Origin of the sequence: Luteibacter yeojuensis (assembly GCF_000964085.1) — a bacterium.
Classification (GTDB): domain Bacteria; phylum Pseudomonadota; class Gammaproteobacteria; order Xanthomonadales; family Rhodanobacteraceae; genus Luteibacter; species Luteibacter yeojuensis_A.
In genome coordinates this window covers 1-54,950 of the sequence record NZ_JZRB01000045.1, presented here as the reverse complement: position 1 = coordinate 54,950, position 54,950 = coordinate 1, and the positions used below count along the sequence as shown (strand labels likewise).

Annotated in this window: 58 protein-coding genes and 1 pseudogene (1 of these 59 running past the window's edge); 38 read left to right on the top strand and 21 right to left on the bottom strand. The window is 68.0% G+C overall.

What is annotated here, in order from left to right; genetic code table 11:
• Window positions 1–165: the beginning of a 3-hydroxyacyl-CoA dehydrogenase/enoyl-CoA hydratase family protein gene (locus VI08_RS17225; protein WP_045830855.1), read on the bottom strand. Its footprint begins 2,205 nt before the window's first position; the window shows 165 of its 2,370 coding nt (coding positions 1–165); it begins with the start codon at window positions 163–165; the stop codon falls past the left edge of the window.
• A gap of 33 nt (window positions 166–198) precedes the next feature.
• Window positions 199–864: a TetR/AcrR family transcriptional regulator gene (locus VI08_RS17220; protein WP_045830854.1), complete on the bottom strand. Its 666-nt coding sequence runs from the start codon at window positions 862–864 to the stop codon at window positions 199–201.
• A gap of 240 nt (window positions 865–1,104) precedes the next feature.
• Here VI08_RS17220 and ndk point away from each other — a divergent pair, with 240 nt between their 5' ends.
• The 8 genes from ndk (at window position 1,105) to moeB (ending at window position 9,068) form a co-directional block, all read left to right on the top strand.
• Window positions 1,105–1,530 carry a nucleoside-diphosphate kinase gene (gene ndk / locus VI08_RS17215; RefSeq protein ID WP_045830853.1) on the top strand — a complete coding sequence of 142 codons (426 nt, stop codon included), beginning with the start codon at window positions 1,105–1,107 and terminating at the stop codon, window positions 1,528–1,530.
• Window positions 1,527–2,663 carry a 23S rRNA (adenine(2503)-C(2))-methyltransferase RlmN gene (gene rlmN / locus VI08_RS17210; RefSeq protein ID WP_045830852.1) on the top strand — a complete coding sequence of 379 codons (1,137 nt, stop codon included), beginning with the start codon at window positions 1,527–1,529 and terminating at the stop codon, window positions 2,661–2,663. Before ndk ends, rlmN begins: the two co-directional genes overlap by 4 nt.
• Window positions 2,653–3,435, top strand: coding sequence for a type IV pilus biogenesis/stability protein PilW (gene pilW / locus VI08_RS17205; RefSeq protein WP_045830851.1), 783 nt, complete (start codon window positions 2,653–2,655; stop codon window positions 3,433–3,435). The genes rlmN and pilW overlap by 11 nt, the downstream gene beginning before the upstream one ends.
• 89 nt (window positions 3,436–3,524) lie before the next feature.
• Window positions 3,525–4,493: a helix-turn-helix domain-containing protein gene (locus tag VI08_RS17200; protein WP_084621593.1), complete on the top strand. Its 969-nt coding sequence runs from the start codon at window positions 3,525–3,527 to the stop codon at window positions 4,491–4,493.
• A gap of 98 nt (window positions 4,494–4,591) precedes the next feature.
• Complete coding sequence (locus VI08_RS17195; protein ID WP_045830850.1) at window positions 4,592–5,242, top strand: YfgM family protein; 651 nt, start codon at window positions 4,592–4,594, stop codon at window positions 5,240–5,242.
• The gene (gene bamB / locus VI08_RS17190) at window positions 5,239–6,435 is read left to right on the top strand and encodes an outer membrane protein assembly factor BamB (RefSeq protein WP_045830849.1); all 1,197 of its coding nucleotides are present in this window, start codon (window positions 5,239–5,241) and stop codon (window positions 6,433–6,435) included. Before VI08_RS17195 ends, bamB begins: the two co-directional genes overlap by 4 nt.
• A gap of 26 nt (window positions 6,436–6,461) precedes the next feature.
• Window positions 6,462–7,871, top strand: coding sequence for a ribosome biogenesis GTPase Der (gene der, locus VI08_RS17185; RefSeq protein ID WP_045830848.1), 1,410 nt, complete (start codon window positions 6,462–6,464; stop codon window positions 7,869–7,871).
• Window positions 7,872–7,898: 27 nt separating this feature from the next.
• Window positions 7,899–9,068: a molybdopterin-synthase adenylyltransferase MoeB gene (gene moeB, locus VI08_RS17180; RefSeq protein WP_045830847.1), complete on the top strand. Its 1,170-nt coding sequence runs from the start codon at window positions 7,899–7,901 to the stop codon at window positions 9,066–9,068.
• A gap of 102 nt (window positions 9,069–9,170) precedes the next feature.
• Here the strand turns inward: moeB and VI08_RS17175 are convergent, their stop codons facing one another.
• Window positions 9,171–9,743: a GNAT family N-acetyltransferase gene (locus VI08_RS17175; protein ID WP_045830846.1), complete on the bottom strand. Its 573-nt coding sequence runs from the start codon at window positions 9,741–9,743 to the stop codon at window positions 9,171–9,173.
• Between the two features lie 49 nt (window positions 9,744–9,792).
• Here VI08_RS17175 and folD point away from each other — a divergent pair, with 49 nt between their 5' ends.
• The 4 genes from folD (at window position 9,793) to VI08_RS17155 (ending at window position 14,372) form a co-directional block, all read left to right on the top strand.
• Window positions 9,793–10,653, top strand: coding sequence for a bifunctional methylenetetrahydrofolate dehydrogenase/methenyltetrahydrofolate cyclohydrolase FolD (gene folD / locus VI08_RS17170; RefSeq protein WP_045830845.1), 861 nt, complete (start codon window positions 9,793–9,795; stop codon window positions 10,651–10,653).
• 215 nt (window positions 10,654–10,868) lie between these two features.
• Complete coding sequence (gene guaB / locus VI08_RS17165) at window positions 10,869–12,323, top strand: IMP dehydrogenase (protein ID WP_045830844.1); 1,455 nt, start codon at window positions 10,869–10,871, stop codon at window positions 12,321–12,323.
• Window positions 12,324–12,417: 94 nt separating this feature from the next.
• Window positions 12,418–13,974, top strand: coding sequence for a glutamine-hydrolyzing GMP synthase (gene guaA / locus VI08_RS17160; protein WP_045830843.1), 1,557 nt, complete (start codon window positions 12,418–12,420; stop codon window positions 13,972–13,974).
• Complete coding sequence (locus VI08_RS17155) at window positions 13,974–14,372, top strand: thiol-disulfide oxidoreductase DCC family protein (protein ID WP_045830842.1); 399 nt, start codon at window positions 13,974–13,976, stop codon at window positions 14,370–14,372. The genes guaA and VI08_RS17155 overlap by 1 nt, the downstream gene beginning before the upstream one ends.
• Here VI08_RS17155 and VI08_RS17150 read toward each other — a convergent pair.
• Window positions 14,369–15,295, bottom strand: a complete 927-nt coding sequence (locus VI08_RS17150; RefSeq protein WP_045830841.1) for an AraC family transcriptional regulator — start codon at window positions 15,293–15,295, stop codon at window positions 14,369–14,371. The two genes, VI08_RS17155 and VI08_RS17150, sit on opposite strands and share 4 nt — an antisense overlap.
• Before the next feature lie 97 nt (window positions 15,296–15,392).
• Here VI08_RS17150 and VI08_RS17145 point away from each other — a divergent pair, with 97 nt between their 5' ends.
• The 4 genes from VI08_RS17145 to VI08_RS17130 all read left to right on the top strand — a co-directional run bounded on the left by VI08_RS17145 (window position 15,393) and on the right by VI08_RS17130 (window position 19,946).
• Complete coding sequence (locus tag VI08_RS17145; protein WP_045830840.1) at window positions 15,393–16,388, top strand: aldo/keto reductase; 996 nt, start codon at window positions 15,393–15,395, stop codon at window positions 16,386–16,388.
• 6 nt (window positions 16,389–16,394) lie between these two features.
• Entirely contained in the window at window positions 16,395–17,432 is a 1,038-nt protein-coding gene (locus VI08_RS17140) for an SDR family oxidoreductase (RefSeq protein ID WP_045830839.1), read from the top strand.
• 73 nt (window positions 17,433–17,505) lie between these two features.
• Window positions 17,506–19,167, top strand: coding sequence for an SDR family oxidoreductase (locus VI08_RS17135; protein ID WP_045830838.1), 1,662 nt, complete (start codon window positions 17,506–17,508; stop codon window positions 19,165–19,167).
• Between the two features lie 71 nt (window positions 19,168–19,238).
• Entirely contained in the window at window positions 19,239–19,946 is a 708-nt protein-coding gene (locus VI08_RS17130; RefSeq protein WP_045830837.1) for an SDR family oxidoreductase, read from the top strand.
• 7 nt (window positions 19,947–19,953) lie between these two features.
• Here VI08_RS17130 and VI08_RS17125 read toward each other — a convergent pair whose 3' ends face one another.
• Window positions 19,954–20,403 carry a PaaI family thioesterase gene (locus VI08_RS17125; RefSeq protein WP_045830836.1) on the bottom strand — a complete coding sequence of 150 codons (450 nt, stop codon included), beginning with the start codon at window positions 20,401–20,403 and terminating at the stop codon, window positions 19,954–19,956.
• Window positions 20,404–20,535: 132 nt separating this feature from the next.
• Between VI08_RS17125 and VI08_RS17120 the strand changes: the two genes are divergently transcribed.
• On the top strand, window positions 20,536–21,003 hold the full coding sequence (locus VI08_RS17120; RefSeq protein ID WP_045830835.1) for a helix-turn-helix domain-containing protein: 468 nt from the start codon (window positions 20,536–20,538) through the stop codon (window positions 21,001–21,003).
• Window positions 21,000–21,575 carry a PIN domain-containing protein gene (locus VI08_RS17115; RefSeq protein ID WP_045830834.1) on the top strand — a complete coding sequence of 192 codons (576 nt, stop codon included), beginning with the start codon at window positions 21,000–21,002 and terminating at the stop codon, window positions 21,573–21,575. The genes VI08_RS17120 and VI08_RS17115 overlap by 4 nt, the downstream gene beginning before the upstream one ends.
• 3 nt (window positions 21,576–21,578) lie before the next feature.
• On the opposite strand, the gene VI08_RS17110 is transcribed toward VI08_RS17115, so the two are convergent.
• Complete coding sequence (locus tag VI08_RS17110; RefSeq protein WP_045830833.1) at window positions 21,579–22,244, bottom strand: O-methyltransferase; 666 nt, start codon at window positions 22,242–22,244, stop codon at window positions 21,579–21,581.
• Window positions 22,245–22,327: 83 nt separating this feature from the next.
• On the opposite strand from VI08_RS17110, the gene VI08_RS17105 reads away from it, so the two are divergent.
• Window positions 22,328–22,969 (top strand): TetR family transcriptional regulator, encoded by a 642-nt coding sequence (locus VI08_RS17105; protein WP_045830832.1) that lies wholly within the window; start codon window positions 22,328–22,330, stop codon window positions 22,967–22,969.
• On the opposite strand, the gene VI08_RS17100 is transcribed toward VI08_RS17105, so the two are convergent.
• Window positions 22,966–23,847 (bottom strand): AraC family transcriptional regulator, encoded by an 882-nt coding sequence (locus tag VI08_RS17100; RefSeq protein WP_045830831.1) that lies wholly within the window; start codon window positions 23,845–23,847, stop codon window positions 22,966–22,968. The two genes, VI08_RS17105 and VI08_RS17100, sit on opposite strands and share 4 nt — an antisense overlap.
• Window positions 23,848–23,993: 146 nt before the next feature.
• Between VI08_RS17100 and VI08_RS17095 the strand changes: the two genes are divergently transcribed.
• Window positions 23,994–24,833, top strand: coding sequence for an oxidoreductase (locus tag VI08_RS17095; RefSeq protein WP_045830830.1), 840 nt, complete (start codon window positions 23,994–23,996; stop codon window positions 24,831–24,833).
• Here VI08_RS17095 and mgrA read toward each other — a convergent pair.
• Complete coding sequence (gene mgrA, locus VI08_RS17090; protein ID WP_045830829.1) at window positions 24,830–25,888, bottom strand: L-glyceraldehyde 3-phosphate reductase; 1,059 nt, start codon at window positions 25,886–25,888, stop codon at window positions 24,830–24,832. The two genes, VI08_RS17095 and mgrA, sit on opposite strands and share 4 nt — an antisense overlap.
• 486 nt (window positions 25,889–26,374) lie before the next feature.
• Between mgrA and VI08_RS17085 the strand changes: the two genes are divergently transcribed.
• The 4 genes and pseudogenes from VI08_RS17085 to VI08_RS17070 all read left to right on the top strand — a co-directional run bounded on the left by VI08_RS17085 (window position 26,375) and on the right by VI08_RS17070 (window position 29,218).
• Window positions 26,375–26,887, top strand: coding sequence for a helix-turn-helix transcriptional regulator (locus VI08_RS17085; RefSeq protein WP_045830828.1), 513 nt, complete (start codon window positions 26,375–26,377; stop codon window positions 26,885–26,887).
• Window positions 26,888–26,956: 69 nt separating this feature from the next.
• Window positions 26,957–28,051 (top strand): annotated as a pseudogene (locus tag VI08_RS17080) (NADH:flavin oxidoreductase/NADH oxidase); the annotation flags it as partial.
• 135 nt (window positions 28,052–28,186) lie between these two features.
• Entirely contained in the window at window positions 28,187–28,648 is a 462-nt protein-coding gene (locus VI08_RS17075) for a DUF1348 family protein (protein WP_045830826.1), read from the top strand.
• Window positions 28,649–28,657: 9 nt separating this feature from the next.
• Window positions 28,658–29,218, top strand: a complete 561-nt coding sequence (locus VI08_RS17070; protein ID WP_084621597.1) for a DNA-3-methyladenine glycosylase I — start codon at window positions 28,658–28,660, stop codon at window positions 29,216–29,218.
• On the opposite strand, the gene VI08_RS17065 is transcribed toward VI08_RS17070, so the two are convergent.
• A complete protein-coding gene (locus VI08_RS17065; RefSeq protein ID WP_084621591.1) occupies window positions 29,215–30,198 on the bottom strand; it encodes a cupin-like domain-containing protein in 984 nt (327 codons plus the stop codon). The two genes, VI08_RS17070 and VI08_RS17065, sit on opposite strands and share 4 nt — an antisense overlap.
• A 126-nt stretch (window positions 30,199–30,324) precedes the next feature.
• Window positions 30,325–30,792, bottom strand: coding sequence for a carboxymuconolactone decarboxylase family protein (locus tag VI08_RS17060; RefSeq protein ID WP_045830824.1), 468 nt, complete (start codon window positions 30,790–30,792; stop codon window positions 30,325–30,327).
• 108 nt (window positions 30,793–30,900) lie between these two features.
• Here VI08_RS17060 and VI08_RS17055 point away from each other — a divergent pair, with 108 nt between their 5' ends.
• Both VI08_RS17055 and tadA read left to right on the top strand, forming a co-directional pair.
• A complete protein-coding gene (locus VI08_RS17055) occupies window positions 30,901–32,304 on the top strand; it encodes a PLP-dependent aminotransferase family protein (RefSeq protein ID WP_045830878.1) in 1,404 nt (467 codons plus the stop codon).
• A gap of 15 nt (window positions 32,305–32,319) precedes the next feature.
• The gene (tadA, locus tag VI08_RS17050; RefSeq protein WP_045830823.1) at window positions 32,320–32,805 is read left to right on the top strand and encodes a tRNA adenosine(34) deaminase TadA; all 486 of its coding nucleotides are present in this window, start codon (window positions 32,320–32,322) and stop codon (window positions 32,803–32,805) included.
• Here the strand turns inward: tadA and VI08_RS17045 are convergent.
• Window positions 32,802–33,614, bottom strand: a complete 813-nt coding sequence (locus VI08_RS17045; protein ID WP_269745855.1) for an NAD-dependent protein deacetylase — start codon at window positions 33,612–33,614, stop codon at window positions 32,802–32,804. The genes tadA and VI08_RS17045 overlap by 4 nt on opposite strands.
• Window positions 33,615–33,622: 8 nt before the next feature.
• Entirely contained in the window at window positions 33,623–34,456 is an 834-nt protein-coding gene (locus VI08_RS17040; protein WP_045830822.1) for an Hpt domain-containing protein, read from the bottom strand.
• Between the two features lie 87 nt (window positions 34,457–34,543).
• Between VI08_RS17040 and VI08_RS17035 the strand changes: the two genes are divergently transcribed.
• The 9 genes from VI08_RS17035 to VI08_RS16995 all read left to right on the top strand — a co-directional run bounded on the left by VI08_RS17035 (window position 34,544) and on the right by VI08_RS16995 (window position 43,601).
• Window positions 34,544–35,182 carry a response regulator transcription factor gene (locus VI08_RS17035; RefSeq protein WP_045830821.1) on the top strand — a complete coding sequence of 213 codons (639 nt, stop codon included), beginning with the start codon at window positions 34,544–34,546 and terminating at the stop codon, window positions 35,180–35,182.
• A gap of 115 nt (window positions 35,183–35,297) precedes the next feature.
• Window positions 35,298–36,938: a phosphoglucomutase (alpha-D-glucose-1,6-bisphosphate-dependent) gene (gene pgm / locus VI08_RS17030; protein ID WP_045830820.1), complete on the top strand. Its 1,641-nt coding sequence runs from the start codon at window positions 35,298–35,300 to the stop codon at window positions 36,936–36,938.
• A gap of 2 nt (window positions 36,939–36,940) precedes the next feature.
• The gene (yjjX, locus tag VI08_RS17025) at window positions 36,941–37,498 is read left to right on the top strand and encodes an inosine/xanthosine triphosphatase (RefSeq protein WP_045830819.1); all 558 of its coding nucleotides are present in this window, start codon (window positions 36,941–36,943) and stop codon (window positions 37,496–37,498) included.
• Between the two features lie 90 nt (window positions 37,499–37,588).
• Window positions 37,589–39,073: a glucose-6-phosphate dehydrogenase gene (zwf, locus tag VI08_RS17020; RefSeq protein WP_045830818.1), complete on the top strand. Its 1,485-nt coding sequence runs from the start codon at window positions 37,589–37,591 to the stop codon at window positions 39,071–39,073.
• 58 nt (window positions 39,074–39,131) lie between these two features.
• Window positions 39,132–39,593 carry a peptide-methionine (R)-S-oxide reductase MsrB gene (gene msrB / locus VI08_RS17015; RefSeq protein ID WP_045830817.1) on the top strand — a complete coding sequence of 154 codons (462 nt, stop codon included), beginning with the start codon at window positions 39,132–39,134 and terminating at the stop codon, window positions 39,591–39,593.
• Window positions 39,590–40,090 (top strand): peptide-methionine (S)-S-oxide reductase MsrA, encoded by a 501-nt coding sequence (msrA, locus tag VI08_RS17010; RefSeq protein ID WP_045830816.1) that lies wholly within the window; start codon window positions 39,590–39,592, stop codon window positions 40,088–40,090. Before msrB ends, msrA begins: the two co-directional genes overlap by 4 nt.
• 143 nt (window positions 40,091–40,233) lie before the next feature.
• Entirely contained in the window at window positions 40,234–41,268 is a 1,035-nt protein-coding gene (locus VI08_RS21065) for a sensor histidine kinase (protein ID WP_052698036.1), read from the top strand.
• Window positions 41,265–42,008 carry a LytR/AlgR family response regulator transcription factor gene (locus VI08_RS17000; RefSeq protein WP_045830815.1) on the top strand — a complete coding sequence of 248 codons (744 nt, stop codon included), beginning with the start codon at window positions 41,265–41,267 and terminating at the stop codon, window positions 42,006–42,008. Before VI08_RS21065 ends, VI08_RS17000 begins: the two co-directional genes overlap by 4 nt.
• A 222-nt stretch (window positions 42,009–42,230) precedes the next feature.
• Complete coding sequence (locus tag VI08_RS16995) at window positions 42,231–43,601, top strand: serine hydrolase domain-containing protein (protein WP_052698035.1); 1,371 nt, start codon at window positions 42,231–42,233, stop codon at window positions 43,599–43,601.
• Here VI08_RS16995 and VI08_RS16990 read toward each other — a convergent pair.
• A complete protein-coding gene (locus tag VI08_RS16990) occupies window positions 43,592–44,248 on the bottom strand; it encodes an HAD-IA family hydrolase (RefSeq protein ID WP_045830814.1) in 657 nt (218 codons plus the stop codon). The genes VI08_RS16995 and VI08_RS16990 overlap by 10 nt on opposite strands.
• Before the next feature lie 29 nt (window positions 44,249–44,277).
• On the bottom strand, window positions 44,278–44,934 hold the full coding sequence (locus VI08_RS16985) for a TetR/AcrR family transcriptional regulator (RefSeq protein WP_198148987.1): 657 nt from the start codon (window positions 44,932–44,934) through the stop codon (window positions 44,278–44,280).
• Between the two features lie 102 nt (window positions 44,935–45,036).
• Between VI08_RS16985 and VI08_RS16980 the strand changes: the two genes are divergently transcribed.
• A complete protein-coding gene (locus tag VI08_RS16980; RefSeq protein WP_198148986.1) occupies window positions 45,037–46,587 on the top strand; it encodes an MDR family MFS transporter in 1,551 nt (516 codons plus the stop codon).
• A 3-nt stretch (window positions 46,588–46,590) separates the two neighbouring features.
• Here VI08_RS16980 and VI08_RS16975 read toward each other — a convergent pair whose 3' ends face one another.
• Window positions 46,591–47,331 (bottom strand): alpha/beta fold hydrolase, encoded by a 741-nt coding sequence (locus VI08_RS16975; protein ID WP_052698034.1) that lies wholly within the window; start codon window positions 47,329–47,331, stop codon window positions 46,591–46,593.
• 27 nt (window positions 47,332–47,358) lie between these two features.
• Complete coding sequence (locus VI08_RS16970; RefSeq protein WP_045830812.1) at window positions 47,359–50,442, bottom strand: discoidin domain-containing protein; 3,084 nt, start codon at window positions 50,440–50,442, stop codon at window positions 47,359–47,361.
• Between the two features lie 176 nt (window positions 50,443–50,618).
• Between VI08_RS16970 and VI08_RS21855 the strand changes: the two genes are divergently transcribed.
• Window positions 50,619–50,798 (top strand): hypothetical protein, encoded by a 180-nt coding sequence (locus tag VI08_RS21855; RefSeq protein WP_232309582.1) that lies wholly within the window; start codon window positions 50,619–50,621, stop codon window positions 50,796–50,798.
• A gap of 64 nt (window positions 50,799–50,862) precedes the next feature.
• Entirely contained in the window at window positions 50,863–52,215 is a 1,353-nt protein-coding gene (locus tag VI08_RS16965; RefSeq protein WP_052698033.1) for a family 43 glycosylhydrolase, read from the top strand.
• On the opposite strand, the gene VI08_RS16960 is transcribed toward VI08_RS16965, so the two are convergent.
• The 5 genes from VI08_RS16960 to VI08_RS22095 form a co-directional block, all read right to left on the bottom strand.
• Window positions 52,197–53,039 (bottom strand): class I SAM-dependent methyltransferase, encoded by an 843-nt coding sequence (locus tag VI08_RS16960; protein WP_045830811.1) that lies wholly within the window; start codon window positions 53,037–53,039, stop codon window positions 52,197–52,199. The two genes, VI08_RS16965 and VI08_RS16960, sit on opposite strands and share 19 nt — an antisense overlap.
• On the bottom strand, window positions 53,039–53,437 hold the full coding sequence (locus tag VI08_RS16955; RefSeq protein WP_045830810.1) for a VOC family protein: 399 nt from the start codon (window positions 53,435–53,437) through the stop codon (window positions 53,039–53,041). The genes VI08_RS16960 and VI08_RS16955 overlap by 1 nt, the downstream gene beginning before the upstream one ends.
• A 45-nt stretch (window positions 53,438–53,482) precedes the next feature.
• Window positions 53,483–54,085, bottom strand: a complete 603-nt coding sequence (locus VI08_RS21060) for a GspH/FimT family pseudopilin (RefSeq protein WP_052698032.1) — start codon at window positions 54,083–54,085, stop codon at window positions 53,483–53,485.
• Window positions 54,076–54,513, bottom strand: coding sequence for a type IV pilin protein (locus VI08_RS16945; protein ID WP_045830809.1), 438 nt, complete (start codon window positions 54,511–54,513; stop codon window positions 54,076–54,078). Before VI08_RS16945 ends, VI08_RS21060 begins: the two co-directional genes overlap by 10 nt.
• Before the next feature lies 1 nt (window position 54,514).
• On the bottom strand, window positions 54,515–54,950 hold a 436-nt coding region (locus VI08_RS22095), incomplete at its 5' end, for a hypothetical protein (protein ID WP_045830808.1).

The window sequence follows — 54,950 nt, the reverse complement described above, 5'->3', positions numbered from 1 at the left end:
GGCGATGGCCTTGAGGGCGATGCCGCTCTTCGGGCCTTCCTTGGCGGGAAGGTCGAACAGGACGGTTTCCACGTTGGCGTTCGTCAGGTGCGCGGCAATCTGCGCGCCCATGACACCGGCGCCGAGTACCGCGGCCTTGCGAATGCGTAGCGGTGTTGCGGTCATGGTGATCTCCGAGGGGGCAAGGGGGCGCGCCGGTCAGCGGGGGCTGGCCGGGGCGTTGGAAACGGATGGGTTGCGCATGCCGGCCGCGGCGAAGCGGATGAGGTGCTCGGCGGCGGTCTCGCGGTGGTCGCGCTCGGCGACGTCGCTCTTGCGCTGGATGATGCCGAAATCGGCCATGGCGTACGTGAGCGCGCCGGTGACGATATCGAGGCGCCAGTAGATCTCTTCCTTGGCCAGGCCCGGCAGCAGGCGGCCGAACTCGGCGGCGAACTGGCGCAGGATGTGGCCATAGTTCTCGGACAGGAAGCGGCGCAGGGTTTCGTTGTGCTCGGCGTAGGCCCGGGCCAGGACGCGGACGAAGGCGGCGCCGCCGCCATCGGTGCGGCTGAGGTCGAGGGCAGGGCGGATGTAGGCGTCGAGCACGTCTTCGAGCGAGGTGCCGTCCTTGCCCGCGACCTTGTGCAGGGCGGCCAGGCGGCGGCTGTTGAGTTCGTCGAGGCGGCGGCGGAACACCTCTTCGATCAGCTTGTCCTTCGAGCCGAAGTGGTAGTTCACGGCCGCCAGGTTCACCCGGGCGGCGGCGGTGACCTGGCGCAGCGATGCCCCGGCGAACCCGTGCGTGGCGAACAGGGCCTCGGCGGCGCCCAGGATGCGTTCCTTGGTGCTGCGCTCACGTGACGCGTAGGGGGCACTGGTCATGGCGGGCCACTCCGGCGGGGTTAGTTTGAATCAAACGATCGTTTGAGAATACGCCTGCCCCGATTTGGTGGTCAATGTGCGCCGCACAACCCTGCAATCGGCTGGCGAATGAGCTAGAATCCGTCAAGAATTCGTGAGCTAAGTCAGTCATTCCTGACGGCTTTGCCCTCAAACTTTCACCGGGCGCCCGCGTGGGGTCCGGCAAGCTTCGTTTCTTCCAACCTTTCCCGGAGCACCCGTATGGCGCTGGAGCGCACCCTTTCGATCATCAAGCCCGATGCCGTCAAGAAGAACGTCATCGGTGAAATCCTGGCCCGCTTTGAAAAGGCCGGCCTCAAGGTCGTCGCCGCGAAGATGAAGCAGCTGACCCGCGAAGAGGCCGAAGGCTTCTACGCCGTCCACAAGGAGCGCCCGTTCTTCGGCGCGCTGGTCAACTTCATGATTTCCGGCCCGGTCATGATCCAGGCGCTGGAAGGCGAGGGCGCGGTCCTCAAGAACCGCGACCTCATGGGCGCCACCAACCCGAAGGAAGCCGCGCCGGGCACCATCCGCGCCGATTTCGCCGATTCGATCGACGCCAACGCCGTGCACGGTTCGGATTCGCTCGAAAACGCCGCCATCGAAATCAAGTACTTCTTCAACGACGCGGACGTCGTTTCCCACTGAGAACTGCCGTGAATACGCCTGCCGACAAGGTCAACCTGCTCGACTTCGACCGCCAGGGCCTGCGCGATTTCTTCGCCAGCCTGGGCGAGAAGCCGTATCGCGCGGACCAGGTCATGAAGTGGATCTACCACCGCCTCGAAAACAATTTCGAGGCCATGACCGACGTCGGCAAGGCGCTTCGCGAAAAGCTCATTGCCAGCTGCTACATCGGGCCGCCGTCCACCGTGTTCGAGAAGGGCGCGGTCGACGGCACCCACAAGTGGCTGCTGGGCATGGATGGCGGCAACGCCATCGAGACGGTCTACATCCCGGAACCCACCCGCGGCACGCTGTGCGTGTCCTCGCAGGTGGGTTGCGCCCTGAACTGCCAGTTCTGCTCCACGGCCACCCAGGGCTTCTCCCGCAACCTCTCCACGTCCGAGATCATCGGCCAGATGTGGGTCGCGGCCAAATTCCTCGGCAACGTCACGCACCAGCAGCGCCGCATCACCAACGTGGTGATGATGGGCATGGGCGAGCCGCTGCTGAACTTCGATAACGTGGTGAAGGCCATGAGCCTGATGCGCGACGACCTGGGCTTCGGCCTGGCGAGCAAGCGCGTCACGCTGTCCACGGCCGGGCTGGTGCCCATGATCGACCGCCTCTCGGCGGAGAGCGATGTCGCGCTGGCCGTGTCGCTGCACGCCGCCAACGACGAGCTCCGCACCGAGCTGGTGCCGCTCAACAAGCGCTACAACCTGGCCGAGCTCACGGCCGCCTGCGAGCGCTACATCCGCCGGGCGCCGCGCACGCACATCACGTTCGAATACACCCTCATGAAGGGCATCAACGACCGCCCCGAGCACGCGCGCCAGCTCATCAAGTTCATGCGCCGCCTGCCGGGTGCCAACAAGGTCAACCTCATCCCCTTCAACCCGTTCCCGGGCACCCGGTTCGAGCGCTCGGAGCCGGAAGAAATCCGCAATTTCCAGACCCAACTGCTGAACGCGGGCGTGCTGACCATGCTCCGCCGCACCCGCGGCGACGACATCGACGCCGCCTGTGGCCAGCTGAAGGGCCAGGTGGTCGACCGTACCCGCCGCCAGGCGGAGTTCCGAAAGAAGCTCGAAGAAGGGGTTGTGAATGCGGCTTGATCGGTGGGGGATGGTGGCCGCGCTGGCGTTCGCGTGCGCGGGCTGCGTCACGACGGGCGGTGGCCCGGGGTCCAACCTCAAGCCGGATTCCAAGGCCGACGAACGTCGCCACGGCGCCGAGGTCCATACCGAGCTCGGCCGCCGCTACATGGAGCAGGGCAATCTCGAGGGCGCCATGGACAAGCTCAACAAGGCTATCCAGTTCGACCCGAACTTCGCCCCCGCGCGCACCGTGCTCGCGGTGCTGTACGAGCGCATCAAGGACCCGGCCAACGCCGAGCTCAACTACCGCAAGGCGGTGGAGATCGACCCGAAGAAGGGTGACGCCAACAACAACCTCGCGGTGTTCCTGTGCCAGCAGGGCCGCGCGGCCGACGCCAAGCCCTATTTCGACCGTGCGCTGGCCGATCCGTTCTACGGCACGCCCGACGTGGCGTTGAGCAACGCCGGCACGTGCGCCCTCAAGGCGCAGGATTACGACGGCGCCGAGGCCTATTTCCGCAAGGCCCTCGAGCGCAACCCGAATAACGGCGACGCCCTGTTTCAGATGGCGAACGTGTTGTACCTTAAGAACGATGCATTCAGGGCCCGTGCCTTCCTCCAGCGCTTCGAGGCGCTGGGTGTCGACAGCCCCGATGCGTTGAAGCTCGGCCACGATATCGAGCTCCGTCTGGGCAACGGGGAGGTTGCCCAGGATTACGCTAAACGCCTGCGCGCAAAGTTCCCGGATTCGGATCCCGCGCACGCTCTCGAAGCCACAGCACGTCAATGACCACTGCATCGTCGAATTCAAACGGTCGGGACGAGCGCGAGCAGGATCTGTTCGCCGGCATCGAGCCCTTTCAGAGCAGGGAGGACGCCATGGACCCGCAGACTGATTCCCAGGCCGCCGATGGTGGCCGCGTTCTCATCGACCACGCCACCGAAGGCAACTTCGGCGCCCGCCTGCGCGCGGCGCGCGAGGCACGTGGCTACACGATCGAGGCTTGCGGCCAGGCCCTGCGCCTGCCTGTGCGCCTGCTCCGCCAGCTCGAGGCCGGCGAGTACGGCGGCATCGACTACTCCGTCTATTTAAGCGGCTACCTCACCAAGTACGGCCAGTACGTGGGCGTCGAAGAGGCGGCCATCCAGGCCGAACTGGCACGCCACCAGCCGCGCCAGCCCGATCTGGTCGTCACCGGTGGGGTCTCGCACTCGCGTTACCTGCTCGAACGGTATGTCACGGCCGCCACTTACGTGGTGCTGACCGCCATCATCGTGGTGCCCATGGTGTGGCTGGGCGTGCGTGGCACGCTCGACCGCGACATGCCGCGCCTGGCGCCGCTCGACGCCACCCCGGTCGCCCAGCAGGACGCCCCGGCGTCGGCTGGCAGCACCGCGGTGGCCTCGGCTGCGACGCAGCCACCGGCCCCGGTCCCTGCCGCCGAATCGCATGCGGAAGACCAGCCGGTGCTCGCCAGCATGGCGATGTTCCCGCCGCTCGACCACAGCGCCGCCCGGACGCCGCTTGCCACCACGGCCGCCTCGCCGGCACCCGCCGCCGCGGCGGCGGGCCAGGGCGGCCACGACCTCACCCTGAACCTCCCGGCCGCCAGCTGGGTGGAAGTCACGGATGCGGCGGGCCAGCGCCTGGAGTACGGCATCCTGCCGGCCGGCACGCAGAAGTCGTACCACAGCGATTCACCGCTCGACGTGCGCATCGGCAACGCCAACGGCGCCCAGGCCACGGTCGATGGCCAGCCGGTGCAGATCGAGTCGTTCCGCCGCGCCAATGTCGCCCGTTTCCGGGTCGATGTGCGCGACGGCAAGGCCGCACCCATCGCCTACTGATACCCGGCGCCGCCTCGCGGCGCTTTTCGGGTATCCTTCCCTATTGTTTTATTTCCCCTCCAAGGTTTGCTGTGCCCCGGGGCGCAGTGGGTGATCGCATGGCATTCGATATTTACGACGATTACGAACAGGGCGAACGCGTCCAGCAGTGGCTCCGCAAGAACGGCGTTTCCATCGCCGTCGGCATCGCCCTCGGCCTGGTGCTCATCTTTGGCTGGCAGCAGTGGAAATCGCACCGCGCCGGCCACGAGCAGGAGGCCGCCAACGTGTATGCCGCCCTGCAGCTGGCCAACGCCACCAACAAGCCCACCGAAGCCGATGTCCGCACCGAGAGCCTGATGAAGGATTACTCGGATACGGCGTGGGCCGTCTTCGCCGCCGGCGAGCGCGCGCAGCGCAACGTCATGGCGGGCCAGGCCGACAAGGCCGCGGGCGACCTCGACTGGGCGCAGGCCCACGCGAAGGACGATACGCTGAAGGCCCTCGTCGGCCTCCGCGTGGCCCAGCTCAAGTATGCGCAGGGCAAGCCGCAGGACGCCCTCACGGCGCTCGACGCGCTGCAGGGCAAGGGCTTCGATGCCGCCACGCAGGAACTCCGCGGCGATGTGCTGGTCAAGCTGGGACGCCCCGACGACGCACGCAAGGCCTACCAGGCGGCGATCGCCGCCATGGGCGACAGCGCACCGCAGCGCGGTGTGGTTCAAACCAAACTCGATGATCTGGCCGTGGCCGGGAAGCAGGGTGCATGAAACGTTTCTGGGCAATCGCGTTGACCTCCTCGCTGGCCGCCGTGGCCGGCTGCCATTCGTTCAAGAAGGAAAACGTCGAACCGCCGACCCCGCTCGACAAGAAGTTCGAGCCGTCCATCAAGGTTGAGCGCCTGTGGAAGAACAGCGTCGGTGACGGCTCGGCCGAATCCGGCATCCGCATGCGCCCGGCCGTGGTCGACAACGTCGTCTATGCCGCCAGCACCGACGGCAAGCTGGCCGCGTTCGACGCCGCCAGCGGCAAAACCCTGTGGTCGAAGAGCATCCGCCAACACGGCTGGTTCGGCTGGGGCGATGCCAAGCGCGAAGACGCCCGCTTCTCGGGTGGCCCGGGTGTCACGGGCGATCTCCTCGCCGTGGGCACGCTCGATGGCCACGTCTACGCCATGAATGCGAAGGACGGCGAGCGCCGCTGGGCCGCCGAGGTCTCGTCCGAGGTCGTCACGGCACCCGTCATCGTGGGCGACCTCGTCGTGGTCCGCTGCAACGACGGCCGCATCTATGGTCTCGACGCCAAGTCGGGCGAACGCCGCTGGGTGTACGACCAGTCGCAGGTGCCGCTGCTCAGCCTCCGCGGCAACGGCCGCCTGCTGGTGGCCAATGGCGTGGTCTTCTCCGGCAGCGACGCCGGCAAGCTCGTCGCCATCCGCCTCGACAATGGCGAGAAGCTTTGGGAGCAGACCCTCGCCAGCGGCGAGGGCCGCACCGAGATCGATCGCCTCAACGACGCCGACGGCGCCATCAGCCTCGACGGCACCACCCTCTACGGTGGCGCCTACCACGGCCAGATCGCGGCGTTCGACGGCCCCAGCGGCCGCCCGCTGTGGAACCACAACTTCTCGACGTTCACCTCGCTCGACGTGCACGGCAACGGGGTCTATGGCGCGGACGACACCTCCCAGGTGTTCGCCTTCGACAAGGCCAGCGGCGCCAACATCTGGAAGCAGGACGCCCTCAAGTGGCGCTGGGTCACCGGCCCCGCGGCGCAGGGTGATTACCTGGTCGTGGGCGACCTCGATGGCCACATCCACTGGCTGAACAGCGCCGACGGCAAGATCGTCGCCCGCGAGCGCCTGTCGAAGAAGGCCATCCGCGCCCAGCCCGTCGTCTCGGGCGATACCGTGTATGTCGAGGACGTGGAAGGCCACGTCGGCGCATACCGCGTCGCCCACTGATCCACTGAAGGACCCTTGCTTCCCCCATGTTGCCCGTCATCGCCCTGGTCGGCCGTCCCAACGTCGGTAAGTCGACCCTCTTCAATGCGCTGACGCGTAGCAGGGACGCCCTCGTCGCCGACATGCCCGGCGTCACGCGCGACCGCCACTACGGCATCTGCCACCTGGGCGAGCGCCCGTTCGTGGTGGTCGACACCGGCGGCCTCTCGGGCAGCGACGAAGGCATCGAGGGCCTCACGGCCCAGCAGGTTCGCCTCGCCATCGGCGAAGCGAACCTGCTCGTCTTCGTGGTCGATGCCCGCGACGGCATCCTTCCGCTCGATGCCAGCATCCTTGGCGAGCTCCGCCGCAGCGGCAAGCCGGTCATCGTCGTCGTCAATAAAACCGACGGCACCGACGAGCCCACGGTCATGGCCGAGTTCGCGTCGTTCGGCGTCGCGCAGACCCTGCCCATGTCGGCGGCGCACAATCGCGGCATCGATGTCCTCGTGGCCAGCGCGCTGCCGCACCTGCCGCCGGATGAAGACGATGGCGCCGAGGCGCGCCTGTCGCTGGAGGAGCAGGGCATGCGCGTGGCCATCGTCGGCCGCCCCAATGCCGGCAAGTCCACGCTCATCAACCGCCTCCTGGGCGAAGACCGCCTCATCGTTTCCGACCTGGCGGGCACCACGCGCGATCCCATCCGCGTGCGGCTGGAGCGCGACGGCAAGCGTTACACGCTTATCGATACCGCCGGCGTGCGGCGCAAGGCGCGCGTGGAAGAGGCAGTGGAGAAGTTCAGCGTCATCAAGACGTTGCAGTCCATTGCCGCGGCGCAGGTCACGGTGCTGATGATCGACGCCCGCGAGAACCTCGCCGACCAGGACCTTACCCTCATCGGCCACGTCATCGAGGAGGGCCGCGCCCTCGTCATCGCCGTGAACAAGTGGGATGGCCTGGACGCCTACCAGCGCGAGCAGACGGTCAAGGCGCTCGAGCGCCGCCTGCAGTTCGCCAGCTGGGCCAAGATCGTCTTCATCTCGGCGCTGCACGGCTCGGGCATGCGCGAGCTGATGCGCTCCGTGGTGCGCGCCCACACGGCGGCGACTAAGGAGCTCTCCTCGAGCGACCTCACGCGCACGCTGGAAAAGGCCTACGAGTCGTACCAGCCGCCGCTGGTGCGCGGGCATGCGCCCAAGCTGCGCTACGCGCACCCGGGCGGCAACAACCCGCCCACCATCGTCATCCACGGCAGCCGCACGAAGCACATCGCGCCGGCCTACCGTCGCTACCTCGAAAACTTCTTCCGCACGCGCTACAAGCTGGAAGGCACGCCTATCCGCATCGATTTCCGCGACGGCGAGAACCCGTTCGCCGGCAAGAAGAACGAGCTGACGGCGAGCCAGGCGCGCAAGCGCCAGCGCATGATCCGCAACGCGAAGCGGCGCGAGAAGTAAGCGCGCCGCACCTTTCGGAGGTGCCGCATGACCGAAGGCCTCGATCGCGAACGCTGGCTGGAAAGCCTGCGGGCCCGCGTCCCCGAAACCACGGCCACCGATGCCCTGGCGCGCCAGCGGGGCGGCGCCTTGCTGGTCGATGTGCGCGAGGATAACGAGCGGGCCACGGGTACGCCCACGGGGGCCCACGGGCTGTCGCGCGGCTTCCTCGAGCTGCGCATCGAGCAGGTCGAACCGGATCGTGATCGCGAGGTGCTGCTGCTTTGCGGCAGTGGCCAACGCTCGCTCCTGGCCACCGAGGCGCTGCAGCGCATGGGCTACCGCCGGGTGCATTCCGTGGCGGGCGGCATGGCCGCGTGGAAAGCCGCCGGGTTGCCGGTGACGACAGGCGCGCTGGACACCGACGCCGCCGAGCGTTACAGCCGCCAGGTGCTGCTGCCGCAGGTGGGCGAGGCGGGGCAGGCGAAGCTGGCCTCCGCGCGCGTCGTGGTCATCGGCGCGGGCGGCCTCGGCGCCCCCGCCTTGCTTTACCTGGCCGCCGCCGGGGTGGGCCACGTCACCGTCATCGATGACGATCGGGTGGAGCGTTCCAACCTCCACCGCCAGGTGGTGCACGCTGATGCGCGCGTGGGGATGGGCAAGGGCGAATCCGCCCGCATGACGCTGCTCGCCCTCAACCCCCGCGTCGACGTGACAGTGATTGCCGAGCGGCTATGCGCGTCCAACGTCGAGGCCCTGGTCCGTGGCCACGACGTCGTGCTCGATGGCGCGGACAACTTCGCCACGCGCTACCTCCTGGCCGCCGCCACGCGGCGCCTTGGCATCCCCATGGTGTACGCCGCCATCGAGCGCTTCACCGGCCAGGCCAGCGTCTTCGACCCCCGCAGCGACGAGTCGCCGTGTTATCGCTGCCTGTTCCCGGAGCCGCCCGCCGCCGGCGACGCCCCGAACTGCGCCGAGGCCGGCGTGCTCGGTGTGCTGCCCGGCACGCTGGGCCTCGTGCAGGCCACCGAAACGCTCAAGCTCCTTTTGGGCATCGGTGAGCCACTGGTCGGCCGGCTGCTCACCTACGATGCGCTGGGCATGCGCTTCCGGGAACTGAAGCTGCACCGCGACCCCGAGTGCCCGGGCTGTGGGCCAGCAGCGACGTTCGAAGGCTACGCAGACCTCGAACGCATGTGCGCCGCCGCACATTGAACACCCCCGTGTAGGAGCCCACCTCCGTGGGCGACAGCTCCCGGCGAAGAGCAACAGGACCTGGGGCGGAGGCGCAAAAGATGTCGCCCACGGAGTGGGCTCCTACGGGCGGGCAGTATCCTTGGGAAAAACGGAGTACATGGCAGCGTCCACGCATGATCCGTTTATAATCAATCTATTGCGTAACATTCCTTCGAAAGTGCCTCCGATGCGTTCGGCGGCTTTCCGGCTCGGCAGGTTGTCGCGCGCGGCCACGATCTCAATCCGGCTCAGGCCGGCCACCTCGAACGCCCAGCGTAGCGCCAGCTTGCCGGCGCGGGTGACCAGGCCCTGCCGCTGTGCCGACTCACGTACCCAGTAGCCCAGGTTGGCGAAGCGGTGTTCGCGGTTGCGCTGGTTCACGCCCATGCCGCCAAGGAAGGTATCGGTGCGGGCGTCGACGATCAGCATCTCGAAGCCGTCGCCGAGCAGCCACGCCTGCTTGCAGAGGCGGATCCAGTCCTGCGCGGTGGCCGTGTCATAGTCGGCACGCGCCCAGGCGAGCCAGGGGCCGGCCGTGGCGACGGATTCGCGCACCGCCGCGGCCAGCGCTTCGGCGTCGGCGTCGCGGTACGCGCGCAGCGTGACCACGCCGTCGGTCAGGTCATGCGGGTAGGGCACGGTATCAATGGTCATTCGCCATTAAATCACGGATAATGCACCGCTTTTCGCAGGGCGAACTTCCATGACCGCACGTATCCTCGACGGCAAGCGCATCGCCCACGAACTGCTCGAACACATTGCCCGCCGCGTGGCGAAGCGCGTTGACGAAGGCCGCGGCAAACCCGGCCTGGCCGTGGTGCTGGTCGGCGAGGACCCGGCTTCCGCCGTGTACGTCAAGAACAAGCGCCGCGCCTGCCAGCAGGTGGGCTTCGAATCGTTCGGCTACGACCTGCCAGCCGAGACCACGCAGGACGAACTGTTCGCGCTCATCGACCGGCTCAACGCCGACCCGGCCGTGCACGGCATCCTCGTGCAGTCGCCGCTGCCGCACCATATCGACGAGGACGCGCTGGTCGACCGCATCGATGCACGCAAGGATGTCGACGGCTTCCAGGCGGTCAACGTGGGTCGCCTCGCGCTGCGCCGTTTCGGCCTGCGCCCGTGCACGCCCAAGGGCGTCATGACGCTGCTTGGCCATACCGATCGCCCGGTGCGCGGGCGCCATGCGGTGATTGTCGGCGTCTCCAATCATGTGGGCCGTCCGCTCGCACTTGAGCTACTAATTGCAGGCTGTACAGTCACTTCCTGCCACAAGTTCACGCAGGATCTCGAAAGCTTCGTCCGCCAGGCCGATATCCTCGTGGTGGCCGCTGGCAAGCCCGGGCTGGTGAAGGGCGACTGGGTGAAGCCGGGCGCCGTCGTCGTGGACGTGGGCATCAACCGCCTGGAAGACGGCCGGCTCGTCGGCGACGTGGAGTTTGGCCCGGCCGCCGAGCGCGCCGCCTGGATCACCCCGGTGCCGGGTGGCGTGGGCCCGATGACGGTGGCCACCCTGATGGAAAACACCCTCGAAGCCGCCGACGCCCTCGACAACGCGATGTAGGAGCCCACTCCGTGGGCGACGCCTTTCGCGACGGCGCCAAAGGTCTCGCAGCGAGTCGCGCGAAGATGTCGCCCACGGGTGTGGGCTCCTACCGCCAGGTTTCGGCAGTGGGTGGGGTTGTCGGTGCGCAGAGACACCAGATGATGTGTCGCACCCCCTGTCGCAATGTTGCAACGCGAGGTATAATGGCGTGATTTACTCGCGGGACTAATGCTATGCGCATCCTTGCCGAGGCACTCACTTACGACGACGTGTTTCTGGTTCCCGGCCACTCCACGGTTCTGCCGCGCGACGTGGATACCTCAACGCGGTTCACCCGCGGCCTCCGCCTGAATATCCCGATCGTGTCCGCCGCCATGGATACCGTCACCGAGGCGCGGCTGGCGATCACCATGGCCCAGAACGGCGGCCTTGGCATCATCCACAAGAACCTCACGCCGCAGCAGCAGGCCGAGCAGGTTCGCCTCGTCAAGAAGTTCGAGGCCGGGGTCATCCGCAGCCCCATCACCGTGCGCCCCGACACGTCCATCGGCGAAGTCATCGCCCTGACCCGCGCGCACAATATCTCCGGTGTCCCCGTCGTTGACGGCGAGCGCCTGGTCGGCATCGTCACCGGCCGCGACATGCGCTTCGAGCGCAAGCACGACGACCCCGTCCGCAACATCATGACGCGCGAAGAGCGCCTCATCACGGTGAAGGAAGGCGCGTCCCACGACGAAGTCCTCGAGCTCCTCCACCGCAACCGCATCGAAAAGGTCCTGGTCGTCAACGACGATTTCCAGCTCCGTGGCCTCATCACGGTGAAGGACATCCAAAAGGCCCGCGACAACCCGCATGCCGCCAAGGATTCGCACGAGCGCCTCGTCGTCGGCGCTGCCGTCGGCGTGGGTGGCGACACCGAGCAGCGCGTCGAGGCCCTCGTGGCCGCTGGCGTCGATGTCATCGTCGTCGATACCGCCCACGGCCATTCGCAGGGTGTGATCGACCGCGCCGGCTGGGTGAAGAAGCGCTACCCGCAGGTGCAGGTCGTTGCCGGCAACATCGTCACCGGCGAAGCCGCGCGCGCGCTGCTCGATGCCGGCGTCGACGCCGTCAAGGTCGGCGTGGGCCCGGGCTCCATCTGCACCACCCGCATCGTCACCGGCATTGGCGTGCCGCAGATCACCTCCATCGACCTGGTCGCCACCGCGCTCAAGGGCGAGATCCCGCTCATCGCCGACGGCGGCATCCGCTACTCCGGCGACATCCCCAAGGCGCTGGCCGCCGGCGCGTCTTCGGTCATGCTGGGCTCCATGTTCGCCGGCACCGAGGAATCCCCGGGCGAGGTCGAGCTGTTCCAGGGCCGCTCCTACAAGAGCTACCGCGGCATGGGCTCCATCGGCGCCATGCAGCTCGGCTCGAAGGATCGCTACTTCCAGGACGAAGCCGACGCCGACAAGCTGGTGCCGGAAGGCATCGAAGGCCGCGTCCCGTACCGTGGCCAGATGCGCAACATCATCCACCAGCTGATGGGTGGCCTGCGTGCGTCCATGGGCTACATGGGCACGGCCAACATCGACGAGATCCACCAGAAGGCCCAGTTCGTGAAGGTCACGGGTGCCGGCGTGCGCGAAGCGCACCCGCACGATGTGCAGATCACGAAGGAAGCGCCCAACTACCGCCTGGACTGACGCCGCCAGGCGCTCTTCCCGGTGGACCCAGGACGCCCGCTCGCAGTGGGCGTTCTGCTTTTTGACTTACCGCATGCCACTGCAGGCCGTTCCGATGACCGACATCCATAGCGACAAGATCCTCATCCTCGACTTTGGCTCGCAGTACACGCAGCTGATCGCCCGCCGCATCCGCGAGATCGGTGTCTATTGCGAAGTGTGGGCCTGGGATCACGCCCCGGAAGAGATCCCCGGCTTCAACCCGCGCGGTGTCATCCTCTCGGGTGGCCCGGAATCCGTCACCGAGGCCGACTCGCCGCGCGCCCCTCAGGTGGTCTTCGAACTGGGCGTGCCGGTGCTTGGCATCTGCTACGGCATGCAGACCATGTCCGAGCAGCTCGGCGGCAAGGTCGAAGCCGGCCACCACCGCGAGTTCGGCCCGGCCACGGTCACCTTCGCCTCGTGCGGCCTGTTCGACAGCGTGATGGACGACGGTGAAGCCCTGGGCGTGTGGATGTCCCACGGCGACCGCGTCACCAAGCTGCCCGACGGCTTCCGCCCCACGGCCTCCACGCCCAGCCTGCCGCTGGCCGCCATGGCCGACGACGCGCGCCGCTTCTACGGCCTGCAGTTCCACCCGGAAGTCACCCACACCAAGAAGGGCATGGAGCTGCTGCGCCGCTTCGTCGTCGATCTCTGCGGCTCGGCCACCCTGTGGGATGCCGCGCACATCATCGAGGACGCCGTGGCCCGCGTCCGCGAGCAGGTGGGTTCCGATCGCGTGCTGCTGGGCCTGAGCGGTGGCGTCGACTCCTCCGTCGTCGCCGCGCTGCTGGAGAAGGCCATCGGCCACCAGCTCACCTGCGTGTTCGTCGACACCGGCCTGCTGCGCTACCAGGAAGGCGACCAGGTGATGGCCACCATGGCCGAGCACATGGGCGTCCATGTCATCCGCGTCGACGCGAAGCAGCGCTTCTTCGATGCCCTGGCCGGCGTGGACGACCCGGAAGCCAAGCGCAAGGTCATCGGCCGCCTGTTCGTCGAGGTGTTCGACGAGGAATCCGCCAAGCTCGAAGGCGTGAAGTGGCTGGCCCAGGGCACCATCTACCCTGACGTGATCGAATCCGCCGGCAGCAAGACGGGCAAGGCCCACGTCATCAAGAGCCACCACAACGTGGGCGGCCTGCCGGAGCACATGAAGCTCAAGCTCGTCGAGCCGCTGCGCGAGCTGTTCAAGGACGAGGTGCGCCGCATCGGCGTCGAGCTCGGCCTGCCGCGCGAGATGGTCTACCGCCACCCGTTCCCGGGCCCGGGCCTGGGCGTGCGCGTGCTGGGCGAGGTGAAGCCGGAATACGTCGACCTGTTGCAGCGCGCCGATGCCATCTTCATCGAAGAACTCCGCGCGCACGGCCTGTACGACCGCGTGAGCCAGGCCTTCGCCGTGTTCCTGCCGGTGCGTTCGGTGGGTGTCGTCGGCGACGGCCGTGCTTATGAGTGGGTGATCGCCCTGCGAGCCGTGGAGACGATCGACTTCATGACGGCGCACTGGGCGCACCTGCCGTATGACTTCCTTGATAAGTGCTCTACGCGTATTATCAATGAGTTGCGTGGTATTTCTCGTGTTGTTTATGACATCTCGGGCAAGCCGCCGGCGACGATTGAGTGGGAGTGATGGCCGGCGGGCCGGTCATCCTTTTCGATGCCGAGTGCGTCCTGTGCTCGGCTAACGCCCAGTTCGTGCTGAACCACGACAAGGCGGGCCGGTTCCGGCTCGCCGCCATGCAGGGGCCGGTAGGTACCGAGCTTTGCCTGGCGAACGGCCTCGACCCGGCCAACCCCACCACCATCCTCGTGGTCGATGGCAGCCGGGTATGGCGCGACAGTGATGCGGTGTGCGAGATCTACTCGCGCCTCGCCTTCCCATGGCGCGCGCTTTCGGTCGCAAGGTACGTGCCGCGATTCCTGCGTGATCCGGTTTATCGGTGGGTGGCGCGGCATCGCTACCGGCTGTTTGGCAAGCGCGACACCTGCTGGTTGCCAGCGGATGAATTCAGGGACCGCCTGCTCTAGGCCATGGCGCTACGCGTTGCGAGCCGGAACGCCCGCGGCGATTCCCCCGTGGCGCGTTTGAACGCCGTGCTGAACGCACTCTCCGACGCATAACCCAGCTCCTGCGCGAGCACCGCCACCGATGCCTTGCCTTCGCGCAGCGAGCGGCTGGCGAGGTGCATCCGCCATGCCGTGAGGTACGCCAGCGGCGTGGCGCCGGCGACATCGCGGAAGCGGTTGGCGAAGGTGGTGCGCGACATGGCGCAGGCCTGGGCCAGTTCCTCGAGGCCCCAGCCGCGGGCAGGGTCCGCGTGCATCAGGCGCACGGCCGGCGCGATGCGCGGGTCGCCCAGGGCACGTAGCCAGCCGGCGGGCATGGGGCCCGAGGTCTGCAGGTGCGCACGCAGGACCTGGATGAAGAGCAATTGCGAGAGCTGCGCCGCGGCTAGCTGGTTACCGGGCAGGGTGGCCCGGCGTTCCGCGACCAGCTCGGCAAGCAGCCAGCGGAACGATGCCGCCTGGGGCGAGGTGGCGTCGACGTGGATCCACGCTGGTAGCACATCGGCGAGCAGGCGCCCGCTGGCCGGATCGAGCAGCACGTGGCCACCGATATGCGCGAAGTCCTGGCCGTCGCCGAGCATGGCGACGCTTTTGCCCGAACCCGAGAAGACCGCCATCGCATCCACGGGCGTGACGCCGACGGCGCTGGAAAGCACCAGGCCGCGTGGTGCCGTGATGAGGCCCACGTCGCCCGTGCCGAACCAGGTGGGCTCGGGCTCGCCCTCGATGGTGACCCAGCATCCGCCGTTCACCACGGCGAAGAACTTGATGCTGCTGGGCGGCGGGAAGCGTATGGCCCACTCGCCGCCGGCGGAGAAGCCGCCCGTTACCAACGATTGCGCCTGGGTGAACCTGAGGATGTCCGAAAACGGGTCGGTGCTCATGCTCGTACTCTCGCGCAATTAATTCGCACTATAAAGTATTCGAAGTACAGCGTGTTCTCCCTAACCTTGTCGGTATCCCTTTACCGACGAGAACCCCATGACACATCACACGCGCAAGCTCGGCTCCCAGGGCCTCGAGGTGGGGGCCATCGGCCTCGGCTGCATGGGCATGAGCCAGTCTTACGGCCCGGCCGACGACGGCGAGTCGATCGCCACGCTGCATCGCGCCGTAGAACTCGGCTGCAACTTCTTCGACACCGCCGAGGGCTACGGCCCCTACGCCAATGAAGAACTGCTTGGGCGTGCCTTCCGGGGCCGTCGCGAAGAGGTGGTGCTCGCCACCAAGTTCGGCTTCCGCTTTGAAAACGGCAAGCAGGTCGGCGCGGAGACCGACAGCCGCCCGGCCAGTATCCGCCGCGCGGTGGAAGGCTCGCTGCGCCGCCTGCAGACTGAGCACATCGATCTGCTGTACCAGCACCGCCTGGACCGCAACGTGCCGATCGAAGACGTCGCCGGCACCGTGGGCGACCTGATCAGCGAGGGCAAGGTGCGCTTCTTCGGCCTCTCGGAAGTGGGCGTGGCCACGTTGCGCCGTGCGCACGCCGTGCATCCGGTCTCGGCGTTGCAGAGCGAGTATTCGCTGTGGGAACGCAACCTGGAGCCGGATGTCATCCCCGTGCTGCGCGAGCTTGGCATCGGCCTCGTGCCGTTCTGCCCGCTGGGCCGCGGCTTCCTAGCCGGTGGCGTCAGGCGAGCCGAGGATTACCCGGAAGGGGACACCCGCCGCATCGACCCGCGCTACCAGGGCGCGAACTACGACCAGAACGTGGCGGCGGCCCGCACCGTGTTCGACGTCGCCGCGCGCGTCGGGGCAAAACCCGGGCAGGTCGCGCTGGCGTGGTTGCTGGCAAAGGGCGACGGCATCGTGCCGATCCCCGGTACCAAGCGCCGTGCGTACCTCGAAGAGAACATCGCGGCCGCCTTGCTCCACCTCGATGCCGCCGACATGGCGGCGCTCGATGAAGCGCTTGCCGCCGGCACGGTCGCGGGCAACCGCTACCCCGATTTCGTCATGGCCACCATTGACCGCTGAGGCCCCATGAATACCAACACACAGGTACTTGTCACGGGCGGCACCGGTTTCATCGCCCAGCACTGCATCATCGCGCTGCTCGACGCGGGCTTTCGCGTACGGACCACCGTCCGCTCGCTGACACGGGAAGGGGAGGTGCGCGAACACCTCCGCACGGGTGGTGTCGATGCGGGTGACAGGCTCACCTTTGTTCGTGCCGACCTCAGCAGCGACCTCGGGTGGGCCGACGCGGCGAAGGGCTGCACCTATGTCATCCATGGCGCCTCGCCCACGCCGACGGGCGAGAAGGCCAACGACGACGAGTGGATCCGGCCTGCCGTCGACGGCAACCTGCGCGTGCTCCGCGCGGCACGCGCCGCCGGTGCGAAGCGGGTGGTGCTCACCTCGGCCTTCGGCGCCATTGGCGCGGGGCACAAGGCCGCGCACCGCCGGCCATTCGATGAAACCGACTGGACCGACCTTGGCGGCAACGTGTGGGGCTACCAGAAATCGAAGACGCTGGCCGAGCGTGCGGCGTGGGATTTCATCGCCCGCGAGGGGCAAGGGATGGAGCTGGCGGCCGTGAACCCGGTGGCTGTCCTGGGCCCGGTGCTGGGCGCGGACTTTTCGCATTCGATCCGCATCATCAAGAACATGCTCGAAGGGCAGCCTGCGTGCCCGAAGGTGAACTCTGGTTTCGTCGACGTGCGCGACGTGGCCGACCTGCACCTGCGCGCCATGCTCGACCCTGCCGCGGCCGGCGAACGCTTCGTCGCCACGGCCGGCGACAGCCTGTGGATGGCCGAGGTGGCGAAGGTGCTGCGCGAACGCGTGGGCCCCATCGCCGCCCGCACGCCGCGGCGCGTGATGCCGAACTGGCTGGTGCGCCTGGCCGCACGGCGCAACCCGGCGCTGAAGGGCATCCTGCCGCTGCTGGGGCAGGACATGAACGTGAGTGGCGCGAAAGCCCGGCGCGTGCTCGGCTGGCAGCCGCGCTCGCAGGGCGATGCCATCGTGGCCACGGCGGAGAGCCTCGTGCGCCTTGGGTTAGTGCAGGTGCCGTGACCCACGCTTGACGCCCGCCACGCCGTTCGCAACAGTGCACGGCAGTGAATGACACGGACGACAAGCGCGCACGATGCGGATCCTGATCCTTGGTGGCTATGGCGTGTTCGGCGCGCGCCTGGCCCAGCTCCTTTCCGACCGGCCCGAACTCGACTTGATCATCGGTGGGCGTGACCTGGCCAAGGCCAGCGCGTTCTGCGCAAGCTACCAGGGTGCCGCGCGCGCCAGGCCGCTGAAGCTCGACCGCCTCGACATCGCCGCCGCGCTGGATGCCGAACGCCCCGACCTCGTCGTGGACGCGTCAGGTCCGTTCCAGGGCTATGGCGCGAACCCTTACGTCGTGATCGAAGCCTGCATTGCCGCGGGCATCGATTACGTCGACCTGGCGGACTCCGTCGACTTCGTTTCGGGCGTCGCGGCGCTCGACGCCCAGGCAAAGGCGGCCGGCGTCGTCGTCCTGTCCGGCGTCAGCACCTGCCCGGTGCTGACCTCGGCCGTGCTGCGCGAGATGTCGAAGACGATGACGCTGGTCGACGTGGATGCGGGCATCGCGCCGTCCCCGTTCGCCGGCGTGGGGCTGAACGTGGTGCGTGCCGTGGTGAGCTACGCGGGCGCGCCCGTCGGGCTGCTGCGCGATGGCAAGCCGGCCGACGGCCCGGGCCTCGCGGAGAGCCGCCGGTTCACCGTGGCGGTGCCTGGCACGCTGCCGTTGCGCAGCATCCACTTTTCGCTGGCCGAAGTGCCCGACCTGCGTGTCTTGCCGCGTGAATACCCGTCACTGCGCAATATCTGGTTCGGCGCGGGCCCCACGCCCGAGTTCCTGCACCGGATGCTGAATGGCCTCGCGGCCGCGCGCGCCCACCTGGGGCTGCCCTCGCTCGAGCCGCTGTCGCCCCTGTTCCACTGGGTGCTCAATGCCGCGCGCATGGGTGAGCACCGCGGCGGCATGTTCGTCCGGGCACGGGGCATCGCCGACGGAAAGCCGGCCGAGCGCACGTGGCACCTTCTGGCGGAAGGGGATAGCGGGCCGTTCATCCCGTCGATGGCGGTCGAGGCCATCGTCCGCAAGCGGCTCGACGGCATTCGCCCCGATACCGGCGCGCGCGCGGCCACGCACGCGCTGGCGCTCACCGACTACGACGCGATGTTCGCGCGGCGCGGCATCGTCACAGGGTTTCGCACCGACGACGCTGGGGCGCCGCTGTATCGCCGCATCCTTGCCGATGCCTACGACACGTTGCCAACGCGGCTGCGCGAACTCCACGGCACGTCCTCGCGCCGCCAGTGGCAGGGCCGTGCGCGCGTGGAGCACGGCCACGGCTTGCTCGCGAAGCTGGTGCGTGCGGTCGTCGGCTTCCCCAAGGCCGGCGAGAACGTACCGGTCAGCGTAGCGTTTACGCCGCAGGGCGATGGCGAGCTGTGGACGCGGACGTTCGATGGCCGCTCGTTTTCGTCGGTGCAGTACGAGGGCGAGGGCAAGGATGCGCGGCTCCTGGTCGAGCGCTTCGGCGTCGCTACGTTCTCCCTCGCGTTGGTGCGCGACGGCGACAAGCTCCTTCTCGTGCCGCGGAGATGGTCGCTTTTCGGCCTGCCGATGCCGCCGTTCCTCCTGCCGCGCGGGGTGAGCTTCGAGCATGAGGAGGACGGCAGGTTCCATTTCGATGTCGAGATCGCGATGCCCATCGTGGGCCGCATCGTTCACTACCAGGGCAGCCTGGCGCCGTCGCCTCCCTGACGGTGGATGCCCGGGGTTAAGTCGCGAGAAGGGAGAATCGTGGGATCGCCTGGCTACCAAGGTTCGCACCCATGACGGCATCACCACAGACCGGAAGCATCCTCCTCGTCGGCGCCTCGCGGGGGCTGGGGCTTGCACTTGCAGAGGCCTTCGCTGGCCGCGGCTGGGAGGTCGTGGGAACGGTGCGTGGCACCCGCCGCACGCCGCTGCACGATCTCGCCGACGCGCAACCCGGTCTTATCGCGGTAGAGCAGCTCGATATCACGGCGCCCGCGGAGATCGCGGCGCTGAAGGCGCGCCTGTCGGCACGCCGGTTCGACATCCTGTTCGTCAACGCCGGCACGACCAACGAAGACCCGACGCAGACCATCGCCGAGGTATCCACCGATGAGTTCATCCAGGTCATGGTCACCAACGCGCTCAGCCCCATGCGCGTCGTCGAGGGCCTAGAAGGCCTGGTCCATGCCGACGGCATGCTCGGCGTGATGTCGTCGGGGCAGGGCAGCATCACGGATAACACCCGCGGCGGCCGCGAGCTCTACCGTGGCTCGAAGGCGGCGCTCAACCAATACATGCGCAGCTACGCGGCACGGCAGGCCGGGAGCCAGCGGTCGTTGCTGCTCCTGGCGCCGGGCTGGATCCGCACCGACCTCGGTGGCGACGATGCGCCGTACACCGTGGAAGAGAGTATCCCGCTGCTCGTCGAGCTCATGCTGGCGAAGCGTGCGCGCCCCGGGCTCGAGTACCTTGATCGGAACAGCAAGGCCGTGCCGTGGTGAGGGCGCGTTAGCGCTCCATAACGAGCAGCGTCGACGTCGCGGACGCATACAGCTTGCCTGCGGCATCCTTCAGCGTGGCTTCGGTAAAGGCCACGCGCCGCCCGATCGTGATCACCCTGCCTTCCGCGCGCATGAGGCCCGTCTCCGCAACGATGGCCTTGTGGTAAGCCGTCTTCAACTCCAGCGTGGTGTACGCCTGCGTTGGCGAGAGCCTGGAGTGCACGGCGCAGCCGCAGGCCGAATCGAGCAGCGCGGCGGCGAACCCGCCGTGCACCATGCCGATGGGGTTGTAGACCCGCAGCGAGGGCCTGCCCTCGAATGCCGCGAACCCATCGCCCACGTCGACGAGGTCGAAGTCCATCGTCTCCCCGATGGGCGGCCGGCCGCCCAGTTCCATCAGCTTGCGGAGTTGCTCCAGGCCGGTGAGGCCGGGTGGAAGCTGGCCGACGAGATCCATGGACGTGCCTCGATATTGAAAGTACGACCATACTAGGAAGCGACGCGTGCCATAACAAGGTGTCCGCTCATTTCGTTTGTTGCGAATTTCGAATGTTTCGAATAAGCTGTCTGACGATTGCAGGAGCCCTACATGTCCACGACGTCCCCGCCCAATGTGATGCTCCCCCTTGAACGCGAGGTGCGTGCCGCCGTGGAAGGCCAGCGCGCGCTGGCCGCGTTCCTCGCGACGCGGGGCGAAACCCAGCGCATCCAGATCTTCGATGAGAAGAACAAGGCGCACTTCGTTGAGTTGCCCACGTCCGCGCTGCGCCTTCTTGTCGACATCCTCGCGGAGTTGGCTGACGGGAATGCGGTCAAGGTCGTCCCGGTCCACGCGGAACTGACGACCCAGGAGGCGGCCGACCTGCTGAATGTGTCGAGGCCGCATCTGGTGAAGCTGCTCGAGGAGGGCGTGCTGCCCTTCCATCGCACGGGCAAACATCGCCGGGTGCGTTTCGCTGACCTCATGAAGTACAAGGACGCCCGCGACAACGCTAGTGAGCATGCCATGGCGGAGCTTAGCCGGCAGGCGCAAGAGCTCGGAATGGGGTACGAATGAGGCACTCGCCCTTCACGGCCGTCTATGACGCTTGCGTCCTGTACCCGGCTCCTCTCCGTGATTTCCTGATGTGGCTTGGGCTATCGGGCCAGTTCCGCGCTCGATGGAGCCTCGAAATACACGAGGAGTGGAAGCGCAACCTGCTGCTCAATCGTCCCGACCTGACACGGGATCAGATGGATCGCACCTCTGCGTTGATGGACAGGGCGATCCCTGATGCTGTTGTCGAAGGGCACGAGTCCTTGGTCGAGGGCCTCTCGCTTCCGGATCCTGGCGATCGTCACGTGCTTGCTGCCGCCATCCGTTGCGGTGCCAGCGTCATCGTTACGTTTAATCAGCGCGACTTTCCGGCCGAGGCGCTTGAGCCCTTCGGCATCGAATCGCAACACCCCGATGAATTCGTGGATAACCTGTTTGACCTCGATGCCCCTTCTGTCGTGACGGCGGCACGAAAACAAAGGGCAAACCTCACCAATCCCAGCATGGATGTCGAGCAGTACCTCGACGTACTGCTGCGGCAAGGTCTCGTCCAGACGACCAAGACCCTAGGTGCGTTTCGCGCCATCCTGTAGCGGTCACCCCATGCGCATCGACAACTCCACGTCCTCCGAAAACGGCACCGAGAGATAGCCGTTACTGGAATCACGGATGCGAGCCATGTATTCCGGGCTGTAATCGGCGTTGTCGGCGATGACGAACGCGCCGGTGCGCAGGCGCGGCTCGAGCAGGGCGAGGATCTCGGGATAAAGCGCTTTGGCACCGTCGAGCAAGACGAGGTCGATGGTGTCTGGCAGGTCGGCGGCCAGGGTCTTCAGCGCGTCACCTTCACGGATCTCGACAAGGTCGATGACGCCGCCGGCCGCCAGGTGCTCGCGCGCCTTCGCCACCTTCGAGGGCTCGAACTCGGTGGTGATGAGCCGGCCGCCGCCGTTGTCGCGCAGCGCCGCGGCGAGGTGCAGGGTCGAAATGCCGAACGAGGTGCCGAACTCGACGATGGTGGTGGCCCTGGTGCTGCGGGCGAGCATGTAGAGCAGGGCGCCCGTCTCGCGCGACACAGCCAGCGGCATGTCCTTGAGGGCGCCATAGAAGTCGCGGTATTCGGTCTTGCTGCGCATCAGGCGCAGGTGGTCGTCCTGGGTGAGGTTGGCGATGGCCGGGTTGTCGGCCCAGGTCACCTGGTCGGCTTCGTGGAAAAGGCGGTCGACGAGGCCGGCGAGGGGCGCGGTGGTGAGGGTGGTCATGGATGTCTCCGGTTGCAGATTCAGGTGGCCCGATTAGAATGTGACGAATCCGTCAGGTTTTCTATTCGCATTGCCGGGGCCCCATGAACCAGCCGCCGAACCCACCCATTTCCTCGCGAAAACAGCCCAAGCAGGCCCGCTCGACCGAGCTGGTCGCCGCCATCCTCGAGGCGGCGGCTCAGGTTTTGGCGAAGGAGGGGGCCGCCCGGTTCACTACGGCGCGAGTGGCCGAGCGGGCAGGCGTCAGCGTCGGCTCGGTGTACCAGTACTTCCCGAACAAAGCCGCCATCCTGTTCCGCCTGCAGAGCGACGAGTGGCGGCAGACCAGCAACATGCTGGCCGATACCTTGCTCAACGATGGCACGCCGCCGCTCGACCGACTCCGCCGGCTGGTCCATGCCTTCATCCAGTCGGAATGCGACGAGGCGGCGATGCGCGTGGCGCTGGATGACGCCGCGCCGCTCTACCGTGATGCGCCGGAAGCGCGCGAGGCGAAGTCATCGGGGGAGCGCGCGTTCCACGGCTTCATGCGCGAGGCGTTGCCGCATGCCGATGAGCCAACGCGCACGCTGGCCGTCGCGCTCGTGGTGTCGACGCTCAGCGGCGTGGGCAAGGATTTCTCGTCGAGCCCGCGCGAACCGGCGGAGGTGGCCCGCTTCAGTGGCGCCATGGCCGATATGTTCTGCGCCTACCTGGTTTCGCTGCAGGCGATGAAGCCCGCCTAGGGCGCACCCGCGGTGCGCGCCACGTCCGCCGCGGGCGGCGCGCCGAACAGGCGCTTGTAGTCACGCGTGAACTGCGACTGGCTGTCGTAGCCCACGCTCGCGGCCACGGCGCCGGCGGAACGGGACTCTGCCAACAGCATCTTCCGCGCCTCCTGCAGGCGCAGCTTGGTGCGGTACTGCACGGGGGTCATCAGCGTGATCGCCTTGAAGTGGCGATGGAACGACGTGACGCTCATGCCCGACGCGTCGGCCAGTGCCTCGACGGACATCGGTGCGGCGTAGTTCGCCTTGATCCACTCCGTGGCGCGGCCGATCTGCGCCACGTGCGAGCCATTGAGCGCGAGCTGGCGAAGCGTATCGCCCAGGCCACCCTGGAACAGGCGGTAATAGATTTCCTGCTCGATGAGCGGCGCGACGAAGGGGATGTCCTGCGGCCGGTCCACGAGTTCCAGCAGGCGCGCGAACGGTTCGAGCAATTCGGGTGTCATGCGTGCCGTCGCAACGCCGGCGGGCGACCCGGGGGTGCCAGCCTTCGCGGGAAGGCGCGCCATGGCTTCGGCCAGGGCATCACGGTCGATATCCATGGACAGGGCCAGGTGCGGCCGGCCTTCGGCGTCGAGGAAGACCTGCGCGCAGACGGGCAGGTCGACGGTGACCAGGAGGAAGGTCGACGTATCCGCGAGGAAGGGTTCCTCACCGGCGGCGATGGTCTTGCTGCCACGCAGGATGACCACCATGCGCGGCCGGTAGAACACGTGCGACGGATGCGCCGCGTGGGCCACGCGGTAGAGCGTGAGCCGGGGCACGGCGGTTTCGTGGCGGGGGTGGGCGGCGTGGCGCTCCACGATGTCACGCATGCGTTCGAGCATCTTTTCCATGACGCCATTATGGACCCTATCGCCACGCCGCCTGAACAGCCCTGGCCCCAAATTGGCAGGATCGTGCAAAACACTGGCAGCATCGGTGTAGTCCCGGCGGCGCCGGGGGGCCATCCTTTCACCCTCCCCACCACGAAGGCATCCCCATGTCGGATTCGAAGATCTGGTTCATCACCGGTTGCTCCACGGGCTTCGGCCGCGAACTGGCTGAGCAGGCGCTGCAGCGCGGCGATCGCGTCGTGCTGACCGCCCGCAAGCCGGCGCAGGTGCAGGACATCGCCGCGAAGTACCCGGACACCGCCCTTGCGCTGGCCCTCGATGTCACCGACGAGAAGGCCATCCGCAAGGCAGTCGCCGACGCCGAAGCGCGTTTCGGCCAGGTCGACGTGCTGGTGAACAACGCCGGCAACGGCTACTTCTCGGCGATCGAAGAGGGCGAAGACGACGAGATCCGCCGCCAGTTCGAGACAAACGTGTTCGGCCTCATCTCGCTCACGAAGCAGGTGCTGCCGGGCATGCGCAAGCGTCGCAGCGGCACCATCGTGAACGTGTCGTCCGTCGGTGGCCTGATGGCCTTCCCGGCAACCGGCTACTACCACGCCACCAAGTGGGCCGTGGAGGGCTTCTCCGAGTCGCTGTCGAAGGAAGTGGGCCCGCTGGGCATCAAGGTGCTGATCGTCGAGCCCGGCCGCTTCCGCACCGACTGGGCCGGCCGCTCGGTGATCGAATCGAAGACGATCATCGACGATTACGACGCCACCGCCGGCGCCCGCCGTCGCCAGGCCAAGGAGTACACCGGCACCCAGCCCGGCGACCCGGCCCGCGGCGCGGCCGCGATCATCGAAGCGGTGGACGCGGGCTCGCCGCACCTGCGCCTGGCGCTGGGTTCGGACGCATACCAGTTCCTGAGCGACCGGCTGGTGGAACTGAAGACCAACCTCGAGGCCTGGAAGGATCTCTCGACCGGGACGGATTTCCCGAGCTAGACCGGCCCTGTGGGAGCGCGCTTGCCAATGCTCGACGACACATCCCACAGGTCCACGCCACCGTCGCGCGCGTGCTGGTCGATCTCGGCAAGCTCGTCCTTGCTGAAATCCAGCTTCTTCACGGCGTCGAGCGAATCGTCCAGCTGCTCCACCGTGCGTGCACCGATCAGCGCCGAAGTGACGCGCGGATCGCGCAGCGTCCAGGCGATGGCCATTTGCGCGAGGGTTTGCCCGCGCTTTTCCGCCATCGTGTTCAGCGCACGAATGTGGTTGAGGTTCTCTTCGCTCAGCATGTCCTTTTTCATCGACCCGTCGCGGGTGACGCGGGCATCGTCCGGAATGCCCTTGAGGTACTTGCTGGTCAACATGCCCTGGGCTAGGGGCGAGAAGGCGATGCAGCCCGTGCCCAACTCGCCCAGCACGTCGAGCAGGCCGTGCTCGATGCTGCGGTTGAGCATCGAGTAGTTCGGCTGGTGGATGAAGAGCGGCACGTTCTCGGCGGCGAGGATGGCCGCGGCTTCGCGCGTCAGCTCCGGCGAGTACGACGAGATACCCACGTAGAGTGCCTTGCCCGTGCGGTGCAGGTGGACGAGCGCGTTCATCGTCTCGTCCAGCGGCGTATCCGGGTCCACGCGGTGCGAATAGAAGATGTCGACGTACTCGAGGCCCATGCGGCGCAGGCTCTGTTCGCAGCTGGCGATGAGGTGCTTGCGCGTGCCCGTCGGGCCGCCGTAGGGGCCCGGCCACATGTCCCAGCCCGCCTTCGTGGAAATCACCAGCTCGTCGCGATGGGGCTTGAAATCCGAGGCGAACCAGCGGCCGAAGTTTTCCTCTGCGGAGCCAAACGGCGGCCCGTAATTATTCGCGAGGTCGAAATGGTTCACGCCGCGATCGAAGGCCCGGCGAAGCATGGCGCGCCCTGTTTCAAATCGGTCGACGCCGCCGAAGTTCTGCCAAAGGCCCAGCGAGACCGCCGGCAGCACCATGCCACTGCGGCCCACGCGGCGGTAAGGCATGCGGCCATCGTAACGCTCGGGGTCTGCAACGTAAGTCATCGGGGTTCCTTTCGTGGGGACGTGAAGGGGGTTAGTGACTCGTCGATGGTAGCGGGTTGCGTGTGTCTGGGGCGTGCCCTACAGGCGAGGGTGCGAGCGCCTACGCAAATTGACCGAGAAGCCTGATTCCGGTGCCTCGCCGCTCCCCGTAATCTGGATGCTTCAGTGGTTGTCACTTGACAACCTATCGCAAACGTCCAAGACTGGAGCACAGGTGATGTCGCGGAGCAGACACCCCAAGCCCGATATCGAAGCAGCGCTTCGCCATGCCGAAGGACACGGTTGGCGGATCGTGCAGGGCGGCGGTCATGCATGGGGAAGAATGTTCTGCCCGTACCACCGCCGTGACTGCCGATGCGGTGTCCACTGCATCACCAGCATCTGGAGCACGCCGGCGAACGCCGGATCATTCGCCCGGCGCCTGCGCCAGGTCGTGGATGGGTGCGCCGGGTATCGGGAACGCCGAGATAACGACGAGATCGAACAATGACGGAATACGAATTCAGCCTGGTTTACCAGCTTGATCCCAACGACGGCGATCACGATGCCATCGTCGAACGATTTGGGGAGGCGGGGCTTACCGATTTCCTGATCGGCATCGGGCGGCAGGGCTACCTCGGCCTCGACCTTGCGCGCGCCGGGAAGTCGGCCCATGCCGTCCTGCGCGGCGCCATGGCCGATGCCGCCCGAATGCTCCCTGGCGCCCAGCTTGTTGAAGTCGGGCCCGATTTCGCCGGCTTGACCGACATTGCGGACAGGGTTGGTGTTTCGCGCCAGAACATGCGAAAGCTCATGCTCGCGAACACCCATTTCCCTGTTCCGGTCCACGGTGGCAGCGCCTCGATCTGGCACGCGGCCGAGGTCCTTGCGTGGCTTCAGTCGCATGCCGGGTATGACATCGCGGAGCGCGACCTGGCAACGGCGAAGGCAGCCTGGCAAGAGAACGCAGCCATTGAGCAGCGGCGAATGAAGCGGGCGGGCTGCCATACCCATACGTAAGTGTGAAACCCCTTGCGCTAAGCCTCATTTGGCCCGACCCTGCGAAAGATCACTTTTCAGGGTTTTCTCATGGCCGTCCCAACCCTTTTCCAGCCTATCCGCGTACGTAGCCACGAACTGGCCAACCGCATCGTCATCGCGCCCATGTGCCAGTACTCGGCCGTCGACGGGCAGATGAACGACTGGCACCTCATCCACCTGGGGCAGCTGGCTTTGTCAGGCGCGGCGCTGCTGACGATCGAAGCCACCGCGGTGGTGCCGGAGGGCCGCATCACGTGGGCTGACGTCGGCCTCTACGATGACGCCACCGAGGAGGCGATGCGCCGCACCCTCGAAGGCATCCGTCGGTGGTCGGACATGCCGGTCGTCGTGCAGCTGGCCCATGCGGGCCGCAAGGCCTCCACGGAGACCCCCTGGGCCGGGGGTGCGCAGATCGCGCCGGGTACGGCGCGCGGGTGGCAAACCGTGGCCCCGTCGGCCATCCCGTTCCAGGACGGCCAGAACCCACCCACCGCGCTGGACCGCGATGGGCTGCAGCGTGTGATCGATGGCTTCGTGGACGCCGCCCGCCGCGCCGTTCGCGCCGGTGTCGACGGTATCCAGTTGCATGGCGCCCACGGCTACCTGCTGCATCAGTTCCTCTCGCCGCTTTCGAACCAGCGCACCGACGCATACGGCGGCTCGCTGGAGAACCGCATGCGCTTCCCGCTGGAAGTCTTCGATGCCGTCCGCGCCGTGATCCCCGAAGGCATGCTGTTGACGATGCGCGTATCAGGCACGGACTGGGTCGACGGCGGCTGGGACCTCGAGCAGACCATCGCGTTCGCGAAGACCCTGGAGGCCGAAGGCTGCGATGCCATCCACGTGTCGTCGGGCGGGCTCAGCGCCGCGCAGACGATACCGATCGGCCCCGGGTATCAGGTGCCGCTCGCCCGTGGCGTCAAGGAGCAGGTGGACATGCCGGTCGTCGCGGTGGGCCTCATCACCGAGCCCGAACACGCCGATGCCATTGTGGCCAACGGCGATGCCGACCTTGTCGCCATCGCCCGCGCCGCCCTGTACGACCCACGCTGGCCGTGGCATGCGGCCGCGCAACTCGGCGCGCAGGTGAGGGCGCCCAAGCAATACCTGCGCTCGCAGCCGTCGCGCCACCGCCACCTCTTCCACAGCGAAGCGCCCATGCGCGCCGAGGCGCCGTGGACGAAGGCGGCCGATGGCCGCTACGTGTAGCAAGCGGCGGATAACCCAGGCGCCGGCGGCCTTGCTATGGTTGCCGGTGCCCCCACCAGGAGCCGTGCCATGGCCGCCCCCGTTCCTCCGTTCACCCGCGAAACCGCCATCCAGAAAGTCCGCCTGGCCGAAGATGGCTGGAACAGCCGCGACCCCAACCGCGTATCGCTGGCCTACACCGTCGACAGCCGCTGGCGGAACCGTGCCGAGTTCGTGCATGGGCGCGAGGCCATCGTCGCGTTCCTCACGCGCAAATGGGCGAAGGAACTCGACTACCGCCTGATCAAGGAGCTGTGGGCCTACACCGACAACCGCATTGCCGTGCGCTTCGCCTACGAGTGGCATGACGACAGCAACAACTGGTTCCGCTCGTACGGTAACGAGAACTGGGAGTTCGGCGAAGACGGCCTGATGCACCACCGCTATGCGTGCATCAACGACCTGCCCATAAGGGCAGCCGACCGCAAGTACCACTGGCCGCAAGGCCGCCGGCCCGACGACCATCCCGGCCTCTCCGACCTGGGGCTCTGACGCGTGGCCGTGGCGAAGGAAAAGATCCGCTGCACGTGGGCCGGCAGCGATCCGCTATATGCCGAGTACCACGACACCGAATGGGGCGTGCCGCTCCACGATAGCCGCATGCTGTGGGAACAGCTGATGCTCGAAGGCTTCCAGGCGGGGCTATCGTGGATCACCATCCTGCGCAAGCGCGAGAACTTCCGCAAGGCGTTCAAGGGGTTCGACCCCGCGAAGGTGGCGCGCTTCACCGAGAAGGATATCCAGCGCCTGCTCGGCGATGAAGGCATCATCCGCTCGCGGGCGAAGATCGAAGCCACCATCCAGGGCGCCAGGCTCTATCTCGAGATGCAGGCCAACGGCGAAGACTTCGCCGCTTATTGCTGGTCGTTCACGAAGGGCAAGGTGCTGCGCGGCGACGGCAAGACGGTCCACGCGCAGACCCCGCTGTCGGCCACCATCTCGAAGGACATGAAAAAGCGCGGCTTCAAGTTCGTCGGCCCCACCATCGTCTACGCATGGATGCAGGCGGTGGGCATCGTCGATGACCATGCCCGCGCCTGCTTCCGCTACCACGCCGCCTAGTACGAGCCGGGCGGCGCCTTCTCGCCCCACCAGCCTTCCTCGGGCCGGTGGTGGGCCTTCAGGCCGCCGTAGAACGTCAGCGCCCGCAGGGCCCACTGCCTCGCCGCGCCCAGCACATAGCCCAGCGGCGCCTTGAACCGGTCCAGCCAGTAATGGTGGCCGGGGTAGGTCGGCTCCATGTGCAGGTACTTGCGGCACGCGCGGTTGAATTGGTGCACGCGCGCCTTGCGCACGGTGTCGCTGGTGTAGAACGTGACGCCGATCGAGATCGACACGCCATCGTCGCCGTGCACCCAGTCGGTATCCGAGCGCGTCATGTGCGGCGACGTGGTGGGGAAATAAACGCCATCGCCCGGGCCGCTGTCGAACTCGTGGCTGTTCGCGCGCGATGCCTCGTGCAGGCGCACGTCACGCAGCGTGTGGGCCACGATGAAATCCTCCACGTGGGCGGCGGTCACGGCGTCCCGGTCGTCCGGGTCCCACACGCTCAGGGTCTTGCGCCCGTGCAGCTGCATCCAGAAATTGTTCTCGCGATCGATATGGAACGGTGTCACCGAGGGCGGCGCCGAGATGAAGATGAAGCCCGTGACATTGAAGATGCCCGGTTGCTCTCGTTCGATCAGGGGGCGCAGGCCATCGATCACCTCGCCAAGCAAGGCGCGGTAGCGCGGCACCGCTTCGATGTTGTAAAGCGCGAGCCACGAGCCGCGTTCCTGGATGCGCGCCAGCACCTGCTCGAGGTCGCGCCCATCCGTCGGCCGTGGCTCGTGGCGGAACGCCGATGCCTGGGTCATGCCGGGCCTGACGAAGCGGCACTGTTCCATGGGCATGAGCTCGCGTGCCAGGTTCGCCAGCTCGGGCAACTGGAATAGCGGGTGGCGATGGAAGTTGTGCCGCAGCCGGGTGATCCGGTGCGTGGAGAACCCGGTCGGGTCCAGGGGCCACACGATATGTGGCTCCGCGTTCGCGTGCTGATCCATGGTGACGCTCCCTTCGAGTTGGCCCCTGCCAGCGCGGAAAAGCGTCGTACGAACGTGCGGCGCATGCCACACGACGGGCGGCCTAAGCGCAAGGTGGTGCGCGGCCGCCCGCTGCGAGCGCGCGGATCAGCTTGCTTTCGCGAGCCGTGCGGCGGCCACCGGCACGTTGCGGAACGCGACGCCGAGGCGGTTGAACGCGCTCATCAACGCGATGGCGACGGTGAGGTCGGCGAGCTCTTTCTCGCTGAAAACAGCGGCTGCCGCGGCGTAGTCGGCATCAGGGATGCCGGTCTCCGCGACGTTCGCGACGGATTCGGCCCAGGCCAGTGCCGCCTGCTCTCGCGCGGTGAACACGCCTTCGGCCTCGCGCCACGCTGCGGTGAGCACCAGCTTCTCGAATGGCACGCCGTGCTTGTGCAGGTCCTGCGAGTGCATGTCGATGCAGTACGCGCAGCTGTTGGCCTGCGACACCCGCAGGTACACAAGGTCGACGAGGTTCTTGTCCAGGCCACTCTGGGCCAGGTACCCGTGGACGGTGAGGAAGCCCTTGGCGGCTTCCGGGGCGACTTTCATGTAATTGACGCGCTGGCTCATGGCGATGTCTCCGCGGTGGGAAGGGGTGGCTCGGCAGGGCCTAGCGTGCGCCCGTGATGGGCCATCCAACAGCGCCAAGAATGCGCCTGGGCGATGTACCATGATTGCATGGACGTCTCCCTGGGCCTGCGCCTTGATCGCGAAGCACGGCAACCGTTGTCGACCCAGATCGCCGACGGCATACGGGCGGCCATCGGCGACGGGCGCCTGGCCCCGGGCGCCCGGCTGCCATCGTGGAACGACCTGGCCGCGCAGCTCGGCGTGGCGAGGGGTACCGTCCGTATGGCCTATGAGGCCCTGGCCGATGCCCAGCTCGTCGTGCCCTCGGGGGCGGCTGGCACGCGGGTGGCGAAGCGGTTGCCCTCGCCCCGGCCCGTGCCAACGCCGGCACGGGCACGCGCGGCGTTCGGCACCTTCCCGTCAGGGCACACCAGCCCCCTGCCATTCCAACTGGGTGTGCCCGCGGCCGACCTGTTCCCGGCGCCGCTCTGGACACGGCTCGTCGCCCAGGCGGCCCGCGATACGGTGGGCAGCGCGGCCGACTACCCCGACCCGGGGGGTGAAGCGGGCCTGCGTACCGAGGTGGCCGCGTACCTGGCCATGGCGCGCGGCCTGGCCTGCCAGCCCTCGCAAGTCTTCATCACCCAGGGCTACAGCGGCGCGCTGGGCGCGATCCTGCGGGCACTGCGCGTACGTGGCGCCGATGCCTGGTTCGAGGAACCCGGCTACCCCTTCGCGCGCACGGCGCTGGGGTGGGCCGGCCTGCAGGCCGTGCCCGTGCCCGTCGATGCCGAGGGAATCGACATCGACGCGGGCAGGGCGCGCGCACCGCATGCGGCCCTTGCCCTCGTCACGCCCGGGCAGCAAGCACCGCTGGGCACCACCATGTCGCTTGAGCGCCGCCTCGCGTTGCTCGAATGGGCGCACGCCGGCGAACGCTGGATCATCGAGGACGACTACCTCGGTGAACTGCAGCTGGCGCGCCGCGCGGCGCCCGCGCTCGCGTCGATGGATGCCGACCGTGTCATCCACGTCGGCACCTTCAGCAAGACGATGTCGCCGGGCCTGCGCATGGGTTACGCCGTGGTGCCAAGGCGCCTGGTGGCGCCCATGCGGGAGGTGGTGGGCACGCTCGCCCCGGCGCCTGCGCCGCTGCTGCAGCGCGCGGTGGAGCGGTTCCTGCACGAGGGCCATTACCTGCGCCACCTGCGGCGGATGAAGCGCGCGTATGCCAGCCGTCGCGACGCGCTGGCCGCCGCGCTGGCCGGGGAGGGCCATGCGGTGGAAGGCGCGGGCCTCGCGCTGTGCCTTCCCCTGCCGGAGGGTACCAACGATGTGGCGCTTGCCCGTGCCGCGCATGCGGCCGAACTCGCGCCCATTCCCCTGTCGCCGTGGTACGCGGGCACGGCGAGCCGCCCGGGTTTCCTGCTCGGGGTCACGAACGTGCACGAAAACGCCGCGGCAACGCTCGCCGCGCGCCTCGCGGCGCTCATTCGCGGGGCAACCGGCTAGAATGCGCGCGTTGCCATGGAGTACCACGTGACCACCGAACCTGTTTTCAGCGACGAGGACCGCGCCTGGATGGCGCGCGCACTCGAACTGGCCGCCCATGCGCGCGATGCCGAGGGTGAAGTGCCCGTGGGTGCCGTGCTGGTGGTCGACGGCAACGCCGCCGGCCTTGGGTGGAACCGCAACATCACGCTCAACGACCCCACCGCGCACGCCGAGATCCAGGCGCTGCGCGCAGCGGGGCAGGCGCTGGGCAACTACCGCTTCACGGGCGCCACCCTTTACGTCACGCTCGAACCCTGCGCCATGTGCGCCATGGCCATGGTGCACGCCCGCGTCGCACGCGTGGTGTACGGTGCCACCGACCCGAAGACAGGCGCGGCGGGCAGCGTGTTCGATACGCTGGTCTCGGAACGGCACAACCACCGTGTCGAGGTGGCCGGCGGCCTTTTTGCCGAGGCCGCGGGCGACATGTTGCGGCAGTTCTTCCGCGCGCGCCGTTAGGCGAACGGCGCCAGGGCGTCCTCGACGCCTTGCTCCACCTTCAGCGTGATGAGCGGGTCGGCGCGCGTGACGCCCCGGTTCACCGATGCGATGGGCAAGCCCTTGCGCGAGGCCTCGAGCACGAAACGGTAGCCGGAGTACACCATGAGCGACGATCCGACGACGAGCATCGCGTCGGCGCGTTCGAGGTGTGCCCATGCCGTGTCCACGCGGGCGCGCGGCACGTTCTCACCGAAGAACACCACGTCGGGCTTCAACACGCCGCCGCACACGGTGCAAGCGGGCACGGCGAACGTGGAGAAATCGACGCCATCCAGGTCGGCGTCGCCATCGGGCGCGATGCGCGCGTTGAGCGACAGCCAGCCCGGGTTCGCGTCCTCGAGCCGGCGCTGCATGGCGTCACGCCGGGTGATGTCGCCGCACTGCATGCAACGGACGCGATCGATGCGGCCGTGGAGGTCGACGACATTGAGGCTGCCGGCGGCTTCGTGCAGGCCATCGACGTTTTGCGTGAGGAGCAGCGCCACGCGGCCCTGTTTCTCAAGCTGGGCCAGTGCGCGGTGGGCTATGTTGGGTTGCACCGCGTCGAAGTGGCGCCAGCCGATCATGCCGCGTGCCCAGTAGCGCGCCCGCGCGGGTTCGCCGCTCATGAACATCTGCAGGGTCATGGGTGGGCTGCGTTTCCACGCGCCCTGGTCGTCGCGGTAATCCGGGATGCCCGAACCCGTGCTGATGCCCGCGCCCGTGAGCACGAAGACGCGCGGGTGGGCGTCCATGAAGGCGTGGAGGGCGTCGGGGTTGGCGTTCACGGCGGCGACTATACCAGCGGCATGTCGGCGGGGCTTTCACGCAGCCACGCGAGCGCGCGGGTGGCGTCCATGGCAAAGCGGCGCACGGCCAGCTCGAGGTCGGCGACGGGCTGCACGGCCAGCGCCTGCTCCAGGCGCAGGCCCATGGCGGCAAGCCCCGTGGCTTCGGCCATGCCGAGCGCGCCCGCCACGCGATGCAGCCAGCGCCGCGCGGCAAGCGCGTCGCCGGTGGCGAGCATGGCGTCGAGCTTGCCGACGTCGGCGGCAAGCGCGTCGGCAAGCGCCACGATGACCTCGTGCAGCGCGCGCTCGCCGCCAAGCCGCGCGCGCAAGGCCACGACATCGACATGGGGCGGCCGCGGCGGCACGATGAAGGCCAGTTCCGCGATGGCGCGCAGGCCGCCATCGCCTTGCACATGGAACACGCCGCCAGCGCGCTCGACGAGGGTGCGCGCGGTGGTGCACGCGGGCGCCAGCGCGCCACATGCGCCTGGCACGCCGGGCAGGCATACCGCGACGTGCAGGCGCTGCATGCCGGGTTCGTCATCCACCACGTCGACCTGCAACAGCGCGCTGCCGCTGGCGTGTTCGATGGCGCCGGCGAGCAGCACGTCGAGGGCGGCAGCCAACGAGCGGAACGGGCCGACCAGGTCGCCCTCGAGCGCCGGGTCGACATCCAGCGTGATCTCCACGTCGTGGCGCGAGGCCTTGGCCGCGAAGCGCACGCCCAGGCGTTCGATGAGGTCGGGCAGGCTGGTCGTGTCTTCCAGGCACGCCTCGCGTTGCGCGCGCGCGTCGCGGCGGCGCTCGCGCCAGCGGCGCATGCGGCTGGCTAGCGTCATGGCGTTCGATGTGCTCAACTCAGCGCCCCGTCGCAGGCCAATGGAGAGCGGCGGGCCAATGGATACCGCTGCAACGAAGGATCAACCATGGCCTACCGCGTCATCATTGCCGACGACCACCCCGTCGTGCTCAAGGGCATCACGCTGGCCCTCGCCAGCGAGGGCGTGGGCCAGGTGGTGGGCGAAGCGACATCGCCGGGCGCGTTGTTCGCCGCGCTTGCAACCACCCGCTGCGATGCGGTCATCACCGACTTCAGCATGCCCGACCCGGGCGACGATGGCCTGGCGATGCTCACCCGCCTGCGCGGAACCTACCCGGCGCTGCCGCTGATGGTGATCACGACCATCGGCAACCCGGCGCTTTACCGCGAGATCCTGTCGATGGGCGTGCTCGGGCTGCTGGGCAAATCGGGTGACGCAAGAGAAATTCCTGAGGCATTGCGACAAATCGTGACCAACCATGTGTACCTCGGTGCCTCGGTGTTGGCGATATTGGGTGTGGAGCAGGGCACGGTGGTGGGGCGGGCCGGCACGCTCACCGACCTCTCGCCCCGCGAACTCGAGGTGCTGCGCCTGTTCGCCAGCGGCCACAGCATTACCCAGATCGCCCGTGGCACCGGCCGTGGGCTTTCCACCATCAGCCAGCAGAAATCGAGCGCCATGCGCAAGTTGAGGCTCGCGAGCGACGCGGAGATCTTCGAGTACATCGACAGGCTCCGCCGGTAGCTGCTGAACGAACACCCCAACGATAACCAGCCGAAGCCGCCGGGGACATAGAAGAATTCTCAAAAGGGCGCGTATGCTTCACGGTTGAAGCCCTTTTTGACAGGAGAAGCGCCCGGTGAGTGCGAAGATCAGCCCCCTCGCAGGCAAGCCCGCCACGGAGGGCACGCTCGTCGACCTCCCGGCCCTGCTGGCCGCCTACGCCGACCTGAAGCCCGACCCGGCCGTGCCCGAGCAGCGCGTCGCCTTCGGCACCTCGGGCCACCGCGGCTCATCGTTCAATCGCTCGTTCAACGAGGCGCACGTGCTCGCCGTGGTGCAGGCCATCTGCGAGTACCGCAAGCAGGCCGGTGTCGACGGCCCGGTATACGTGGGCATCGATACCCACGCCCTGTCGCAGCCCGCGTTCGAGAGCACGCTGGAAGTCCTCGCCGCCAATGGCGTCGACACGATGGTGAGCGCGGGCGGTGAGTACACGCCCACGCCCGCGGTCTCGCACGCCATCCTGGTGCACAACCGCGGCCGCGACAGCGGCAAGGCCGATGGCATCGTCATCACGCCGTCGCACAACCCGCCCGATGCCGGTGGCATCAAGTACAACCCGCCGCATGGCGGCCCGGCCGATACCGATGCCACGAAGTGGATCGCCGACCGCGCCAACGCGCTGATCGAAGGCGGCCTGCGCGATGTGCGGCGCATGCCCTATGCGCAAGCCGCCAGGGCGTCCACCACGCATGCGTTCGATTTCCTGCAGCGCTACGTGGGTGACCTGGGCGATGCGCTCGACCTCGATATCATCCGCGCCAGCGGCGTGCGCATGGGCGTCGACCCGCTTGGCGGCGCGGGCGTGCACTACTGGAGCGCCATCGGCGAGCGCTACGGCCTCGACCTCACCGTGGTGAGCGAGGTGGTCGACAAGACGTTCGCCTTCATGTCGCTCGACTGGGACGGCAAGGTCCGCATGGATCCGTCGTCGGCGTACGCCATGCAGCGCCTTATCCACCTCAAGGATACGTTCGACGTCGCCTTCGCGTGCGACACCGACCACGACCGCCACGGCGTGGTCGCGCCCAGCACCGGGCTCATGCCGGCCAATCACTACCTGGCCGCCGCCGCGTGGTACCTGTTCCAGAACCGCCCGGGCTGGAGCCCCGACGCCGCCGTCGGCAAGACGGCCGTGAGCACGGGCCTGCTCGATCGCGTCGCGGCGCACCTGAAGCGCCCGCTGCTCGAGGTGCCGGTGGGTTTCAAGTATTTCGTGCCGGGCCTGTTCGACGGCAGCGTGGGCTTCGGTTGCGAAGAGAGCGCGGGTGCGTCGTTCCTCGCGAAGGATGCCTCGGCGTGGTCCACCGACAAGGATGGCCTCGTCGCCGCGCTGTTGGCCGGCGAGATGACGGCGCGGCTTGGCCGCGACCCGGGCGAGGTCTACCGCGATATCACCGGCCTGCTGGGTGATCCCGCCAATGCCCGCATCGATGCGCCGGCCTCGCACGCGCAGAAGCAGAAGCTGTCGAAGCTCGCGCCCGGCCAGGTCTCGTCGCAGACGCTCGCCGGCGATGCGATCACCAGCGTCGTCAACCAGGCCGATGGCCAGCCCATCGGCGGCATCAAGGTCATGTCGGCGCAGGCATGGTTCGCCGCGCGCCCGTCGGGCACCGAGGATATCTACAAGGTGTACGGCGAGAGCTTCCGCGGCAAGGATCACCTGGCCAAGGTGCTCGAGGAAGCGCAGGCCATGGTCGACCAGGCGCTGGGCTGAACATGGCCGCGACGCCCATCAAGGTCATCGTCGGGTCGCGCAACCCGGTGAAGGTGGGCGCGGTGCGCACGGCGCTCACCCCCCTGTTCCCGGGGCGCGAGCTGCATTGCGAGGGCATGCACGCGCCTTCGGGCGTACCCGACCAGCCCATGACCCTCGCGGAGACCCGCGAAGGTGCGCTCAACCGGCTCGCGTACTGCCGCCAGCACGCCGAGGCCGATATCTTCGTGGCCGTGGAAGGCGGTGTCGACGTTAGCGAGGATGGCCCGGCCAACTTCGGCATCGTGGCCATCGCCCACGGCGAGGTGGTCTCGGTGGGGCGCAGCGCATGGCTGCCCCTGCCGCCCGCGGCGTACGAGGCCCTGCTTGACGGCGAAGAACTGGGCCATGTCATGGACAGGCTGTTCGGCACCACCAATATCAAGCAGCAGGGTGGGGCCATTGGCCTGCTCACCAACGGCCACGCCACGCGCGAAAGCGCCTATGTGCAGGCCCTCGTCCTGGCCATGGCGCCGTTCCTGCACGCGGAACTTTTCGGGGGTGAGGCAAAACTGCCGTGACGCCGGGTCATTAATTTAGATCGATCAAAGGCCTTGAATCCGCTCCGATGCACCTTATCCAGACGTGCATCAGCCACCGGATACCAGGCCATGACCACTTCCAGCCCGCTCGAACCCGTCCCGTCCTTCGATTACGTGATCTTCGGCGCCACCGGCGACCTCACGATGCGCAAGCTGCTGCCCGCGCTTTACCGCCGCTTCGCCGCGGGCCAGGTGCCCAGCGACGCACGCATCATCGGCACGGCGCGTTCGCCGCTGGACGACGAGGGTTACCGCGAACGTGCGCGCAAGGCGTTGGGTGACTACATCAAGGGTGACGAGTTCGTCGACGACACCGTGGCGCGGTTCCTGGGCCTGGTGCACTACGTGAGCCTCAACGGCGCCGATGCCGGTGGGCATTGGGCCGGCCTGGAAGCGAAGCTGGCCACGGACGATGCCGGGCGCGTCCGCGTGTTCTACCTCGCGACGGCGCCCGACCTCTACGGTGCCATTGCCCGGAACATCGACGAGAAGGGCCTGCGTACGGCGCAATCGCGCATCGTGCTCGAAAAGCCCATCGGCACCGACCTCGCGACGGCGCGCGACGTCAACGAGGGCGTGGGGCGGCACTTCCCGGAAAGCAGCATCTACCGGATCGACCATTACCTGGGCAAGGAGGCCGTGCAGAACATCATCGCGCTGCGCTTCGCCAACCCGATGCTCGAGCGCATGTGGGACAGGGAATCGATCGACTACGTGCAGATCACCGCCGCGGAAACCGTCGGGCTCGAGGGCCGCGGCGGGTACTACGACGGCTCGGGCGCGTTGCGCGACATGATCCAGAACCACCTGCTGCAGGTGCTGACCGTCGTCGCCATGGAGCGGCCCTCGTCGCTGGATGCCGATGCGCTGCGTGACGAGAAGGTGCGCGTGCTCACCTCGCTGAAGCCGCTCGATGCCGGCAACCTCGGCGCCAACGTGGCCCGCGGCCAGTATGTGCGCGGCATGGCGGGCGGCCACGAGGTGCCTGCCTACCGCGAGGAGCTGCCCGATGCCGCGCCCAGCAACACCGAGACGTTCGTGGCGCTGAAGGCCGAGATCGACACCCCGCGCTGGCAGGGCGTGCCGTTCTACCTGCGCTCGGGCAAGCGCATGCCCGAGAAGCTGACCGAGATCGTCATCCAGTTCCGCGCCAGCGAGCCGGGCCTGTTCGGCGAGGCACGCCCCGGCAGCCGGCTGGTGATACGGGTGCAGCCGGATGAGAGCGTCATCCTGCCCCTGTTCGTGAAGCAGCCGGGCAACACGTTCGGCCTGGGCGAGGTCGACGCGCAGTCGGCGCTTGGCGAGGCCGGCCGTGCGGGGTTCCGCGACGCCTACGAGGGGCTGCTGCTGGATGCCGTGAAGGGCAGCCCCGCGCTGTTCGTCCGCAAGGACGAGACCGAGGCCGCCTGGGCCTGGGTGAGCCCGATCCTGCAGGGCTGGGCCACGGCCGGCAGCGGCCCGGAGGCCTACGCCGCGGGCACCTGGGGCCCCGAATCCGCCCGTGCGCTGCTGGCCCAGCGCGGCCACCATTGGGTGGAGGACCTGGCCGCCTGAGCATTGCATCCGCGCGGCGCGCCCGCATTATGGGGGGAGTTCCCCAGGGAGGCTCCCCATGTCCGGTTACAGCAAGACCCCCGAGGCCCTTGCCCGCCTCAGCCCGGAGCAGTTCCGGGTCACCCAGCAGAACGGCACGGAGCGCCCGTTCCACAACGCCTTCCACGAGAGCAAGGAGCCGGGCATCTACGTCGACATCGTTTCCGGCGAGCCGCTGTTCTCGTCGCTCGACAAGTTCGACAGCGGGTGCGGCTGGCCCAGCTTCACCCGGCCGCTCGAGGACGAGCACGTCGTCGAGAACCGCGATACCACGCACGGCATGATCCGCACCGAGGTGCGCTCCACGCACGGTGACAGCCACCTGGGCCACGTGTTCCCCGACGGCCCGCGCGACCGTGGCGGCCTGCGCTACTGCATCAACTCGGCCTCGCTGCGCTTCATCCCGGTGGCGGAACTCGAGAAGGAAGGCTACGGCGATTACGCCCGCCTGTTCACCCGCGATAACGGAGGTGCGGCATGACATCGAAGGCCATCCTCGCCGGCGGTTGCTTCTGGGGCATGCAGGACCTGATCCGCAAGCAGCCCGGCATCATCAGCACGCGCGTTGGCTACAGCGGCGGCGACGTGCCCAACGCCACGTACCGCAACCACGGCACGCATGCCGAAGCCATCGAGATCGAGTTCGACCCGGCCAGGGCCAGCTACCGGAAGATCCTGGAGTTCTTCTTCCAGATCCACGACCCGACCACGATGAACCGCCAGGGCAACGACCGGGGCACCAGCTACCGCTCGGCCATCTTCTACCTCGACGACGAGCAGAAGGCCGTGGCGGAAGACACCGTGGCCGACGTGAACGCGTCGGGCCTGTGGCCGGGCAAGGTGGTCACCGAGATCGCGCCCGCGGGGCCGTTCTGGGAGGCCGAGCCCGAGCACCAGGATTACCTGGAAAAGTACCCCAACGGCTACACCTGCCACTTCATCCGCCCCGACTGGGTGCTGCCGAAGCGCGCCGCCTGATCTGTCCTGAACTGATCTGTGCTTAAACTGTGGGAGCGCGCTTGCGCGCGATCGCGCGCAAGCGCGCTCCCACACGAGCACGAGAGGGGCGGATGTCGGTAGCAGGGGGCAGGGCAGTTCCAGCCGCATGGCGCCGCCGTGCCGTGTGGCCGTGGCTCGCCCTGCTCGTGGCCATCGGCCTGCTGCGCGCCACCAATCGCTTCCTCGTCGATGTCGCCAACGGGCACGTCACGCCCTTCGTGCCGAAGCTGATCGAAGAGCTCACCGGCTCGCTGAGCTTCGGCGCGTGCCTGCCGCTGCTTTTCGTGGCCCTGCGGCGCATGCCGCGCACGGCCTGGGCGCACCTCGCGGTGTTCAGTGCGCTATCGGTGGCGCAAACCTCGCTGATGATCGCGCTGCGGCAAGTTACCTTCCGCGCGGCTGGCCTTGCGGATTACGCCTACCCACCCACGCCGTGGCGCTACCTGATGGAAGTGCCGACGCAGCTGTTCTTCTACGTCGTCATCGTCGTGGGGCTGTTCCTGTTCGACCGCTACCGCGAGGGCCGCGAACGCGACCTGCGCAACGCGCAACTGGAATCGGCACTCTCCGAGGCACGCCTCGAGGCGCTGCGCCTGCAGCTGAACCCGCACTTCCTGTTCAACACCCTCAACGCGGTTTCCGAGTTGATGTACGAGAGGCCGCGCGTCGCGGACGAGATGCTCTCGCGCGTGGGCGAGCTGCTGCGCGCCACGCTCGCCGCCACGGCGCAGGAACACCCGCTGCGCGAGGAGTGGCGGCTGCTCGACCTTTACCTCGATATCCAGCGTGCCCGGTTCGGCAACGGGCTGGACGCGTCGCTGTGCATGGCCGAGGGCCTCGCCGACGTACCGGTGCCGTTCCTGGTGCTGCAGCCGCTGGTGGAGAACGCCATCGAGCATGGTGGCGTAGGCGATGCGCGCCACGTGCGTGTCGAGGCCTACCTCGAAGGCGAACGTGCCGTGCTCACCGTCAGCGACGGCGGCGGCGACTCGGTAGCGGGGCCGCGGCAGGGCCATGGCATCGGCATGGGGAACGTGGCGGCCAGGCTCATGCACCTGCACGGCGCGGCGGCGGGGGTACGCCGCGATGCGGCGGTGACGGGCGCGGGCTCGGTCGTCACGCTGTGGCTACCCCTGCGCCGGGCGGCGGCACCATGACGCTGCGCGCCGTCGTCATCGATGACGAGGCCCCGGCGCGCGCCAAGCTGCGCCGCTACCTCGCCGACGACGCGGGCATCGCATGGGTCGGGGAGGCATCGGACGGGCCGTCCGCTGTCGCCCTTATCCAGCGCGAGCGGCCCGACATCGTCTTCCTCGACATCAGCATGCCCGGGATGGATGGCTTCGGCGTGCTGCAGGCGCTGGGCGATCCGCTGCCGGCGGAGATCGTCTTCGTCACCGCGCACGACGATATGGCGGTGAAGGCGTTCGACGTGCATGCGTTCGACTACCTCCTGAAGCCGGTGGGGCCGGATCGCTTCGCGCGCACCGTGCGGCGCTTGTGCCAGCGCATCGTGCCGTGCGCGCCGCGGCTGGAAGGGCTGCTTGGCGACCTGCCGGCGCCCGCGCACTATCTGGAGCGCCTGCTGCTGCCCACGGGCGATGCGGCCGAACTGGTGCCGCTGGAACGCGTCGATCGCATCGAGTCGGATCGCAACTACCTTGATGTGTACGTGGCCGGCGTGCCGCGCCGGCTGCGCGGCACGCTGGATGCCATGCAGGCGCGCCTGCACCCGTCGGTGTTCGCCCGCGTGAACCGCTCGACCATCGTCCGCCTCGGCGCCGTTACCGAGGTGCAGCCCTGGCCCGATGGCGAGAAGCGGCTGGTGCTGGTCGATGGCGGGCGGGTGACGTGGACGAGGCGCTACTTCGACGCCGATGTAGCGGGGAAGGTTTAGGGGCATCGCCGGCAAGCCGGCTCCCACACGAGCAGCGGGGCATCGCCGGCAAGCCGGCTCCCACAAGAGCGGCGGGTTACCACAAGAGCGGCGGGTTCCTGTGGGAGCCGGCTTGCCGGCGATGCTTTTTTGTCCCACGCCCCACGCCGTTCGTCCCAGCGACGCCCCAAACACCACCGACGGCCCACCAGATTAGCTCCAAGCCCAACGGAGCCCGCCGCCATGCGCAAGACCCCCATCATCGCTACCGCCCTCGCCGTCTCGCTGGCCGGTGCCGGCTGGGCCATCGCCCGGCCCGACCAGGCCTTGCGTGTCGCCGCCGGGGTCGCCGCGCACCATGTGTGCTCGATGGTTTTCGTCGGGCAGCAGGATCCGGAGGCGATCTTCCGGGAGCTGGTGAGGCCGATGATCGGCAGCGCCGGCGCGGCGCTGCTCTCGGTGCACGTGGACCGGCCGGCACGGCGGGTGGCCGTCGACGGCCTCGTGTCGACCCTGGCCACCGCAAGCTACACGCCGGGCTATGGCTGCCGCCTCGACCTGCCCGGCAACGTCGCGTTCACCGCGGCCCCCGCCGTCACACCCGCCGTCGACGACGGCTTCGCGCCGCCCAAGGCGGTAGTGACCGACAAGCCGGCCGTCGCCATGGCCCTCGACCGGGTGTTCGACGAACGCCCCGGCGACGCGCCGAAGGCCGTCAAGGCCGTCGTCATCGTGAAGGATGGCAAGGTGGTGGCGGAGCGCTACGCCCCCGGTTACGGCATCCACTCGCCGCTCATCAGCTTCTCGGTCGCCAAATCGTTCACCAACGCGCTGCTGGGCCTGCTGGTACACGACGGCAAGCTCGACGCCACGCGGCTGCTCGACCCGCCGGAGTGGCGCACCCCCGGCGATCCGCGTGCCGCGATCACCATCGAAGACCTGATGCGCATGCAGAGCGGCCTTGCGGCCGAGGAAGCGGAGTCCGCGTTCAGCCCCGTGGCGAAGATGGAGTTCCTCAACGCCGACATGGCCGGCTTCGCCGCGGCGCAGCCGGCAAAAAAGGCGCCCGGCAAAACCTTCGAATACACCAGTGCCGATACCGTGCTGCTCAGCCGCCTGGTCGGCGAGACGGTGGGCGGCGGCGCCGCGGGGCTGCGCGCCTTCACCCGCCAGCGCCTGTTCGCACCGCTGCACATGGGCGACGTGACGATGGAGTTCGACGGCAAGGGCACCTTCATCGGCTCCACCTATGTCTACACCAGCGCCCGTGACTACGCGCGTTTTGGCCTGTTGTATCTCAACGACGGCAAGGCACCCGACGGCACGCGCGTGTTGCCCGAAGGCTGGGCCCGGTGGTCTCGCACCTCGATGCTGGGGGCACCCTACGGCGCGGGCTTCTGGACGAACGATGGCCCGAGCGACGTGGCCCGCATGCGCGTGCAGGGTGGCTTTCCGAAGGATGGCTATTTCGCCAGCGGCACGATGGGCCAGCGCATCTACATCGTGCCGTCGGCGCACCTGGTGATCACCCGGTTTGGTTATTCAGCGCCGCCGGCCTACGGCATCGAGGACGACGTGGGCCTGATCAAGGCCGCGATCGATGCCTACCGCTGAAAGGCGCTGACCAGCCCGGGCATGCGGTCGATGACCGCCACGGCCCCGGCCTGGTGCACGTCGAGGGCCTTCGGGTAGCCGTAGCTCACCAGCACATAGGCCACCCCGGCATCCTGGGCGGCCAGCATGTCGCTCTCGGAATCACCCACCATCAGCGTCTTCGCCAGGGGCACGCCGGCCGCATCGGCCAGGTGCTTCAGCGGCACGCCGCTGGGCTTGCGCTGCGGCAGCGTGTTGCCGCCCACGATGCCATCGATGTACGGCAGCATGCCGCGGGCCTCGAGCAAGGGGCGCACGAATTCTTCGTTCTTGTTCGTGCACACGGCCAGCTTCACGCCTTGCGCGTGCAGCGCGGCCAGGGTGTCGACCACGCCGTCGTAGGCGATGCCGTCGAGCGCGGTCTCGGCGTAATGTTCCAGGAAACCCGGCATGACCTTGTCGATATCGGCGTCGCTACCCGCTTCGCGGAACGCGTAGGTGATGAGCTGGCGCGAGCCTTCGCCGATCCAGCCGGTGATCTGCTTCACGTCGTAGGTGGGCAGGCGCCAGTCGCGGAGCGTGCGGTTCACGGATTCGGCGATGTCGGCGGCGCTATCCACCAGCGTGCCGTCGAGGTCGAAGATGACGAGGGAGTAGGGGAAGGCCAAGGCCGTGCTCCGCGGGTAAAACCCCGATTCTACGCCTTCACGGGCCCCAGCCCGTGGCCGAGCAGCGCCATGGCGTGGCGGCGGATGGTCTCGCGGTCGACATGCTTGCGCATCGGGTCGTCCTTCCACTTCCGCCGCGCGGCCATTAGCAGCATGGTGAGCGACATGATCGAGGGCATGATCAACGCCGCGTCCAGGTCGGCGTGCAGCTTGCCCTCGGCCTGCCACTCGCGGATGCGGGCGTGGAAGGCCTCCTGCATCTTGTAGTCCACCTGTTTCTTCATGTGCTGGCGGAATGAGTTTTCGTCCGTGAGCAGGTCGCCGAAAAAGATCGGCGCTATCCAGCTGTGCTCCTCGGCCACGTCGACGAAGCGCTCGGCCACCTTGACGAAGGCCGTGGCGGGGTCGCCGGCATAGGCCTGGAAGATGGACTCGACGTGCTTGCGCATGGGCACGATATGCGCCGCGTGGACCTCTTCGAACAGCTGCTCACGTGTCTTGAAGTAGTAGTGCACGGCGGCCGGGGTCATGCCGGCCTCGCGGGCGATGGCGGCCAGCGTCGTGCCGGCGTAGCCAAAGCGGGCGTACAGGCCCAGCGCGATCTCGATGAGGCGGGCGCGCTGGTCCACGCCATCGGGTTGGGCGGAAGGGCGGCCCGGCGGGCGGCCACGGCGGGGTTTGGTCACGGAACTCATCGCGAATGAATAGCACGCTAGCGGGCCATTGCGTTGCGACCCATTGCCGCATATATTAACTGACTACTTAATTAATTAACAGGCCCGCCGCCCGTGACCGTCGCCCACCGTACCGAACCCGCCGAGACGCCCAACGCGGTCGTCGAGCCCAGCCTGGCGCCGGTGCCGCAGCAGGTATCCCTGCGGATCCTGTTCCCGGCGCTGATGCTGGTCATGCTGCTGGCCGCACTCGACCAGACCATCGTGTCCACGGCGCTGCCCACCATCGTGGGCGAGCTGGGGGGCCTCAACCAGCTCTCGTGGGTGGTCACGGCCTACCTGCTCACCTCCACCGTGGTCGTGCCGCTGTACGGCAAGTTCGGCGACCTGTACGGCCGCAAGATCGTCCTGCAGACCGCCATCACCATCTTCCTCATCGGGTCGGTGCTGTGCGGCCTGGCGCAGGACATGACCATGCTGATCCTGATGCGTGCGCTGCAGGGGCTGGGCGGTGGCGGCCTGCTGGTGATCACGATGGCGGCGATCGGCGACGTGGTGCCACCCGCGGACCGCGGCCGCTACCAGGGGCTGTTCGGTGGCGTGTTCGGCCTGGCCACGGTGGTGGGGCCGCTGCTGGGGGGCTTCATGGTCGACCACCTCACCTGGCGCTGGATCTTCTACGTGAACCTGCCGCTGGGCATCCTGTGCCTGGTGGTCATCGCCGCGGTGTTCCACCCGCACACGCGCCACGTGAAGCACGCCATCGACTGGTTCGGCGCCGGCTTCCTGGCCACCGCGCTCAGCTGCCTCATCCTGTTTACGACCGAGGGCGGCACGCAGATGCCGTGGGATTCGTTCGCGCTGTGGACCATCCTGTTCATGGGCCTGGTAGCGGTGGCCGGCTTCATCTACGAAGAACGCATCGCCAGCGAGCCCATCATCCCGCTACACCTGTTCAGGCACCGCACGTTCCTGCTCTGCAGCCTCATCGGCTTCTTCGTGGGTACGGCGCTGTTCGGCTCCACGACCTACCTGCCGCTGTACCTGCAGGTGGTGAAGGGCGTCTCGCCCACCGGTGCCGGCCTGCAGCTGCTGCCGCTGATGGGCGGCGTGCTGGTGAGCTCGATCGTCGCGGGCCGCATCATCAGCCGCATCGGCCGTTACCGCATGTTCCCGATCATCGGCACGTTCATCGGTGCGGTGGGCCTGGTGTTGCTGGGCAGCGTCGCCGATACCGATCCGCTCTACCTCATCTACGTGTACGCCGGCATCCTGGGCCTGGGCATCGGCATGGTGATGCAGGTGCTTATCCTGGCCACGCAGAACAGCCTGGACATCAAGTACATGGGCGTCGCCACCTCCGGCGTCACGCTGTTCCGTTCCATAGGCGGCTCGGTGGGCGTGTCGGTGTTCGGCGCGCTGTTCACCCAGGGCCTCCAATCCCGCATGAAGGACGACATCCCGGCCAGCCAGGTGGGCCCGCGCACGTTCTCGCCCGAGATGGTGGCGAAGATGCCGCCGGCGTTGCACGAGAAGTTCATCCACGCGTTCGGTGCGTCGTTGCACCTCGTGTACCACGTGGCGGCGGTGGTGGTGTTCCTCGGGTTCTGCCTCGCGTGGTTCCTGCGCGACGTGCCGCTGCGTGGCAAGGGCGCGAAAGCATGAGGCTCACTTCGCCCGCGTGAACACCTGCTTCGCCAGGGGCGTCCACGTCGTCCACGCGTGCTCACCAGGCCCTGTCACGACATGACCTGGGGGTATGGCCGGCAGGAGCAGTGGCATGTTGGGCGCGAACTTGTCGCCGGCACCGTAGGCCAGCCAGGCACGCGGGTCACCGCCGGGTTGCGCGGCCCACGCCTGCACACGCCGCCACATCTGCGCCTGCCAGTTCGCCGGGCCGGGCACTGCCGCGGCGGGCGCCTGCCATGCCGCCACGCCGCCGGCCCTGCGGATCGCATCGAGTGTCGTGTCATCGCCAAGGTAGGGCGAGAACAGCACCAGGCCATCCACCACGCCGGGGTGTGCGGTGTCGTAGAGCAAGGCCCCCATGCCACCCAGTGACGCGCCGGCCAGCCACACCTGCCGGTAGCCCTTGCCGCGTGCCGCTTCGACCAGGGCGTGGACATCGGGCACGGCCTTGCCGTCCTTGTAGAAACCCATGGTCAGCTCGACGAGCTCCACGTCGGCATCGCGCCACGCGCCCTGGATGGCACCGCCGATGCCACTCGCCTCCAGGGAGTCGAGGTTGTCACGGATGCCGGGGAGCACGATGACGAGGCGCGTGGCGGCCGTGGGCGCCGGTAGCACTTTGGTGGCGGGCGGCCGCGTGGTATCGCGCAGCGGATAGCAGCCGGCAAGGAGCAGCGCGGCGCCAAGCCATGTCATGCGGATGAAGGTGCGGGTATCCATGCTGCGCAGGTTCTCCCACGTCGTGTGTCAGTGGCGCGAACCCTCGTCGAAATGGGCCTCGAGGGTATGGAAGGGATGGTCGACACGGATGCCATCCGCATCCCACCCGGCGGCGGCCTTGCCGTCGATCTCGACGCTGGCTGGCCGCACGCGTCCTGGCCAGAACACCCGCACGGGGGTATCGGGTCGGATGCCCTTGTCGAGCGTGACGGTCAACACGCCACCGGCCCGCCGGGCCGCGACGTTCAGCGTGCCGAAGGCCACCGGCAGTTTCGATACCGCAAGGCCCGGGCCCTCGACCCACGCGGGCGGCACGCCCGGCAACAGGTAAAGGCCGTCGTCGGCCTCGCGCATCAGCATGCCGAACAGCGTGCGGGCGTATTCCGCGCCGATCCAGGTGTGCGGCATGTCGCCCAGGTACCCGGGGTGGCGCAGGCGTGAATGGACCACCTCGGCCCACATGTTCCATTCCGGCGGCCGGCGGTCGCGGACGATGGTGTCGAGCAGTTCGGCCGCATCCGCGGGCCGTTCGAGGTACACGTAGGTGAGCACGTTGCGCAGCTCGTAGGGCGTGTACGCGAACAGCGCACCGGGCTGCTCGCGCTTGCGCACATCCGCGAGGTAGCGGTCGAAGGTGCGTACCAGGGCGTCGCGGGGAAGCACGTCCATCTGCCCGGCCGGGTCGAGCGCGATCGACACGCTGGTGGGGTCGCCGTCGCCAAGATCGGCGGCGGCCGGCAGGGTATCGACACCCTTCCACGCCATGGTGGCGCGGATCGACGCACCGACCGATGCGCGCAGCGCGGCGTACTGCGTGCGGGCATAGGTGGCCAGTTCCTTGTCACCCCATTGCGCCGCCAGCCACGCGCCGTCGTGCCAGCCCTTCAGCGCCCACCAGTCGTCCCAGTAGCTGTGCGTGGGGCTCGAATAGCCTTCGTGGCTGATGGAGGGCGCGATGATGCCGTGGAAGCGTTGCGGCTGGGGCAGGTCGGCGAGGTAGCCTGGCACCATGGTCCGCTCGCGCAGTGCCTGCATGAAGTGCATGGCGGCGCGCACCTTGGGCAGGTAGCCACGCACCGCCTCGGGCCCGCCGCCGAAGCGCGCGACATCGGCCACCAGGTTGATGAATTCGCCCTGGCTGTCGTATTCGATATCCGAGCCGAAGCCGCGGTTCACCGTGCCATCGGCGTTGAGGATGGGCGAGACGAGCCCGTTCTCGTGCACCGCATGGCTGGCGTACCAGTCGAGGTAATCACGTGCGGTTTTCGTCTCGCCCATTCGCAGCAGGATCGATGCGGTCGCCGCGCCATCACGGATGAACGAACGGTTGTAGTTGCGCGGGCCCGCCTGCATCGCGTGGCCGGTCTGGTTCACGAGCATGTAGGCCGCCTGCGAGCGCAGGATGTCGACCAGGGACGCATCGGGCAACGCGAGGCCCACGCTCCCGAGGCGCACCTGCCATTCGGACGACACCTGCGCGGCGAGGCTGTCGAAAGCCGTTGCGGTGATCCTGGGGTCGTCGAGCGCGGGCGGCGGTGGCAACGCGCCATCGGCGTTCGCCGGCGCGTCGCCCAGTGGGAACGCCACGACGATGTCGCGGCTTGCGCCCGGGGCGAGGTGGACGTGGTAGCCGAGCGCGCCGGCGGCGAGGCCGTCCTTGTCGCTGGCGGTGGTGGTCGCCGGCAGCGTGCCCGCGGCGATGGCGCCGGTGATTTCCGTCGCGCCATGCTCGCCGAATGGCGCCGCCGCCATGGTGTCGGGCGGGGTAAGGGGCTTCAGCAACATGCGGCCATTGACGGCCACGGCCCCCGCGCCCACGGTGATATTGCGGATCGGCGAGGGGCCGCCGTTCTGCCACGGCGGGTTCACCTGCATGGGGCGCACGGCCAGGTACAGCGTGCCGTCGACGGGCGTGGCACCGTGGTTCACCAGCCGGTGGCGCAGCAGCACCACCGGCTGGTTAGTGGCCTGCCAGGCAATGGCTTCGGCGGTGACGTCGAGCGCTGGCGTGGCTTTCCAGCCGACCGATGGCATCGGCTTCCATCGATCGCGAAGCGCATGCGTGCGTGGGCCGTTATCCGCCACGGCCGCCTTGCCATCGGCGCCCCGCCAGATCGCCTGCACGAGCGGGCCGCCCTTGAAGGGCTCGATGTCACCGTACTCGTCGAAAATCGCTTTCTGCAGGCCCGCGGGCACGCCCACATCGGTCCAGTACACCTGCTGCATGTGCAGCGACGAGGGGAACAGCGCCGCGTTGGCGCGTGACGCGGCCACCTGGTAACGCTTCATCGGTGTCATGACGCGGGGCGGGCTCAGGAAACGCAGGCGCGCGATGGTGGCCGTGGCCGGCCCGGCGTCGAGGGCGAGGCGCAGGTCGGTGGCCGTGAATGGCTGGGCCGCGGCCAGGTACGAGGTTTGGCCTGCGCTACCGGGGTCCGCATCCATCGTTTGCCATGCGCCGCGCCCATCCCGGGCCTGCAGCGCCACGCCCGGGCGCGGGCCCTGCCATGCCACCTCGATGCCGGCGATATCGAGCGGGCGAGGCAGGTGGATGTCCACGTGCCGCCCAGCGGCGTTTGCCGCGACAACGCGAGGGTGCCCGTCGGCCCAGAGCGAAGCGCTATCGCTCGTGCCGGCGAGGCCGGACACGCGAGCCGCATCGGCGGCGGCGATGGGCTCGAACTCGAAGACGGAAACACCCCAGTCCGCCGTGCGCGCAGGCGCCGCGAGCCGCACGTAACGCGCCTCCTCGGCGGGGAAGACGAGGTATTCCACGCCACCGGGCGAATCGGTGACCGTATACACCGGGTGGAACGCCTTGCCATCCGTCGACAGCTCGATGGCGTAGGCGGCGGCGAAACCGCTATCCCAATGAATGCGTACGCCGCCGACCTTCGTGACGCTGCCCAGGTCGACCTGGAACCACTGGCCGGGGCTGAATGCGCCACCCCAGCGCGTCGCCTCGTCGCCATCGATGGCGTGCTGCGGCGCTAGCGCAGGGACCTGCTGCGAGGAACTGCTCGCATGCCACGCGGTGCGGGGCGGCAACCCTGCGGAAACTACGGGTGTCGCGAGCAGGGCCGCGACCATGGCCGGCAACAGGGTTCGCATGGCACGCCTCCTCTTCGAGGCTCTACAGGCTAGTCACGTAACGCCGTGAAACCCAGCCCCCACCGACTTAACGCAGGCTCATGTTCATGAATCCTTGCCGACCCGGGGCGGCAGGCCGGGTCAACTCCCTGCGGCCCCGCCTCGTTCTTGCGCCCGTTCCATCCCACAACGAGGTCATGCCCATGCGCTCCAGCGTCCGAATGCTCACTGTCGTGAAGACCGCCATCGTCGCGTCCTTGCTCGCGTTGACCCTGCAAGGCTGCGTCGTGCGGCCCGCCCGCGAGGTGCGCGTGGTAGAGCCGTGCCCGCCGGGTTCGCACCCGGGCCCGTACGGCCACCGCTGCTTCGCGAACTGATCGACCTTCGACAGCGGGTGCGTGTGGCAGACTCCTTCGCTTGCCCGAAGGAGCCTGCCACACGATGCGACGCCTGATCGCCCTGTTCGCCTGCGTGCTGCTTGCCGGCCCGTTGCTGGCCAGTACCGTGCGCAACGGTGCCCCTGGCACCTTCCGCCTCGACGACCAGGGCAACGCCATCGATGCACACGATGGCGACCTGCAATACTTCAACGGCCGCTATTACCTCTATGGCACGCAGTATGGCTGCGGCTACCAGTGGAACCAGAAGGGCACGCCGTTCTGTGGCTTCCGCGTGTACTCGTCGGCCGACCTTGCCCAGTGGCACGATGAAGGCGCGCTGTTCGATGCCGCCACGCCCGCCTGGCAGGCGCGGTGCGACGGCGGCACGTACGGCTGCTACCGCCCGCACGTGGTGTACAACGCCCGCACCCAACGGTACGTGCTGTGGATCAACAGCTACGACGTCGGCGTGGGTTACCACGTTTTCACCGCCCGCACGCCTACCGGCCCGTTCAACGAAGTGGCGCTGCCGCGTCTTGCCGTCAATGCCGGCTTGCCGCCTGGCCTGAACCATGGGGACCACGACGTGTTCGTGGACGACGATGGCACCGCCTACCTCGCTTACACCGATTGGCGCCGCAAGGGCGATATCGTGGTGGAGAAGCTCGACGGCGCCTATACCAGCGGGTCCGGCGCCTTCGTGCGCCTGGGCCTCACCGCCACCGAGGCACCGTCGCTGTTCCGTCGTGGCGGGCGTTACTACCTCACGTTCTCGGACCCCAATTGCGGTTATTGCGCGACGGGCACCTCGTACATGCGCGCTTCGTCACCGCTCGGGCCGTGGTCGGGCAGGGCGAAGATCAGCAAGGACTCCTGCGGGGGCCAGCCGGCCGACGTGGCGACACTGCCTGGCAAGGGTGCGGCGGTTTACCTGTACCAGTCCGATCGATGGGACCATGCCGAGCGCAACGAGGGCCTGGCCACGCATTACCAGGAACCGCTGCGCTTCGACGAAGCGGGCGGCATCGCGCCACTCGCCTGTGCCGCCAGCGTCGATGTACCGCTCGCGTCCCCGGCGACAGGTGCCACGGCGCCCGTGGCCATCGCGGTGCCCATCCTGCCCGGCAAGCCCGTGATGCAGGCGGTGCGGCAGGAAGGCGGCAACGGCGCCATCCGCATCCCGCTTTACCGGCATGGCGCAGGCGAAGGCGTGCTACACGCCACGGTGCGCATGCAGGGCGCGGTGGTGGCGACCCGTGATTTCCCGGCGGCATCGCTGAGCTGGTCGCCCCGCGTTGAAACGGTGACGCTGGCGACACCGGCACCGGCGGGCGCCCCGCTGACCGTTATGCTGGAAGCCCGCGGGCAGACGCCTGCCTTCGGCACCCTGCGGCTTCAGCCGCGGGTGCCGTAGACGCCGTCGAGTTCGGGCTTCGCCCGGAAACCGGCCTTGGTAAGCCGTGCAGCAACTTCGGCGGGCACATCGCGGCCCGTGGTCAGCTTGTTGGGGCTGCCGGTGTAGTGGAACAGCCGGCCGCCGCGGCGGATGACGCGCGCCAGTTCGTTGTAGAACACCTGCGAATACAACTCACCGGCGATGCCGAAACGCGGTGGGTCGTGCAGGATGGCGTCGACCGAGGCATCGGGGATGCCCGCGATCGCTTCGACCACATCCCCGTGGGCCAGCTGCAGGCGACCCGCCGCCTCGGCCGCGTCGGGATCGGGCGACCAGGGGTTGATCGTGCGCAACCACAGCACGTCGGGGTTTTTCTCGAACGACTGGATGCGCGCCACGCCCGCGTCGAGGCAGCACGCCGCGAAGTAGCCAAGGCCGCCGCACGTATCGAGCACCACCTTGCCGCGCGGCTCGACCAGCGCCACCTTGCGCCGGGCATCGTCCAGGGGTGATTCCCTGGACGTCGGCAACATCTTGATGCCGTCGATCTCGAAGGTGGGCACGCCCCATGCCGTGGGCACCAGCTTGATCAGGGAGCCTTCGAACCGTGACACCGGCTCGAAGGCCTCGCCATCCCATGCGTAAATGGTGCGGGGTTTCACCTTGCCGGGGTAGGGATACGACGCACCACGCCAGCCCCAGTGATCGTCACCCAGTGTGGCCGTGCCATCGCTGCGGCCGAGGTCGAGCGAGCCGCGCCATGTCGTGTCGCCCGCCTTCCGGGCGGCCCGCAACGCGTTCGCCGTGGTTTCGATTAGCAACGGCCCCTGGTAATGGGCCATCAGGCGGCAGACCCCGGCGTGCCGTGGAACACCGCTTCGATGTTGTGGCCATCCGGGTCGAGCACGAAGCCACCGTAATAGCCTTCGTGGTAATGCGAGCGCGGCCCGGGCGGCCCGTTGTCGCGCCCGCCGTTGGCCAGCGCGGCCTCGTGGAACGCATGGACAAGCTGCCGCGAACTTACGCGGAAGGCGACATGCACCGGCGGCTGGTTCGGCTCGCCCTTGTAGATCCAGAAATCGGCCTTGCCACCCTCGCCGAAGCCGGCGACATCGGTGCGGCCGGTGACCGAGGCGGGGAAGATGGCGAGGAGCTCGTAGCCGATGGCCGCGAGCACCGCCTGGTAGAACGCCTTGCTGCGTTCGAAGTCACTGACGGTGACGCCGGTGTGGTCGATCATCGGGGCTCTCCCAGCGGGGTTCAGGCCGGGCAATGTAGCGCAAAGTCAGGGCGTGCAGGCATCGCCCGCATTCAGCTTGGTGCCCGCGGTGGCCCCCGCGGTACTGATGCCGATGCGCGTGCCTGGCACCGCCGTGGTGTTCTGGCCCAGGGCGGCCGTGCCGGTGGTGACGGCGCACACGACGAACGCCATGGGCTGGCTGGCATTGGTTCGCGAGGCAAGCGGCACCAGCTGCCCTTGCTGGCCGAAGGTGACCACGGCCGCATCGGAGGCGCGCAGGGAGACCTGGTTCAGGCCCTGGTTTGCGCGCAGCATTTCCATGCCCTTCGACGCCGTGGCGTCGTAGGTATCGGTGGCGGCTGTCGTGGCGACCGGGTGCGCGTAGACGATCCAGCCCGTCTCGTAGGTGGCCGTGCCCGAACACGTGGCGGCATCGGCACTTGCGCAGAGCGATACATAGCTGGCCCGCAGCACCGCCTCGGCGCGCGCGTAATCCACCGCCGCCTGGAGGTTGTCGGCCGCGCTGCGCAAACGGTGGCGCTGGATGGTGCCCTTGAACGAGGGCAGCGCCACGGCGACGAGGATCGCGGCGATGGCGATGGTGACAAGCAATTCAAGGAGTGTGAAGCCGCGCGATTTCACCAGCATGCCCCGTTCGAAGTCTGTGTCGTGGGGGAGGGATTCTTCACCCCGGTATCCGTGATCGTCAGCGTCGTGCACACGTCCTTCGCCTGCGCACCGATGGGCGTCGCCGTGGCCAGGAACCCCTGCGCGGCGAACGTGTTCACCGTGGTGGCGGTCACGCTCGCCGTGTAGTAACCGCTATCGGATGTCGCCGTGGCCGTGCTGGCGAAACCGATGGTCTTGAGGTCCGCGTACTTGTTCTGCTGCGCGTAGTAGCGCTCCTCGGCATTGGCGATGGCCATCAGCAGTTTTTGCCCGTCGGCGCGGCGCGCGCGGAACGCATAGCGGTTGTATTGCGGGATGGCGATCGCCGCGAGGATCGCGAGAATGGCCACGGCGACCATGAGTTCGATGAGGGTGAAACCCCCGCTTGCCTTGGTGTGTATCCGCATCTCAGTACCCGGTGTTCAGGACACGCCACGAGCGGCGGCGGGCCGTGGGGATGCTGTAGCCCGGGGTCGCGCCGCTCGCGTTCACCTGGCCAGGCGGGTACGCCATGCCGCCGCTGATGCTGGCGGCGGTGCTGAGCGCGCCCGACGTGGCCGCGCCCGTGACGCGTGAGCCCGCCAGCGTGTAGCCATTGCCCAGGCTGTATGTCGACGTCCCGATCGATACGCCGTAGGCGGCGGTACCCGTCGCGCCATCCAGCGCGATGAGGGAGCCCGAACTGGATGTGGTGCAGGGGTCGTTGGCCGTGGGGATAAGCGTGCTGAACGATACCGTGTTTGAACTCGAGTCCAGCGCGGGGGTGACCACGACGCGTTCGCCCAGGGGGTTGCTCAGGTTGAGGTACCAACCCGACTTCGTGGCGGGCACGGCGTTGCTGGAC

Bases quoted from the DNA above. Each gene is read 5' to 3' on its own strand.
- VI08_RS17220 (WP_045830854.1), bottom strand. From the start codon at position 864: ATGACCAGTGCCCCCTACGCGTCACGTGAGCGCAGCACCAAGGAACGC.
- ndk (WP_045830853.1), top strand. From the start codon at position 1,105: ATGGCGCTGGAGCGCACCCTTTCGATCATCAAGCCCGATGCCGTCAAG.
- pilW (WP_045830851.1), top strand. From the start codon at position 2,653: ATGCGGCTTGATCGGTGGGGGATGGTGGCCGCGCTGGCGTTCGCGTGC.
- VI08_RS17200 (WP_084621593.1), top strand. From the start codon at position 3,525: ATGGACCCGCAGACTGATTCCCAGGCCGCCGATGGTGGCCGCGTTCTC.
- VI08_RS17195 (WP_045830850.1), top strand. From the start codon at position 4,592: ATGGCATTCGATATTTACGACGATTACGAACAGGGCGAACGCGTCCAG.
- bamB (WP_045830849.1), top strand. From the start codon at position 5,239: ATGAAACGTTTCTGGGCAATCGCGTTGACCTCCTCGCTGGCCGCCGTG.
- der (WP_045830848.1), top strand. From the start codon at position 6,462: ATGTTGCCCGTCATCGCCCTGGTCGGCCGTCCCAACGTCGGTAAGTCG.
- moeB (WP_045830847.1), top strand. From the start codon at position 7,899: ATGACCGAAGGCCTCGATCGCGAACGCTGGCTGGAAAGCCTGCGGGCC.
- VI08_RS17175 (WP_045830846.1), bottom strand. From the start codon at position 9,743: ATGACCATTGATACCGTGCCCTACCCGCATGACCTGACCGACGGCGTG.
- folD (WP_045830845.1), top strand. From the start codon at position 9,793: ATGACCGCACGTATCCTCGACGGCAAGCGCATCGCCCACGAACTGCTC.
- guaB (WP_045830844.1), top strand. From the start codon at position 10,869: ATGCGCATCCTTGCCGAGGCACTCACTTACGACGACGTGTTTCTGGTT.
- guaA (WP_045830843.1), top strand. From the start codon at position 12,418: ATGACCGACATCCATAGCGACAAGATCCTCATCCTCGACTTTGGCTCG.
- VI08_RS17155 (WP_045830842.1), top strand. From the start codon at position 13,974: ATGGCCGGCGGGCCGGTCATCCTTTTCGATGCCGAGTGCGTCCTGTGC.
- VI08_RS17150 (WP_045830841.1), bottom strand. From the start codon at position 15,295: ATGAGCACCGACCCGTTTTCGGACATCCTCAGGTTCACCCAGGCGCAA.
- VI08_RS17145 (WP_045830840.1), top strand. From the start codon at position 15,393: ATGACACATCACACGCGCAAGCTCGGCTCCCAGGGCCTCGAGGTGGGG.
- VI08_RS17140 (WP_045830839.1), top strand. From the start codon at position 16,395: ATGAATACCAACACACAGGTACTTGTCACGGGCGGCACCGGTTTCATC.
- VI08_RS17135 (WP_045830838.1), top strand. From the start codon at position 17,506: ATGCGGATCCTGATCCTTGGTGGCTATGGCGTGTTCGGCGCGCGCCTG.
- VI08_RS17130 (WP_045830837.1), top strand. From the start codon at position 19,239: ATGACGGCATCACCACAGACCGGAAGCATCCTCCTCGTCGGCGCCTCG.
- VI08_RS17125 (WP_045830836.1), bottom strand. From the start codon at position 20,403: ATGGATCTCGTCGGCCAGCTTCCACCCGGCCTCACCGGCCTGGAGCAA.
- VI08_RS17120 (WP_045830835.1), top strand. From the start codon at position 20,536: ATGTCCACGACGTCCCCGCCCAATGTGATGCTCCCCCTTGAACGCGAG.
- VI08_RS17115 (WP_045830834.1), top strand. From the start codon at position 21,000: ATGAGGCACTCGCCCTTCACGGCCGTCTATGACGCTTGCGTCCTGTAC.
- VI08_RS17110 (WP_045830833.1), bottom strand. From the start codon at position 22,244: ATGACCACCCTCACCACCGCGCCCCTCGCCGGCCTCGTCGACCGCCTT.
- VI08_RS17105 (WP_045830832.1), top strand. From the start codon at position 22,328: ATGAACCAGCCGCCGAACCCACCCATTTCCTCGCGAAAACAGCCCAAG.
- VI08_RS17100 (WP_045830831.1), bottom strand. From the start codon at position 23,847: ATGGAAAAGATGCTCGAACGCATGCGTGACATCGTGGAGCGCCACGCC.
- VI08_RS17095 (WP_045830830.1), top strand. From the start codon at position 23,994: ATGTCGGATTCGAAGATCTGGTTCATCACCGGTTGCTCCACGGGCTTC.
- mgrA (WP_045830829.1), bottom strand. From the start codon at position 25,888: ATGACTTACGTTGCAGACCCCGAGCGTTACGATGGCCGCATGCCTTAC.
- VI08_RS17085 (WP_045830828.1), top strand. From the start codon at position 26,375: ATGACGGAATACGAATTCAGCCTGGTTTACCAGCTTGATCCCAACGAC.
- VI08_RS17075 (WP_045830826.1), top strand. From the start codon at position 28,187: ATGGCCGCCCCCGTTCCTCCGTTCACCCGCGAAACCGCCATCCAGAAA.
- VI08_RS17065 (WP_084621591.1), bottom strand. From the start codon at position 30,198: ATGGATCAGCACGCGAACGCGGAGCCACATATCGTGTGGCCCCTGGAC.
- VI08_RS17060 (WP_045830824.1), bottom strand. From the start codon at position 30,792: ATGAGCCAGCGCGTCAATTACATGAAAGTCGCCCCGGAAGCCGCCAAG.
- VI08_RS17055 (WP_045830878.1), top strand. From the start codon at position 30,901: ATGGACGTCTCCCTGGGCCTGCGCCTTGATCGCGAAGCACGGCAACCG.
- tadA (WP_045830823.1), top strand. From the start codon at position 32,320: ATGGAGTACCACGTGACCACCGAACCTGTTTTCAGCGACGAGGACCGC.
- VI08_RS17040 (WP_045830822.1), bottom strand. From the start codon at position 34,456: ATGACGCTAGCCAGCCGCATGCGCCGCTGGCGCGAGCGCCGCCGCGAC.
- VI08_RS17035 (WP_045830821.1), top strand. From the start codon at position 34,544: ATGGCCTACCGCGTCATCATTGCCGACGACCACCCCGTCGTGCTCAAG.
- yjjX (WP_045830819.1), top strand. From the start codon at position 36,941: ATGGCCGCGACGCCCATCAAGGTCATCGTCGGGTCGCGCAACCCGGTG.
- zwf (WP_045830818.1), top strand. From the start codon at position 37,589: ATGACCACTTCCAGCCCGCTCGAACCCGTCCCGTCCTTCGATTACGTG.
- msrB (WP_045830817.1), top strand. From the start codon at position 39,132: ATGTCCGGTTACAGCAAGACCCCCGAGGCCCTTGCCCGCCTCAGCCCG.
- msrA (WP_045830816.1), top strand. From the start codon at position 39,590: ATGACATCGAAGGCCATCCTCGCCGGCGGTTGCTTCTGGGGCATGCAG.
- VI08_RS17000 (WP_045830815.1), top strand. From the start codon at position 41,265: ATGACGCTGCGCGCCGTCGTCATCGATGACGAGGCCCCGGCGCGCGCC.
- VI08_RS16995 (WP_052698035.1), top strand. From the start codon at position 42,231: ATGCGCAAGACCCCCATCATCGCTACCGCCCTCGCCGTCTCGCTGGCC.
- VI08_RS16975 (WP_052698034.1), bottom strand. From the start codon at position 47,331: ATGGATACCCGCACCTTCATCCGCATGACATGGCTTGGCGCCGCGCTG.
- VI08_RS16970 (WP_045830812.1), bottom strand. From the start codon at position 50,442: ATGCGAACCCTGTTGCCGGCCATGGTCGCGGCCCTGCTCGCGACACCC.
- VI08_RS21855 (WP_232309582.1), top strand. From the start codon at position 50,619: ATGCCCATGCGCTCCAGCGTCCGAATGCTCACTGTCGTGAAGACCGCC.
- VI08_RS16965 (WP_052698033.1), top strand. From the start codon at position 50,863: ATGCGACGCCTGATCGCCCTGTTCGCCTGCGTGCTGCTTGCCGGCCCG.
- VI08_RS16960 (WP_045830811.1), bottom strand. From the start codon at position 53,039: ATGGCCCATTACCAGGGGCCGTTGCTAATCGAAACCACGGCGAACGCG.
- VI08_RS16955 (WP_045830810.1), bottom strand. From the start codon at position 53,437: ATGATCGACCACACCGGCGTCACCGTCAGTGACTTCGAACGCAGCAAG.
- VI08_RS21060 (WP_052698032.1), bottom strand. From the start codon at position 54,085: ATGCTGGTGAAATCGCGCGGCTTCACACTCCTTGAATTGCTTGTCACC.
- VI08_RS16945 (WP_045830809.1), bottom strand. From the start codon at position 54,513: ATGCGGATACACACCAAGGCAAGCGGGGGTTTCACCCTCATCGAACTC.